Origin of the sequence: Paraburkholderia madseniana, from assembly GCF_009690905.1 — a bacterium.
In the GTDB taxonomy this organism is placed as follows: Bacteria; Pseudomonadota; Gammaproteobacteria; order Burkholderiales; family Burkholderiaceae; genus Paraburkholderia; species Paraburkholderia madseniana.
In genome coordinates this window covers 1-55227 of record NZ_VOSW01000048.1, presented here as the reverse complement: position 1 = coordinate 55227, position 55227 = coordinate 1, and the positions used below count along the sequence as shown (strand labels likewise).

The 55227-nt window shown below is 60.8% G+C and carries 69 protein-coding genes and 1 pseudogene (1 of these 70 only partly in view); 40 read left to right on the top strand and 30 right to left on the bottom strand.

What is annotated here, in order from left to right; genetic code table 11:
* Positions 1-1323, top strand: the 3' portion of a protein-coding gene (locus FSO04_RS24435; RefSeq protein WP_154563288.1) for a cobaltochelatase CobT-related protein. It extends 420 nt beyond the left edge of the window; 1323 of the gene's 1743 nt are visible here — the last part of the coding sequence; its start codon lies beyond the left edge, outside the window; its stop codon occupies positions 1321-1323.
* Between the two features lie 28 nt (positions 1324-1351).
* On the opposite strand, the gene pta is transcribed toward FSO04_RS24435, so the two are convergent.
* From pta to tauA, 6 genes are all read right to left on the bottom strand, one after another.
* A complete protein-coding gene (gene pta / locus FSO04_RS24430; RefSeq protein ID WP_154563286.1) occupies positions 1352-2389 on the bottom strand; it encodes a phosphate acetyltransferase in 1038 nt (345 codons plus the stop codon).
* Between the two features lie 167 nt (positions 2390-2556).
* The gene (xsc, locus tag FSO04_RS24425) at positions 2557-4359 is read right to left on the bottom strand and encodes a sulfoacetaldehyde acetyltransferase (protein WP_154563284.1); all 1803 of its coding nucleotides are present in this window, start codon (positions 4357-4359) and stop codon (positions 2557-2559) included.
* Between the two features lie 169 nt (positions 4360-4528).
* Complete coding sequence (gene phnY, locus FSO04_RS24420; RefSeq protein ID WP_154563282.1) at positions 4529-5986, bottom strand: phosphonoacetaldehyde dehydrogenase; 1458 nt, start codon at positions 5984-5986, stop codon at positions 4529-4531.
* 104 nt (positions 5987-6090) lie between these two features.
* Positions 6091-7011 (bottom strand): ABC transporter permease subunit, encoded by a 921-nt coding sequence (locus FSO04_RS24415; RefSeq protein WP_154563280.1) that lies wholly within the window; start codon positions 7009-7011, stop codon positions 6091-6093.
* The gene (locus FSO04_RS24410; protein ID WP_154563278.1) at positions 7004-7819 is read right to left on the bottom strand and encodes a taurine ABC transporter ATP-binding protein; all 816 of its coding nucleotides are present in this window, start codon (positions 7817-7819) and stop codon (positions 7004-7006) included. The genes FSO04_RS24415 and FSO04_RS24410 overlap by 8 nt, the downstream gene beginning before the upstream one ends.
* A 32-nt stretch (positions 7820-7851) precedes the next feature.
* Positions 7852-8910 (bottom strand): taurine ABC transporter substrate-binding protein, encoded by a 1059-nt coding sequence (gene tauA, locus FSO04_RS24405; protein WP_154563276.1) that lies wholly within the window; start codon positions 8908-8910, stop codon positions 7852-7854.
* A 298-nt stretch (positions 8911-9208) separates the two neighbouring features.
* On the opposite strand from tauA, the gene pdxR reads away from it, so the two are divergent.
* Positions 9209-10735 carry a MocR-like pyridoxine biosynthesis transcription factor PdxR gene (gene pdxR / locus FSO04_RS24400; protein ID WP_154563274.1) on the top strand — a complete coding sequence of 509 codons (1527 nt, stop codon included), beginning with the start codon at positions 9209-9211 and terminating at the stop codon, positions 10733-10735.
* A 12-nt stretch (positions 10736-10747) separates the two neighbouring features.
* Here the strand turns inward: pdxR and FSO04_RS24395 are convergent, their stop codons facing one another.
* Together FSO04_RS24395 and FSO04_RS24390 are read right to left on the bottom strand one after the other, a co-directional pair.
* Positions 10748-11500 (bottom strand): IclR family transcriptional regulator, encoded by a 753-nt coding sequence (locus FSO04_RS24395; RefSeq protein WP_074288001.1) that lies wholly within the window; start codon positions 11498-11500, stop codon positions 10748-10750.
* 146 nt (positions 11501-11646) lie between these two features.
* Positions 11647-12411 (bottom strand): IclR family transcriptional regulator, encoded by a 765-nt coding sequence (locus FSO04_RS24390; protein WP_097393753.1) that lies wholly within the window; start codon positions 12409-12411, stop codon positions 11647-11649.
* Positions 12412-12612: 201 nt separating this feature from the next.
* Between FSO04_RS24390 and sauS the strand changes: the two genes are divergently transcribed.
* Positions 12613-14058: an acylating sulfoacetaldehyde dehydrogenase gene (sauS, locus tag FSO04_RS24385; protein ID WP_154563272.1), complete on the top strand. Its 1446-nt coding sequence runs from the start codon at positions 12613-12615 to the stop codon at positions 14056-14058.
* Entirely contained in the window at positions 14055-15734 is a 1680-nt protein-coding gene (locus FSO04_RS24380) for an AMP-binding protein (RefSeq protein ID WP_154563270.1), read from the top strand. Before sauS ends, FSO04_RS24380 begins: the two co-directional genes overlap by 4 nt.
* 299 nt (positions 15735-16033) lie before the next feature.
* Here the strand turns inward: FSO04_RS24380 and FSO04_RS24375 are convergent, their stop codons facing one another.
* The 22 genes from FSO04_RS24375 to FSO04_RS24270 form a co-directional block, all read right to left on the bottom strand.
* Positions 16034-17116: a tyrosine-type recombinase/integrase gene (locus tag FSO04_RS24375; RefSeq protein WP_154563268.1), complete on the bottom strand. Its 1083-nt coding sequence runs from the start codon at positions 17114-17116 to the stop codon at positions 16034-16036.
* Positions 17117-17121: 5 nt separating this feature from the next.
* The gene (locus tag FSO04_RS24370) at positions 17122-17316 is read right to left on the bottom strand and encodes an excisionase (protein ID WP_168435813.1); all 195 of its coding nucleotides are present in this window, start codon (positions 17314-17316) and stop codon (positions 17122-17124) included.
* A complete protein-coding gene (locus tag FSO04_RS24365; RefSeq protein WP_154563266.1) occupies positions 17313-17678 on the bottom strand; it encodes a hypothetical protein in 366 nt (121 codons plus the stop codon). The genes FSO04_RS24370 and FSO04_RS24365 overlap by 4 nt, the downstream gene beginning before the upstream one ends.
* A 1-nt stretch (position 17679) precedes the next feature.
* Positions 17680-17949, bottom strand: a complete 270-nt coding sequence (locus FSO04_RS24360; RefSeq protein WP_154563264.1) for a helix-turn-helix domain-containing protein — start codon at positions 17947-17949, stop codon at positions 17680-17682.
* Positions 17950-18005: 56 nt separating this feature from the next.
* Complete coding sequence (locus FSO04_RS24355; protein WP_154563262.1) at positions 18006-18710, bottom strand: hypothetical protein; 705 nt, start codon at positions 18708-18710, stop codon at positions 18006-18008.
* Positions 18711-18837: 127 nt separating this feature from the next.
* Positions 18838-19536, bottom strand: coding sequence for a hypothetical protein (locus FSO04_RS24350; RefSeq protein WP_154563260.1), 699 nt, complete (start codon positions 19534-19536; stop codon positions 18838-18840).
* A 25-nt stretch (positions 19537-19561) separates the two neighbouring features.
* Entirely contained in the window at positions 19562-20179 is a 618-nt protein-coding gene (locus FSO04_RS24345) for a 3'-5' exonuclease (protein ID WP_154563258.1), read from the bottom strand.
* 3 nt (positions 20180-20182) lie between these two features.
* Positions 20183-21151, bottom strand: a complete 969-nt coding sequence (locus tag FSO04_RS24340) for a recombinase RecT (protein WP_154563256.1) — start codon at positions 21149-21151, stop codon at positions 20183-20185.
* On the bottom strand, positions 21148-22083 hold the full coding sequence (locus FSO04_RS24335; RefSeq protein WP_154563254.1) for a YqaJ viral recombinase family nuclease: 936 nt from the start codon (positions 22081-22083) through the stop codon (positions 21148-21150). Before FSO04_RS24335 ends, FSO04_RS24340 begins: the two co-directional genes overlap by 4 nt.
* A gap of 84 nt (positions 22084-22167) precedes the next feature.
* Entirely contained in the window at positions 22168-22356 is a 189-nt protein-coding gene (locus tag FSO04_RS24330) for a hypothetical protein (RefSeq protein ID WP_154563252.1), read from the bottom strand.
* A gap of 79 nt (positions 22357-22435) precedes the next feature.
* The gene (locus tag FSO04_RS24325) at positions 22436-22669 is read right to left on the bottom strand and encodes a hypothetical protein (RefSeq protein WP_154563250.1); all 234 of its coding nucleotides are present in this window, start codon (positions 22667-22669) and stop codon (positions 22436-22438) included.
* 8 nt (positions 22670-22677) lie between these two features.
* Positions 22678-22992 (bottom strand): hypothetical protein, encoded by a 315-nt coding sequence (locus FSO04_RS24320; RefSeq protein WP_154563248.1) that lies wholly within the window; start codon positions 22990-22992, stop codon positions 22678-22680.
* Position 22993: 1 nt separating this feature from the next.
* Complete coding sequence (locus FSO04_RS24315) at positions 22994-23308, bottom strand: hypothetical protein (protein WP_154563246.1); 315 nt, start codon at positions 23306-23308, stop codon at positions 22994-22996.
* A gap of 9 nt (positions 23309-23317) precedes the next feature.
* A complete protein-coding gene (locus FSO04_RS24310) occupies positions 23318-23536 on the bottom strand; it encodes a hypothetical protein (protein ID WP_154563244.1) in 219 nt (72 codons plus the stop codon).
* A complete protein-coding gene (locus FSO04_RS24305; protein WP_154563242.1) occupies positions 23533-23682 on the bottom strand; it encodes a hypothetical protein in 150 nt (49 codons plus the stop codon). The genes FSO04_RS24310 and FSO04_RS24305 overlap by 4 nt, the downstream gene beginning before the upstream one ends.
* Before the next feature lies 1 nt (position 23683).
* Positions 23684-23968, bottom strand: coding sequence for a hypothetical protein (locus tag FSO04_RS24300; RefSeq protein ID WP_154563240.1), 285 nt, complete (start codon positions 23966-23968; stop codon positions 23684-23686).
* Between the two features lie 7 nt (positions 23969-23975).
* Complete coding sequence (locus FSO04_RS24295) at positions 23976-24236, bottom strand: hypothetical protein (protein ID WP_154563238.1); 261 nt, start codon at positions 24234-24236, stop codon at positions 23976-23978.
* A gap of 3 nt (positions 24237-24239) precedes the next feature.
* Positions 24240-24983 (bottom strand): hypothetical protein, encoded by a 744-nt coding sequence (locus FSO04_RS24290; protein WP_154563236.1) that lies wholly within the window; start codon positions 24981-24983, stop codon positions 24240-24242.
* A gap of 49 nt (positions 24984-25032) precedes the next feature.
* Positions 25033-25275 (bottom strand): hypothetical protein, encoded by a 243-nt coding sequence (locus tag FSO04_RS24285; protein ID WP_154563234.1) that lies wholly within the window; start codon positions 25273-25275, stop codon positions 25033-25035.
* 135 nt (positions 25276-25410) lie between these two features.
* A complete protein-coding gene (locus FSO04_RS24280; protein ID WP_154563232.1) occupies positions 25411-25713 on the bottom strand; it encodes a hypothetical protein in 303 nt (100 codons plus the stop codon).
* Between the two features lie 15 nt (positions 25714-25728).
* Positions 25729-25893, bottom strand: a complete 165-nt coding sequence (locus FSO04_RS24275; protein ID WP_154563230.1) for a hypothetical protein — start codon at positions 25891-25893, stop codon at positions 25729-25731.
* Complete coding sequence (locus FSO04_RS24270) at positions 25856-26473, bottom strand: helix-turn-helix domain-containing protein (protein WP_154563228.1); 618 nt, start codon at positions 26471-26473, stop codon at positions 25856-25858. The genes FSO04_RS24275 and FSO04_RS24270 overlap by 38 nt, the downstream gene beginning before the upstream one ends.
* 96 nt (positions 26474-26569) lie before the next feature.
* Here FSO04_RS24270 and FSO04_RS24265 point away from each other — a divergent pair, with 96 nt between their 5' ends.
* The 36 genes and pseudogenes from FSO04_RS24265 to FSO04_RS24095 form a co-directional block, all read left to right on the top strand.
* Positions 26570-26800, top strand: coding sequence for a helix-turn-helix domain-containing protein (locus FSO04_RS24265; protein ID WP_154563226.1), 231 nt, complete (start codon positions 26570-26572; stop codon positions 26798-26800).
* A 50-nt stretch (positions 26801-26850) separates the two neighbouring features.
* Complete coding sequence (locus FSO04_RS24260) at positions 26851-27156, top strand: CII family transcriptional regulator (protein WP_154563224.1); 306 nt, start codon at positions 26851-26853, stop codon at positions 27154-27156.
* A gap of 74 nt (positions 27157-27230) precedes the next feature.
* Positions 27231-28112, top strand: coding sequence for a hypothetical protein (locus FSO04_RS47100; RefSeq protein WP_199203059.1), 882 nt, complete (start codon positions 27231-27233; stop codon positions 28110-28112).
* The gene (locus tag FSO04_RS24245; protein WP_154563220.1) at positions 28102-28851 is read left to right on the top strand and encodes a hypothetical protein; all 750 of its coding nucleotides are present in this window, start codon (positions 28102-28104) and stop codon (positions 28849-28851) included. Before FSO04_RS47100 ends, FSO04_RS24245 begins: the two co-directional genes overlap by 11 nt.
* Positions 28844-29164: a hypothetical protein gene (locus FSO04_RS24240; RefSeq protein ID WP_154563218.1), complete on the top strand. Its 321-nt coding sequence runs from the start codon at positions 28844-28846 to the stop codon at positions 29162-29164. The genes FSO04_RS24245 and FSO04_RS24240 overlap by 8 nt, the downstream gene beginning before the upstream one ends.
* The gene (locus tag FSO04_RS24235) at positions 29161-29445 is read left to right on the top strand and encodes a hypothetical protein (RefSeq protein ID WP_154563216.1); all 285 of its coding nucleotides are present in this window, start codon (positions 29161-29163) and stop codon (positions 29443-29445) included. The genes FSO04_RS24240 and FSO04_RS24235 overlap by 4 nt, the downstream gene beginning before the upstream one ends.
* A 104-nt stretch (positions 29446-29549) precedes the next feature.
* On the top strand, positions 29550-29768 hold the full coding sequence (locus FSO04_RS24230) for a hypothetical protein (protein ID WP_199203058.1): 219 nt from the start codon (positions 29550-29552) through the stop codon (positions 29766-29768).
* Positions 29765-30037: a hypothetical protein gene (locus FSO04_RS24225; protein ID WP_154563214.1), complete on the top strand. Its 273-nt coding sequence runs from the start codon at positions 29765-29767 to the stop codon at positions 30035-30037. Before FSO04_RS24230 ends, FSO04_RS24225 begins: the two co-directional genes overlap by 4 nt.
* Positions 30031-30537: a RuvC family protein gene (locus tag FSO04_RS24220; protein ID WP_154563212.1), complete on the top strand. Its 507-nt coding sequence runs from the start codon at positions 30031-30033 to the stop codon at positions 30535-30537. Before FSO04_RS24225 ends, FSO04_RS24220 begins: the two co-directional genes overlap by 7 nt.
* 21 nt (positions 30538-30558) lie before the next feature.
* Positions 30559-30795 carry a hypothetical protein gene (locus tag FSO04_RS24215; RefSeq protein ID WP_154563210.1) on the top strand — a complete coding sequence of 79 codons (237 nt, stop codon included), beginning with the start codon at positions 30559-30561 and terminating at the stop codon, positions 30793-30795.
* 77 nt (positions 30796-30872) lie between these two features.
* Entirely contained in the window at positions 30873-31274 is a 402-nt protein-coding gene (locus FSO04_RS24210) for a hypothetical protein (protein WP_154563208.1), read from the top strand.
* 8 nt (positions 31275-31282) lie between these two features.
* Positions 31283-31456, top strand: coding sequence for a hypothetical protein (locus FSO04_RS24205; protein WP_154563206.1), 174 nt, complete (start codon positions 31283-31285; stop codon positions 31454-31456).
* Positions 31453-31662, top strand: coding sequence for a hypothetical protein (locus FSO04_RS24200; protein WP_154563204.1), 210 nt, complete (start codon positions 31453-31455; stop codon positions 31660-31662). The genes FSO04_RS24205 and FSO04_RS24200 overlap by 4 nt, the downstream gene beginning before the upstream one ends.
* A gap of 77 nt (positions 31663-31739) precedes the next feature.
* Positions 31740-32036, top strand: a complete 297-nt coding sequence (locus tag FSO04_RS24195) for a hypothetical protein (RefSeq protein ID WP_154563202.1) — start codon at positions 31740-31742, stop codon at positions 32034-32036.
* Positions 32033-32167, top strand: a complete 135-nt coding sequence (locus FSO04_RS48340) for a hypothetical protein (RefSeq protein WP_267905042.1) — start codon at positions 32033-32035, stop codon at positions 32165-32167. The genes FSO04_RS24195 and FSO04_RS48340 overlap by 4 nt, the downstream gene beginning before the upstream one ends.
* A gap of 46 nt (positions 32168-32213) precedes the next feature.
* The gene (locus tag FSO04_RS46435) at positions 32214-32390 is read left to right on the top strand and encodes an Rmf/CrpP family protein (RefSeq protein ID WP_166618239.1); all 177 of its coding nucleotides are present in this window, start codon (positions 32214-32216) and stop codon (positions 32388-32390) included.
* Positions 32383-32910, top strand: a complete 528-nt coding sequence (locus tag FSO04_RS24190; RefSeq protein ID WP_154563200.1) for a hypothetical protein — start codon at positions 32383-32385, stop codon at positions 32908-32910. Before FSO04_RS46435 ends, FSO04_RS24190 begins: the two co-directional genes overlap by 8 nt.
* Before the next feature lie 3 nt (positions 32911-32913).
* On the top strand, positions 32914-33309 hold the full coding sequence (locus tag FSO04_RS24185; RefSeq protein ID WP_154563198.1) for a terminase small subunit-like protein: 396 nt from the start codon (positions 32914-32916) through the stop codon (positions 33307-33309).
* A gap of 145 nt (positions 33310-33454) precedes the next feature.
* Positions 33455-34960, top strand: a complete 1506-nt coding sequence (locus FSO04_RS24180) for a hypothetical protein (protein WP_154563196.1) — start codon at positions 33455-33457, stop codon at positions 34958-34960.
* Positions 34960-36399: a glycosyl hydrolase family 28-related protein gene (locus FSO04_RS24175; RefSeq protein ID WP_154563194.1), complete on the top strand. Its 1440-nt coding sequence runs from the start codon at positions 34960-34962 to the stop codon at positions 36397-36399. Before FSO04_RS24180 ends, FSO04_RS24175 begins: the two co-directional genes overlap by 1 nt.
* A gap of 11 nt (positions 36400-36410) precedes the next feature.
* A complete protein-coding gene (locus FSO04_RS47095; protein WP_199203061.1) occupies positions 36411-37265 on the top strand; it encodes a hypothetical protein in 855 nt (284 codons plus the stop codon).
* Positions 37266-37274: 9 nt separating this feature from the next.
* Positions 37275-37550, top strand: coding sequence for a hypothetical protein (locus FSO04_RS24165; RefSeq protein WP_154563192.1), 276 nt, complete (start codon positions 37275-37277; stop codon positions 37548-37550).
* Between the two features lie 4 nt (positions 37551-37554).
* A complete protein-coding gene (locus FSO04_RS24160) occupies positions 37555-39786 on the top strand; it encodes an HlyD family secretion protein (protein ID WP_154563190.1) in 2232 nt (743 codons plus the stop codon).
* A 160-nt stretch (positions 39787-39946) separates the two neighbouring features.
* Positions 39947-40201, top strand: coding sequence for a zinc ribbon domain-containing protein (locus tag FSO04_RS24155; RefSeq protein WP_154563188.1), 255 nt, complete (start codon positions 39947-39949; stop codon positions 40199-40201).
* A 533-nt stretch (positions 40202-40734) separates the two neighbouring features.
* A complete protein-coding gene (locus FSO04_RS24150) occupies positions 40735-41781 on the top strand; it encodes a hypothetical protein (protein ID WP_154563186.1) in 1047 nt (348 codons plus the stop codon).
* A gap of 18 nt (positions 41782-41799) precedes the next feature.
* Complete coding sequence (locus FSO04_RS24145; RefSeq protein WP_154563184.1) at positions 41800-42789, top strand: phage major capsid protein; 990 nt, start codon at positions 41800-41802, stop codon at positions 42787-42789.
* Between the two features lie 11 nt (positions 42790-42800).
* Complete coding sequence (locus tag FSO04_RS24140) at positions 42801-43385, top strand: hypothetical protein (RefSeq protein ID WP_154563182.1); 585 nt, start codon at positions 42801-42803, stop codon at positions 43383-43385.
* 60 nt (positions 43386-43445) lie between these two features.
* A complete protein-coding gene (locus tag FSO04_RS24135) occupies positions 43446-44048 on the top strand; it encodes a DUF4349 domain-containing protein (RefSeq protein ID WP_154563180.1) in 603 nt (200 codons plus the stop codon).
* 3 nt (positions 44049-44051) lie between these two features.
* Positions 44052-44996, top strand: a complete 945-nt coding sequence (locus FSO04_RS24130; RefSeq protein ID WP_154563178.1) for a phage adaptor protein — start codon at positions 44052-44054, stop codon at positions 44994-44996.
* Positions 44986-47199, top strand: coding sequence for a hypothetical protein (locus FSO04_RS24125; protein ID WP_154563176.1), 2214 nt, complete (start codon positions 44986-44988; stop codon positions 47197-47199). The genes FSO04_RS24130 and FSO04_RS24125 overlap by 11 nt, the downstream gene beginning before the upstream one ends.
* A 131-nt stretch (positions 47200-47330) precedes the next feature.
* Positions 47331-47780, top strand: coding sequence for a GNAT family N-acetyltransferase (locus FSO04_RS24120; protein WP_154563174.1), 450 nt, complete (start codon positions 47331-47333; stop codon positions 47778-47780).
* Positions 47755-48942, top strand: coding sequence for a tail fiber domain-containing protein (locus FSO04_RS24115; protein WP_168435811.1), 1188 nt, complete (start codon positions 47755-47757; stop codon positions 48940-48942). The genes FSO04_RS24120 and FSO04_RS24115 overlap by 26 nt, the downstream gene beginning before the upstream one ends.
* A gap of 1 nt (position 48943) precedes the next feature.
* A complete protein-coding gene (locus FSO04_RS24110) occupies positions 48944-49960 on the top strand; it encodes a hypothetical protein (protein WP_154563172.1) in 1017 nt (338 codons plus the stop codon).
* A 1-nt stretch (position 49961) separates the two neighbouring features.
* Complete coding sequence (locus FSO04_RS24105) at positions 49962-51932, top strand: hypothetical protein (RefSeq protein WP_154563171.1); 1971 nt, start codon at positions 49962-49964, stop codon at positions 51930-51932.
* Positions 51929-54070: a hypothetical protein gene (locus FSO04_RS24100; protein WP_154563169.1), complete on the top strand. Its 2142-nt coding sequence runs from the start codon at positions 51929-51931 to the stop codon at positions 54068-54070. The genes FSO04_RS24105 and FSO04_RS24100 overlap by 4 nt, the downstream gene beginning before the upstream one ends.
* A gap of 74 nt (positions 54071-54144) precedes the next feature.
* A pseudogene (locus FSO04_RS24095) lies at positions 54145-55227 on the top strand (hypothetical protein); the annotation flags it as partial.

Below are 55227 nucleotides of genomic sequence, written 5' to 3'. Positions count from 1 at the left end.
CTCGGCATCCTCCTGTACACCGTCGCACAGATTGCGTGGTCGCGCCTGACGGGTTGGCCTGTGCTTGAACAAACCGAAGGCCTGATCGAAGCCACGCGCGCGGCGATCGCGCCGGTGCTGGGCGCCTCGCTGGCAGGTTTGCGCCGGCATCGACAGGAGCAGGGCGCGTTCGCTGTCCATGCGCTCGAACTGGCGAGGCTGGTGGGTGACATGATCCGAACCGCCCGCGCCGAGGCGCTGGACGATGCGCAAGATGACCCGCAGGAAAGCGACGACAAAGCGCCGCGCACAGCGTTCTCGCTCTGGTTCGACGTCGAGGACGACGAGTACAAGGACATGGCCGTTGCGCTCACCGGCAGAAGCCGCGTGCTCGAGGCCTCGGAGCAGGGTTATCGGGCCTATACCACGCGCTACGACCGCGAGATCGCACCAGGTGCGCTGGTCCGCAAAGCCTTGCTTGGCGAGTTTCGCGAGCGGCTCGACGAACGCGTCGCTGCCCAGGGCATCAACGTGGCGCGGCTTGCGCACGCGCTGAAGGCGGCGCTGGCGATTCCGCAACGCGACGGCTGGTCGTTCGGTGAAGAGCATGGGCGTATCGACGGGCGGCGTCTCGCCCAACTGGTTAGTTCTCCCGCTGAACGGCGTCTGTTCCGGCTGGAACGAAACACGCTCATGGCCGACTGTGTAGTCGGCTTCCTGATCGATTGCTCAGGCTCCATGAAAGCGCATATCGAGCCGGTGGCGATCATGGTGGACATTCTCACGCGCGCGCTCGACCAGGCCGGTGTCACTACCGAGGTGCTGGGCTTCACCACAGGCACCTGGAACGGCGGCCGCGCCCGGCTCGACTGGCTGGCGCAGGGCCGGCCGTCTCATCCGGGCCGGCTCAATGAACTGTCTCATCTGGTGTTCAAGGACGCCGACCAGAGCTGGCGACGCGCCCGCGCCGACATTGCCGCGCTCTTCAAGGCAGACCTGTTTCGCGAGGGCGTGGATGGCGAAGCGGTCGACTGGGCATGCACGCGCCTCGTCGCCCGTCCTGAGGCGCGACGGATTCTGATCGTGATCTCGGATGGCAGCCCGATGGATAGCGCGACGGGTCAGGCCAACGACGCCTTCTATCTCGACAACCACCTCAAGGCCGTCGTGGTGCGCCATGAGGCTTCGCGCGATGTGGAGGTGCTGGGCCTGGGCGTCGGGCTGGATCTCAGTCCGTATTACCGCCGTTGTCTGGCGGTGGACCTATCCGCGCCACCCGACATGAAGCTGTTCGCGGAGATCGTGGGTTGGATCGGCGCACGCGCGCCGGGCGGCAGGCGGTGACTGCTCCGGCGGCCTGACCCCGAGTGGGTCACGACGCGAACGGTGTGGTGTGTGCGTCCAGCGGGGCTTCTGCGGTTTGCGCCTGCACGGCAGTCACCGCGATCACGTAGTAGATATCGTCGGCGCTGCAGCCGCGCGAAAGATCGTTGGCAGGTTTTCTCAGGCCTTGCAGCAAGGGGCCGATTGCCTTCGCATCGCCGATCCGCTCAGCCAGCTTGTAGCCGATATTGCCGGCTTCGAGACTCGGGAAAATCAGCACGTTGGCGTGTCCTTGAACCTGCGAGCGCTCGATCTTGCGCATGGCGATCTCGGAGACGAGTGCCGCGTCCAGTTGCACGTCGCCGTCGATCGCCAGATGCGGACGCTGTGCCCTCACCTGGCGCGTTGCTTCCACGACCTTGTCGACTGCCGCGTGCCGGGCGCTGCCGCTGGTCGAGAATGACAGCATGGCTACGCGCGGCTCCTCCATCAGCAGGCTTTGCGCGCTGTCGGCCGCCGCCATGGCAATCTGGGCCAGTTCGCCGGCGTCCGGGTCCACCACCAGCCCGCAGTCAGAGAAGATCAAGCCACCTTTGAGCGTGTGGAAGGGCTCGCACAGCATCATCAGAAAGAAACTCGACACGAGGTTGAAGGACGGATGAATGCCGATGATCTGGATCGCCGTGCGGACCACTTCGGCGGTCGTGTGCACGGAGCCTGCCACCGAGCCGTCGGCGTGACCGAGCCGCACCATCAGGTTGGCAAAGCAGAGGGGCTTGAGGATTTCCTGCGTGGCTTCATCCGGCGTCATGCCTTTCTTGCTGCGCAGTGCGAAGAGCGCTTCGGCAAACGAGGGTGCGAGCGGCGAGGTTGCGGGATCCACCAGCTCCATGCCAGACAGTTCGATGTTTTGCTCGGCAGCGGCCGCGCGGATTCGCGCACTCGCGCCCACCAGCACGATGCGGGCGATGCCTTCACGCGTGGCGCGTTGCGCGGCCTCCAGCATGCGAGGATCCTCCGCTTCGCAGAGCACGATGCGTCTTTGCGAGGAGCGGGCGCGTTCGATGATGCGGTTGATGGCTTTCATGGCACTGGGCGGAAGTCATGGTTGGGGAGGCGGAGGCAGCAAACGGCAGACGGCAAACGGCAAATGGCAAACAAAGAGGCCGGAAACGGCAGGGGAAGCCCCGTTTCCGGCCCGCCGGGCAGTGGGAACAAATCTCCCGCCGCCCGGACCATCAGACAGCGGACGGCTCAGACATAGTCCTTGTACTTGTCGAGCAGGCGCACCGGCTTGGCCAGCGCATCGCGGCGGAACGGATCGCCGAGCTCGCGGGTGCACATGATCTCGATGATGGTGGTCTTGCCCTGGTTCATCTGCGCATCGATCGCACGCTTGAGCGCCGGGCCGACGTCCTCGAGCCGGTCCACTGTGACACCCTCGGCGCCCATCGCACGCGCGATGCCCGCGAAGCTCTGGTTGTCGAGTTCACCGGCGACGAAGCGGCGGTTGTAGAAGTCGACCTGGTTTTTCTTCTCGGCGCCCCATTGCCGGTTGTGGAAGACCACCGCGGTGACCGGAATGTTGTGGCGCACGCAGGTCATGGTTTCCATCAGGCTCATGCCCCACGCGCCGTCACCGGCATAGGAGACCGCGGGGCGATGCGGGGCCGCAACCTTGGCGCCGATGATGGTGGGGAACGCATAGCCGCAGTTGCCCCAGCTCATCGCGGCGAAGAAGCTGCGCGGCTTTTTGAAGCGCAGATAGCTGTTGGCCACCGAGTTGATGTTGCCGATGTCGGTGGAGACCATCACGTCATCCGGCATGGCTTTTTCGAGCTCGCGCAACACCTGGCGCGGGTGCAGATAGTCGCCGCCGCCGGGCGTGCGCTCGTCTTTCTGCTCCTCGATCATGTCCAGGCTGTAGGGGTCGCGCTCGTGAGTCCAGCCGTCGAGTTCCTTCTCCCATGCCGCCTTCTCCGCGGCGATCTGGCCGGCGCGTTCTTCACGCGAGGCGTCGCAGACGAGGGTGCGGCCTTCGAGACGCTGCGTCAGTGCAACCGCGGCGGCCTTGGCGTCGCCGCAGATGCCCACGGAGATCTTCTTCACCAGGCCGAGCATCTTGTGATCGGCGTCGATCTGGATGATCCTGGCGTTCTGCGGCCAGTAGTCCATGCCGTGTTGGGGCAGCGTGCCGAACGGTCCCAGACGCGAACCGAGTGCGATCACCACGTCGGCGCGCTGGATCAGCTTCATCGCGGCCTTGGAGCCTTGATAGCCGAGCGGGCCGCACCACAGCGGGTGGTCGGCGGGGAAAGAGTCGTTGTGCAGGTAGCTGTTGACGACCGGCGCGCCCAGACGCTCGGCGAGCGCCTTGCATTCTTCGATCGCATCGGCCATCACCACGCCGCCGCCGGAGATGATGACCGGGAACCTGGCTTGGGAGAGCAGTTCAGCCGCTTCGTTCAGGCGTTGATCGCCGCCGGGGCCGCGGTCGAGGCGCTGCGGTTGCGGAATCTCGGCCTTGATCTGGCCGTAGAAGTAGTCGCGCGGAATGTTCAACTGCGTGGGGCCCATCTCGGCCAGCGCGCGGTCGAAGCAGCGGCCGGTGAATTCAGCCATGCGTGCGGGATGGGTGACGTGGCCCTGATACTTGGTGAACTCCTGGAACATGGGGAGTTGCTTCGCTTCCTGGAAGCCGCCGAGGCCAATGCCCATGGTGCCGGCCTCGGGCGTGATCATGACCACAGGGCTGTGCGCCCAATAGGCCGCGGCGATGGCGGTCACGCAATTGCTGATGCCCGGGCCGTTCTGGCCGATCACCACGCCATGGCGGCCCGACACACGGGCATAGCCGTCGGCCATGTGGCCGGCGCCCTGTTCGTGCACCACGGGAATGAGGCGAATGCCGGCGGGCGCGAAGATGTCCATGGCGTCCATGAAGGCCGAGCCCATGATGCCGAACATGTCGGTCACGCCGTTCGCGGCCAGGGTTTCGACGAAAGCTTCTGACGGGGTCATGGCCTGCGGGCCGCTGACAGGGGTGTGATCGCTCATGAGGGCTGTCTCCAATGTTTAATGAAACCGGAACAATTTGTTCCGAAAAGTGCTTATCTAAAATGTAGAGCATGCACCTGTGATGGTCAATAGATGATGCAAAATAAACGGTACAAATTGTCTCGAAAATTGATGAATGTGATGCAAGGTGGAATGCGAGGAGAGCGGCTCAATCCCACGGCAGCGAATAGGTCTTCACGTTGGTGAAGCTTTTCATCGCTTCCTGGACGCCTTCCTTGTAGCCAAGACCCGAATCCTTGATGCCGCCGAACGGCGTCAACTCGAGCCGGTAACCGGGCACCTCGCGCACGTTCACGCTGCCCACCTGCAGTTCGGCGATAAAGCGCGTGATGTAATCGAGGCGATTCGTGCAGACCGAAGACGAGAGCCCGTAGTCGGTCGAATTGGAAATCCGGATCGCGTCGTCGATATCGCGAAAGCGGATCACCGGTGACACGGGGCCGAAGGTTTCGTATTTGACGAGCGGCATGTCCGGGGTGACGTGATCGACCGCGGTTGGCGAATACAGCGCGCCGTCGCGACGATTGCCCACCAGAAGCTTCGCGCCGCGGCTGATCGCATCGTTCACCTGAGCTTCAAAGAATTTCGCTGCGGCTTCGTCGATGACGGTGCCCATGTCGGTCGCCGGATCGGCGGGATCGCCATAACGTATGGCGCGGGTTTTCTCCACGAGCAGTTCGACGAAACGGTCGGCCACCGCCTCGTGCACCAGAATGCGCTTGACCGCGGTACAACGCTGGCCGGAGTTCTTGTAGGAGCCGGAGACGGCGAGTGTGCTGGCTTCTTCCAGGTCGGCGTCTTCCATCACGATGATCGGATCGTTGCCGCCGAGTTCGAGCACCGCGCGTCGATAGCCCATCTTGCTGGCGATATATTTGCCGATCTGCACGCCGCCCGTGAACGTGATCAGATCGACGTGCTCGTTCGTGATGAGTTCGTCGGCGATGTCTTTCGGGTCGCCGGTGATGACCTGCAGCATTTCCTGCGGCAGACCGGCCGCATAAAGGATGTCCGCGAGCAGGTACGTGGACAACGGCACTTTCTCGGAGGGCTTGACGACCATGCGGTTGTTGGTCGCGATGGAGGGCACGACTTTGTGCGCAACCTGATTCATCGGATGGTTGAACGGGGTGATCGCGGAAATGACGCCGAGCAGGGGATCTCGCTGGGTGTAGACGCGGCGCTTCTTGCCGTGCGGCGTGAGATCGCAGGAAAACACCTGGCCGTCGTCTTTGAGCGCCTCGTTGGCACCGAATGTCATCACGTCGGCGACGCGGCCTGCCTCGTACAGCGAGTCTTTCTTACACAGGCCGGACTCTGCGGTGATCAGATCGGCAATTTCTTCAGTACGCCGACGGACCATGTCTGCCGCAAGCAGCAGGATCTGCGAGCGCTCGTAGCGCGTCAGCCGCGCGCGATATTGGTGTGCCCAGGCAAAGGCGTGTCGCACGTCGGCAAGTGTCGCCTTGGGCACCGTGCCGACCAGTTCACCGTTATAGGGATTGAAGACTTCGATGATCTCTGCATGCCGGATTCTTTCTCCGCCGATGCGCAGCGCTTCATGACGAACCTGCGGCGACGGCCGGACTTTCTCGATCGAATTCATGCTGCGCTCCAGCGATAACAGACAGCTGAAGTATTGCGGCTGGCACCGCAAGCCGAGTAGTGCCAGCCGCCGCCAATCGCTGAGTCCACGCTGGCCTTCTACAATCACACCCGGCCTTTCCACGGCACCAGCACGCGCTCCATGTGTCGCATCAACAAGTCAAAGCACAAAGCAAAGAAGCCAATGACGACAATGCCCATGATCACCACGTCGCTGGCGAGGAACTCCGCAGCGTTGAGCACCATGAAGCCGAGGCCACTCGTCGACGCCACCATTTCCGCGGCAACCAGTGTCGTCCAACCGACGCCAATACCTATGCGCATACCCGTGAAAATCTCCGGCAGTGCGGATTTCAGGATCACATACAACACCACCTGCGTGCGCGAGGCGCCCATCGAATAGGCCGCATGAATCTGCTCGATCGACACGGAACGCACGCCGGATCGCGCCGCGATGGCGAGTGGCGCGAAGATGGCCAGGTAGATGAGAAAGACTTTGGAGAATTCACCAATGCCGAACCAGATGATGATGAGCGGCAAATAGGCGAGCGGCGGAAGCGGACGATAGAACTCGATGGGTGGATCGAACATGCCCCGCGCAAAGCGCGAGACGCCCATCATCACGCCGATTGGAATCGCGGTCACGCAGGCGAGCGCGAAGGCGCCGAACACGCGCAGCAAGCTGATGCCGGTATGCTGCGCGAGCGTGGAACCGGCGAAACCCTCCGTGGCCACATACACGAACTTCGCGTACACCGCTTGCGGCGATGGCAGAAAGAGCGGCTTGATCCAGTGAAGGTTAGTCGCGACAAACCATAGTCCGACGAATAGGGCGACCGTCACGAGGCTCGTGACGATGCTGCTGCCCTGGCCGGGTACGCCGAATGTGTCGCCTGGCTTGGCGGGTTTCTTGGCGAGAAGTCGTGGACGTCGACCGGGTGTGCGTGGTGGCTCGACCGGCGTGTCGGATCCGAGCGGGGCCTGCTGGCCGTGCGCGAATGCATGAGCCCGTTTTGAACTAAACATGTGTCACCTCGGCTTCGGCGGCGTGCATTTTCTCGTCGCCGTAAATGATGCTGAGCACGCGTTCGCGCATCTCGATGAAATCGGGGCTCGACTTGATCGCGCGCGCGTCGCGTGTTTCGAGAAAACGTCGGTTGAAATCCAGCTCATAGGTGTGCGTGACGCGCCCCGGACGTGGCGACATCACGATCAGGTGGCTGGCCAGAAAGAGCGCTTCCTCGACGCTGTGCGTGATGAAGAAGAACATCTTGCTGGTCTTCGTCCAGACGTCGAGCAGCAGTTCCTGAATGGTTTCGCGGGTGAGCGCATCGAGCGCGGCCATCGGCTCGTCCATCAGCAGCATGGCGGGGTCGCAGGTCAGCGCGCGGGCGATGCCCACACGCTGCTGCATCCCACCGGAGAGTTGATAGATCATGTGCTTGTGAAAGTCCTGCAAGCCGACCAGTGCCAGATTGCGCGTGGCAATCTCGCGCCGCTGCGTTTTCGGCACGCCCTGAAGCTTGAGGCCGAACTCGGCGTTGTCGATCACGTTGAGCCAGGGCAACAGGGCGTGCTTCTGGAACACCACACCACGGTCGGCGCCTGGACCTGCGATCGGCGAACCGCCGAGCAGCAGCTCGCCGCTGGTCGGCGCAATGAAGCCCGCCATAAGCGAGAGCAGGGTGGTCTTGCCACAACCCGATGCGCCGAGCGCGACGACGAAGTCGCCCGAGTTGATCGTCAGATTGATGTTGTCGAGCGCGTGTACCGTCTGGCCGGGCTTGCGGCCCGGAAAGACCACGCTCACATTTTTGACTCTCATGCTTTCCATGTTGCCTCCTGAATCGACAGAACCGGCTTACGTCATTTGAGTTTCATTGCCGCTTCGGCATACGCCGGGGTCACGAACTTCGAGTAATCGGGTAACACCGCGCTGATCTGTTTCTGATCCTTCAGGAAGTTGGCCGTGTCCTTCAGCGCGAAGGTTGCGCGGCCCGCGCTGCCACCGCCCAGCCATTGCGAGGAGGCCTGCTCCTGGAGCGTCGGGAAGGCATAGAGCGAGAGCGACGCCGGCACGTCGGCCGGCGAGCCGCCAATCATCTTCGCGATGGCTGCGGCCTGTGGCGAGGTAGCATTCCATTGCGCCGCATTCTTTCGATACTGATCGTCCGCGTCGGAGATGGCTTTCACGAGTTTTGCCATGAAGTCCTTATGCGCCTCGCCCCATTGGCGGTCGACGGCGATCCCGTCGAAGGTCGGTTTGCCGAGCTTCGACAGGTCGCCGGACGTAATCAGGACCTTGCCGCTCTTCTTCAATTGCGCGAGCGCCGGGTCCCACACGTAGGCGGCGTCGATATCGCCGCGCTCCCACGCCGCGACCAACTGGTTCGGCTGCATGTTGAGGATCTTCACCTCGGACGGATTGATGCCCCAATGCTGCAGCGCGAACATGGTGTGATAGTGCGTCGTCGAGACGAACGGCACGCCGATCGTCTTGCCCTTCAGATCGGCCGGTTTGGTGATGCCGGAGCCGTTGCGTACGACCATCGCTTCAGCCTGGTTGATGTTGTCCAGAATCCAGAAGAGCTGCAGGTCGAGGCCCTGGCTGACCGCCGCCGCGAGCGGGCTCGAGCCGATCACGCCGACCTTCACGTCGCCTGACGCCATGGCGGTCGCGACCTTCGCGCCGGATTCGAATTGCCGCCAGTTGATCTTGTAGCCCGTCTCTTTCTCGATCGAGCCGTTCGCGATCGCGACGACCCATGGGTCGACGATCTGTTGATAGGCTATTGTGACCTCTTTGTCCTGCGCGTGGCTGGCTGGCGCCACCGCGCAGGCGAGCGCGGCGAATGCCGCCACAGTCACGCGGCGCGTCAGATCGCCGAACCAGCGGGACAGCTTTTTGGGGTGATCGCTTTTCATCGTAGGTCTCCAGAATGGCCGTGTAGGTACGCGAATACACGTGAATCCAACGCCCGCCGACGGGGGCTTGTCCCAATCGCCGGCAATGGGATGATGCGAGTATCGTCAGTAATAAATGTTGCGGGTTAGGGCCAGACGTGGCTGATCGTTGAGTCCACACCGCTGCACCAGAATGGGCCGCCGCGCCGGTCTCGCCGGCAGCCGCCCGCAGCGGCTGGCAGGCGTTTTTTTGCACGTCCACAATGCCGGTGTCCGCCTTCGTGCGGGCGGGCTCCGCCTATAAAAATCAGGAGAAAGCATGGCAAGTCGCACCTCGGTGGCCCTATGGACCCAGCGGTTCCAGCGTTCAGCCGAGTCGAACATGAGCCTCCAGGGCCAGATTCGCCAGATGCTGGTGGCCGCGATTCTGGACGGCCAACTGCTGCCGGATCACGCATTGCCGTCCAGCCGGGAGCTGGCCGACCAGTTGAGTGTTGCCCGCAATACGGTCGTGCTGGCTTACCAGCAGTTGGTTGAGGAGGGCTATCTGATTTCGCGTGAGCGCAGCGGGCATTTCGTCAACCCGGCGATCCTCGAGGGGCGGCACGAATTTGCGCCGCTGCAGACGGTCCCCGGACAGGCGGCCAATGAGGCGCTTGCAAGGCCGGATTGGGACCAGCGCGTCAGAAGGCGGCCGTCCTTGCAGCGCAATATCGTCAAGCCCGGAAATTGGCTGAGCTACGAATACCCCTTTATCTACGGACAGTTCGACCAGTCGCTGTTTCCGACTAACGACTGGCGCGAATGCTGCATGAAAGCGCTGTCGGTGATGGAGATTCGCAACTGGGCGCCGGACCTGATCGAGCGCGACGACGAGTCGTTGATCCAGCAGATCCGCACTCGGGTGCTGCCGCGGCGCGGCGTGTTTGCAATGCCCGACGAAATCGTCGTGACGATCGGCTGCCAGCAGGCGCTCTATCTGATCGCGGATCTGCTCGCGAGCGAGCGGACCACGATCGGCTTCGAAAACCCCGGCTATCCGGATGCCCGCAATATCTTCGAGAACCGCAATGCGCGGCTGCAGCCACTGCCTGTAGATAGCGGCGGCGTGCGCCCGGTCGAGGACGCCGATCTGCTCGCGCAATGCGATTACGTCTATGTGACGCCAAGTCATCAGTGCCCGACCACGGCCACCATGCCCATCGAGCGCCGCCACGCGCTGCTGGAACAGGCGCAGGCCCATGACTTCGTATTGATCGAGGACGACTACGAGAGCGAAAACAACTTCTCAGGCACGCCGCATCCGGCATTGAAGAGCCTGGATACCGCAGACCGGGTGATCTATATCGGCAGTCTGTCGAAGACTTTTGCGCCCGGGCTGCGGCTGGGTTATATCGTCGGGCCGCGTGAACTGGTCCGTGAACTCCGTGCGCTGCGGCGCCTGATGGTGCGGCACCCGGCCGCCTATATTCAACGTGCCTTTGCCACCTTTCTGGCGCTCGGACACCACGATGCGCTACTGCGGCGGCTCGCTCACGCCTATCGGGAACGCGCGCAGGCGTTGATGACGGCGCTCGACACGCACCTTCCGGAAGCGCGCTACCTGCCGGTCGGCGGCGGCGCGTCGTGCTGGGTCGAAGGGCCGCCGTGGCTCGATGCGACACAGCTTGCCGCGGACGCGCAGGCACATGGCATCCTGATCGAGCTGGGCCGGGTTTTCTTCATGACGGGACTGGAGCAGAACCACTGCTTCCGGATGGGCTTTTCGGCCATCAAGCTCGAAAAGATCGATGAGGGCGTGCGCCTGCTCGCGGAGCTCGTGCGCTCGCAGCAGCCCGAGGAATAGGCGGGCGGCGCGCTAGAACGTTTTAGCGAGCTGCTGAGCGGCTTCCTGCAGGCGCGGCACGAACTCGAGAGCGCGCGACAGCGGCGCCCGCGAGACCGGCGCATGAACGGCGATCGCCGCGATGCAGGTGTTGTTCTCATCCATCACCGGCGCAGCCACGCACGCGATACCGGCGACAAATTCCTCATTGTCGATGGCGATGCGCTTGTGCGCGGTGCGGTCGAGTTCCGCTTCGAGCAGTTCGGGGTCGGTGATCGTATTCGGCGTGAAGCGTTCGAGCTTCAGCGTGCGGACGAGGGCGCTGCGTTGTTCGCGCGGCAGCATGGCCAGCAGCAGCTTGCCGCTCGCGCTGCAATGCGCCGGTACGTGCGAGCCGGGCTTGAGATCGAGCCGCAACGGCCAGGGCGCTTCGAGCCGGTCGAGATACAGCACTTCGGTTTCGTGCAGCATCGTGAGGTTGCAGGTCTCGCCGAGATCGGCAACCAGATTCGACAGGATCGCATGCCGCAACCGGCGGGCACCCGAGTGCATCATGACGCCAAGACCGAGTTGCGCGAGACGCGGCCCGATCACGTAGGCATTCTTTTGACCGGGTTCGCGGATCACGAGACCACCGGCTTCGAGCGAAGCCAGCATGCGATGCAGCGAAGCCTTCGGCAAGTCGACGTCCTGGGCAATGTCGGCTAGCGACACCGGACCTTCGGCGCGGACGAGATGTTCCAGCAGGGCGAACGCGCGCAGGGTAGGAGTATCCGCTTTAGTCATGGTGCCGTTCCGGAAAATGGATCGGCGTCATTGTACCGTGCGCCTTTGTCGGCCATGGTTTTCGCCGGATTGGCGAGGATTCGGCGCGCAATTTCAGCGCAGATCATCCCGATTTTCGGAATGCGCTGCGGCGCGATATTCCAGCGCTACTGCCGGAAAGTCTTGGCGGTTTCCTCCGCGGCCAACCGCAGATCGGGCAGGAAGGCCAACAGATCGTCGAGCACGACCCGCCCGACGGGCGCCTGGACGGCGATGGCCGCGCAGGCTCGATTGCGATCCAGCATGACCGGCACCGCGATCGCGATGAGTCCCTGCAAATGTTCCTGATTGTTGATCGCGAGCTGGCGCCGCCGCGTGATGGTCAACTCCTTGCGCAACTCGCCGCGATCCGTAATCGTCCGCTCGGAATAAGCGCGCAGTGGCAAGGTTTCGATAACCCGTTCGCGCCGGTCTTTGGGAAGAAAGCTGAGCAACAGCTTGCCGCTTGCCGAACAGTGCAGGGGCACGTGCGAGCCCGGTTGAAGGTGCATGCGCAGCGGCCACTCCGTTTCCACCCGGTCCACATAGACCACGTCGTTGCCGGCCAGCATCGTCAGATTGCAGGTCTCGCCAATTTTTGCCACCAGTTGTTCAAGCAGAACATGGCGGGCAGCGGCCGGGCCCGCATGCATCAGCACATTAACCGCCAGCATGCGCACGCGCGGCGAGCACTCATACAGCCTGTCGCCGGCGCTGCGCGTGACCAGCCACGCATCCATCAACTGCACCAGAATGCGATGTACGGTCTGCTTGGGCAGTTCGAGGGCATGGACGAGATCCGTCATGGAAAGCGGGCCGCTTGCCTCAGCCAACGTTTCGAGTACGCGAAATGCGCGTACGGCCGCCGCATTCGATTGATTCGAAGTCGCCACGCTGTCTCCGCGATGTCGTAGTTATAAGTTGGATTGTGCATCGGTCTGTTTAGTTTTCGGGACTATGGAAAGTCCCGAATTTCGCACTTTTCGATTCTGGCCCGCTCAGCGCAAGGGATAGTTCAAAAAACGGGACTCCGAAGCAGGTACGGCTCACTAGATTGGTACCAACGCCAATTTTTTCAGTCCGGAGTGAACCGTATGAACGTTAGGGCCACAGAAGCGGAAGCTACGCACGCTGGTACACATAGCGAAGTCGAACGTGTCGTCTCGTTACTGGTTGCACGTGCGCGCGCCGCACAGCGCGGATTCGAGGTCGCGGGGCAGGACGTGCTCGATGCCGCCACCGACGCCGCCGCGTGGGCGATCATGGAGCCCGCCCGCAACCGCCAACTCGCCGAGCTGGCGGTGCGCGACACCGGTCTCGGCAACGCGGACGACAAGTTCCGCAAGAACTATCGCAAGACGCTCGGTCTGTTGCGCGATCTGCGCGGGCAGAAGACCACGGGGGTGATCGCGCGTCATGACGCCACCGGCATCGTCGAGATCGCGCGGGCGGTCGGCGTGGTGGCGGCGATCACGCCGTCCACCAATCCGGCGGCCACGCCGATCAACAAGATCGTCAACGCGCTCAAATGCGGCAATGCCGTCATCGTGGCGCCTTCTCCGAAGGGCTATTCGTCGTGCGCGCTGCTGATCGAATTCATTCACGCGCAATTCGCCAGAGTCGGGCTCGCGGCCGACCTCGTCCAGATGTTGCCCGCGCCGATCAGCAAGGCGGCCACCGCTGAACTGATGCGGCAGTGCGATCTGGTCGTGGCGACCGGCTCGCAGGCGAACGTGCGGATGGCCTACGCCAGCGGGACGCCCGCATTCGGCGTGGGCGCGGGGAACGTTGCTTCGATCGTCACTGCGTCCGCCGATTTGCACGATGCAGCGCACAAGATCGCGCGCTCGAAAACGTTCGACAACGCCACGAGCTGTTCATCGGAAAACAGCGTTGTGATCGAAGACGCGGTGTACGCGGACATGATGGCCGAACTGACCGCCTGCGGTGGCGTGATGATCGACGCCGCGCAAAAGGCGCAATTGCAGGCCGCCCTGTGGTCGAACGGCAAGCTGGCGGCACACTGCACAGCGCGCTCGGCCACGGCGATTGCACGCGCGGCGGGCCTCGACGGCATCGCCGCACATGAGCCCGCTTTCCTGATGGTGGAGGAAACCGGCTTCGGCGCTGATTACCCGTTCTCGGGCGAGAAGCTCGCGCCGGTGCTGACCGTTTATCGCGCGGAATCCTTCGACGCTGCTGCCGACATCGTGCGCGGCATCTACGGCTACATGGGCGCAGGACACTCGGTCGGCCTGCATTCCAGCGACTCGGGCCAGGCGGAGCAGCTAGGTTCGACGTTGCCGGTTGCGCGCGTGATCGTGAATCAGGCGCATTGCCTTGCGACCGGCGGCAACTTCGATAACGGCTTGCCATTCTCGCTGTCGATGGGATGCGGAACGTGGGGCCGCAACAATTTCTCGAGCAACCTCAACTTTCACCATTACCTGAACATCACGCGCGTGGCCTACCCGATCGAAGAGCGCGTTCCCGAACTGGATGACGTGCTCGGGGATTTTTTCGTGAGGTATGGCAAATGACGACGCCTCACACAATCCGTGCGTTGATCGACGCGCGTGCCGCGCAGTATCCCGACAAGCCGTTCCTGCTGGCGGCGCCTGAATGTGCTGAAGACGGCGGCGCCGCTACGCAGCGTCCCGACGTGCTGACCTTCGCGGAACTGCGCGACGACTGCCGGGCGCTCAAGACGGTTTTTCATGAAGCAGGCTTGCAGGCCGGCGATGTCGTGTCGGTCTTCATGGGCAACGGCATCCATACGGCAAGGCTGCTGCTTGCGGCGATGTACAGCGGGCTCGTCGCCAACCCGCTCAATCTGTTGTGCCAGCCGACCCAGTTGCGCTACATCGTGGAGCATTCGGACACGCGCATGGTATTCGTTTCCGGCGAGACGCATGCGGCGATGTCGAGCGCGATTGCGGAGTTGCGCGAGCAGGGATTGACCCGCGACATCGCGTTGTTGCAGACGGCGCCCGATGCTGCTATTGCACCGATGCAGACCGCCGTCGAACCCGCGCTGGCGGAAACGGCGGTATCTATGGATGTGCACGCAAAACCGGCACAGCGCGCGTCACGTGTGACATACGAGGCACAGGCGAGACATACAGACACCTGGGATACCGAAACGCCGTCAAGCAGTGGCCCGGCTGCGAGCGACGTAGCGCTGCTGATGTACACGTCCGGCACCACAGGCGCGCCGAAGGGCGTCCTGCTGGACCAGCGAAACCTGCTAGCCAATGCGCGCAACATCTCGCACGAACATCGGCTTGGGACTGGCGATCGCGTCTTCGCCGCATTGCCGCTTTATCACATCAATGGTCTCGTCGTGACGCTGCTTGCGCCGCTCTTTCATGGCGGCTCGGTGGTCATGGCGCCGCGTTTTTCCGCGCGCACCTACTGGCGCGATGTCGCGCGCCACGGTTGCACATGGATCAACGTGGTGCCGACGATCGTCGCCTATCTGCTCAATAACGACGAACCGTGCACGGTCGATCTGTCCGCGCTGAGATTCTGCCGCAGTGCGTCGGCCGCGCTACCCGTCGATCATCACCGTGCGTTTGAGGCGCGCTTCGGGGTCGGCATCATCGAAACGATGGGCATGACAGAAACCGCCGCCCCCATGTTCAGCAATCCCTATGATCCAGCAAGCCGAAGAATCGGCAGTATCGGCCTGCCGTCAGGCGGCGAGGCAAAGGTGATCGACCGTGACGGCCGCGAATGCGCGCCCGACGAGTGCGGCGAACTGGTGTTGCGTGGCGAACAGGTCATGCGCGGCTATTACAAACGCCCGGGAGAAACGCGTGCGGCCTTCACCGCCGACGGCTGGCTGCACACCGGCGACCTTGGCTATCGCGACAGCGACGGTTATTTCTACATCAACGGCCGCGCAAAGGAATTGATCATCAAGGGCGGTGAAAACATCGCCCCACGCGAGATCGATGAAGCGTTGCTCAAACACCCCGGCGTGCTGGATGCGGCGGTGGTGGGCGTACCGGATACCGCTTACGGGCAGGAGATCGTCGCCTTCATCGTGCCTCGCATTTCAGAGGGGCCGGGCGCGCTCGACATTGCAGACCTGCGTGCCCATTGTCTGCGCGAACTGGGCCGCTACAAGACACCGAAGGAGTTTCGCTTCATCGCGGAACTGCCTCGTGGACCGTCGGGCAAGGTGCAGCGGCTGAAGCTCGTGCCCACCTGACGGCGCATGCATCGGCATGCGTAGCAGCATGCCCGGATCGCGCTGGAAAGCAGAGGAGGGCGCGAGTCGAGGCGCACGCGGCGCGACGCAGTACGACGTACGGATCGAACGATCACAGACGCCCCCGGCGTCACATAAGAGACACAGGAGACAGCATGCAAACGCACAAGCGGCGTGTGAAGACGCGCCACATCATCCTGGCCGTCATGTGCCTGATGTATTTCATCTCATATGTCAGGCTGCCAGCAAAGCCTTACTGGGCTTGACCTGTTCAAAATTCGGACCTGATTTGGACATAATCAGGCCGCGTTTATCCTGACTCTGATCGGCTCGAGTCCCCGGCTATTCGCGTACATTTCGGACATGCGTTCCGTCAGATGGCCAAGTAAAGCCTTGGTGTCGACATTGCCCTGAGCGTCGTATAGGCGCTTGGACAGGCTGCGGATTTCATGGAAGGTCGGAGCATCATCGCCTTCGATTCCCGCCAGCTTGCGGGCGTCTGCGAATGCTGATGAGATCGTCCCCAGGCTGATGGCCGCTCCTCGAGCTACATTTCCGCGATCACTCATGTGGTGGATCAGGTACTTGCTGACGATGCCGGTTGCCTTGCATCTCGAGATAACCTCATCCAGCGATAGGCCGACCGCCTCAAGCCGAAGCGCGACAGGGATTTCCATGGTTACGTGGGTCTTGCTGCGCTTCACAATTGCAATCCCGCCTCGAGTCGAAGACCGCGGCCAGCGGCCGACCGTCGATCGGTCCTGCCCTGACACCAGTGCGAGAAGCATCGCGTTCTCGAGCCAGGGCGCGACTTGTGGGGCCTTCTCGAGAATCGCATTGAATGTCTCGAGGCCGAGCCGCTGTCGCCTGGTGGGCGCCTTGACCTTCTCGGTGATCTGCGCCGGATTGCTCGCCATCCAGCCGAGCGCCGCGCCTTTCGCGCAGACGGCGATGAGGCGATCACGAACCATCTTGGCCGCGCGCATCTTCCCGGCGCCCTTCAGTTCCTCGAGCAACTCCGAAATATGCTTCGTCGTCAGGTCGGCGCATGCGATCGCGCCCAGCTTCTCGCGGATGATCTTGTCCTGATACCGGCGTGTGATGACCGTGTTCTTTGCGGTAGGCGCGGGCATCTTCTCGAGCAGGACCGCGACCGTCTCGGGCGCAATGGATAACCTCTCTGCGAGCGTCTTGCGCGGCGCCAGTTCCTCAGCCTTCAGATTCGCCTCGTTCGCCTCTTGTATCGCCTGCGCAAGCGGTATGCGCCCGATGACATGCGTGCGGCCGTCCATCGGATTACGCCACGTAAAGTAGCCGGGGCGCGGCTCATGCAGATTGGGCGGGTAGTGCGCGTGCTTGCGCTGGCGTGGGCGGGCGGCCATTATTTTTATCCAAAAACGCGGTGTACGAGGCGGGGTTTGACGCCATCCCGATAGATGGCAGTTTCCTCGAGATAATACGACCGGCCGACCTTGACCGGCGCAGGATAGATTTTGCCAGCGTTGATCCAGAGGCGAGCCGTGCGGATGGCTGGCGGCGGGTCGAAGTTTCGTTCAAGCCAGACGTCCAGACGGATTTTCACGCCACCCTCCGAATGCTCATGCACAACTGCTGCCGCCGCGCGATTTCAGCATCGTATCCGCGAATCTCGCCAGTCATCACCGCATAGGTCCGCGGCTGCGCAACCGTCGCCGGATCGATATGCAGCCTGGATTCCGGTTGCTCCAGCGCCTCCGTGCCCGCTATGACGAAGTAAAGGCTCTGACTCCTGCCGCGTCGCGTGGATGACAGGACGCCCGCCTTTTCCATGTCGAGCAGGAGACTCCTGATCGCATAAGATCGAAGTCCGAGCATTCGCGAAAGGGTGTAGGGCGCATAGAGCACTCCCGGTTTCATCCGTTCGAGCAGCGCTTCGGGTGTCGGCGTTCGGGTTGCATAGGCCATGTCACATCTCCATTTTCAACGGCCGGCGCTCATCGGTCAGACCGCACAGCCAGTCAAGTGAAACGTTCAAGGCGCGCGCGAGTTCGCACAGGTTCCAGAAGCTCGGCAGCGTGCCGGTCTCGTACTGCGATATCTCGCTCTTACACTTCTTGATGCGCGCGGCGACTTCCTTCTGCGTCAGGCCGAGTTCCTTACGGGCCACCCGGAGACGCTCTGCGAAGCTCTCGTAGCGCTTCGGGGGGGGTGAATAGGTGATGAGTTCAGGCGTCATGGGTGACTCCGGCGACGCATTCGCGCAGCGTCGAGCGCTCGCGGTCGTAGTGGTAGCTATTCATGGGTGGCTCCGCTTGCTGGTTGCGCGGCGAGAAGGGCGTTATATGCCTTCGCGTAGCCGTCGAATACCGACCCAGTTTCATACTGGTGGCGCTTGAGAAAATCTAACGCCCAGCGAATTGCGCCACGTTGTTCGCCCATCAGCGCCCGCTCCGTCTGTGCTGGCTGCGGGCCGGCGTAGAGCGCTTGGCATTCCCACCAGTTCTGTGGCGTTAGTCCGTAATGCCACTTTTCGCCTTCGCTATGTCGGCAGCGCCACGCCACCGGCTCCCCCGATTGTGCTGGCGCGGCAGGGGATGCGGCGAGAATGCTGTGCAGCACCTTTTCGCGCTCCGGCATACCTTCGTATATCGCTTGGGAAATACACTGTCGCAAGACAGATCTTTGCGTATGCGTCCATACCGCAAGTTGGCTTGCAGATAGCAGGGCGCGGGCGATATCGATAATCTGCTGCACCGACGCCTTGTTGCTTGCCACGCTGTAGAAGTGCCCGAGCGGATCGAATGAGGTTTTGAAATGGATCGTCCATCCGGTGACATTTTTTACAAGGTCGATGATTTCTTCGTCTGTCACATCAATCTCCAAAGAGGTCGGCTTGTACAGGTTCAGCCTTGCACGCCATCGCTTGCAGTCGGCGGTTTGCTGCATAGCCGAGACATTTCGCGTGCCATGCTGAATGCTGCGGATATCTTCGGGCATGTGCTGCTTGCGCTAGCCATATGCGAGCCATGTAGATTTGCCATTCGCGCTCGGTCATAATTCGCTCGAAAAAGCGGGGCAGACTTCGCCCCTCTGAACGCCGCGTGGGGTGCGCGGAACGGTGGGGTTACTGGATGCTCTGCGGAAATGGCCACGCAACGCCGTCACGCGATTTCTGCTCGCCTGCGGTTTCTTCGGCAAGCGGAGGGATATCGGTATTGGCGAATGGATCGCCTTCGGTCTCGACCTTTTCGGCCGCCGTCTTTTTATTCGGCTTCTTCGCTTTGTTGGCCTGGTCGACAAAGTCCGTCTGCTTAACTTCCGGGGGTGCTAACGTAATTTCTATCTCGGTTTGCATCATCTGGTCGATCTTTCCCTGATCGGCTGCGTTCGGTTTCGCGTAGGCATTGAACACGACCAGCACCGTGCCGCCATCCTTCATGTCGAACGAAAAATCGGACAACTGCACATCAGAAAGCGTGATGTTCGATTTATCGCTCGCGCCGCAGTGATAGACCATCTGGTAGCCGACGAAGTCTTTCTTGAACTTGACCGGCATCTGAAGAAACGGAATACGCAGCTTCGTCAGTTCAACGTCCGGTAGCGGCATCGTGAATTCACCCTGACCGTCATCGCTCGACTTCTGCTTGCCGTCTTCCTTCTGATAGAAAGCGCTGCGCAGTTGCGGATCGAATTCGGCGAGCACGCCATTATCGGTGGTCCATTCGAGTTTGACGTTCTGTGCGTGCTCGCGGCCGTCGCCCTTGAATTCGGCAACAGTCGTCACCGAGCGGATCTTCATCAACTTCTGTTCGATGCTGAACATGGGTTCTCCTGGTGGTGAGGGCGAGTTACGCGGCCTGCCTGGTGAAGGCCTGAATGCCAAAGTAGACCGCCTTGCAAGCGGCCAGATCTACTGCGGCGTTGTGCGCACCTTCGAGCTTCGTACCCGTGAAGAACTCGTAGGCCTCGCCAAGGTTCGGCGACTTCGCATGCGTGCGGCCGGCAGCAACCATCTTCGGCGTGGGCGGCAGGTTGAGGATCTTGATGCTGTTCGCCTGCGTGCAGAACGTCGCACCGTTTTTCCAATCTTCGTGAAAGCCGTGTTTCTCGCCAAGCGTGCGCAGCGCCTCGATACGTACCATGCGCTGATCGAAACTCTCGTTGTGAGCCACGCGCAAATCGGCCTCGCACCACATCTGCATGAACGTCCTGAGTGCATCGTCCATTGGGTGACCGAAACGCTGCACAAGTTCGTTCGTGATGCCGGTGAGCGCCTCCAGTTCAGGCGGAATCGTCCAGTCTTCCGGATGGATGAGCAGATCCACGAAGGCCAGCACGCGCCCGCTGTCGGCGTCGAATAGCTCGGCGGCAAGCTGTGTGATGTGCGGCTGGTTCGGGTGCTCAGACAGTTGATTCCAGAGCGGAAGGCCGTTCGTCTCGGTGTCGTAAAACAGGATGGGCTTCATGTCTCAGGCTCCGAGAAGAATTTCGCGGCGGTCGTTGTACGCCTGTTCCAGCTTGATGAATTCGGCTTGCGGCAGATCACGGCCGCTGTCGAGCACCAGCGCCAGAATCTCAACGTCGGTCGCTTTGCTGATCTGCCCGAGCAACTCTCCGTAGGTGACCGTAGCTTCTTCCTGATGCGCGCGCTGGTCGGTAATCTCGCCGGTTGCATGATCGACTGACGGCACGGCATCCGGATCGCTAACCTGCACGAAGTCGCCGTCGATAACCGCGTGCTTGCCTTCGTCCACCGCATTACTCAGCGCAATCGCGTTCGACAGTTCGATCGACTTCGGCATGTACTTGAGCACCTGCAGCAACGGAATCTTGCGCGCATACATTTCCCAGTCGCGAAAGCTGTAGTGGTTGCCGCCGACCTTGTTGTACTTGTCGCGGTGCTTGCGCACCTTGCCGACCGCCCATACCTCGATTACCGGATGCTGGGAACCATTCACGCGCCCCACCGCATAGACGTGCGTCATCAGGTCCGGATCGTTTTCTTCACCCGGGCGGTGACGGATAAAAGGCGTATCACCGAGCGCATAATCGAACTCATCGCCTTGGAATACAGCGCCCGTCCAGACCGTCGCGCGGCCACTGCGAGATACTAGGTCAACGAGACCTTTCCAGCCCGGCACGCACGTGCACGTCTTGCCGTAGGGTACAAGGAAGCACTGACCGTCGACACCGGGTTCAAGGCCCAGCGTAGAGGCCGTCATGATGCTGGCGGCAATCGTCTTCGGGTCGCATGCCTGGAGCTTCGGTGTGCTGCTGAATGCGGTCAGCGTCAGACGCGCCATACGGTCGGCAGTCAGGTGCTTAGGCAGCGCCAGCGCCATCTGCGGCTTGAATTTTTCGAGGAAGGCGCTGAATTTCGCAACCGGGTTCTCCTGCTTGCCGGTTGCCACTGCCTTCAGGTTTGATGTAGTGCTCATTGGATTTTTACCTTCAGTCGGAGAACGCGAATTTCTTTGGTGCGCTTGTATTGGGCCGTGACTTCCGGCATTTCCTCGGCCAGCAACTTCTGGTCGAGGCTCGTATGGTCCTGATTCTTCCAGGTCGCAATCTCGTTGCCGCCGAAGGTCAGAATGCTATGCGGACGCATAAAGTCGGCAATCCGGAACGACAGTTCCTTCTCGGATTCTTCGAAGGATTTGAGCTTCTGCTTGACCTGGGCCAGCGTGAACACGGCGTCGCGAATCTCGCTGGTGGCCTCGACCTTCGTGCCGTCAGCTTTCGCATAGATCGCTTTCGCGTCATCGAAGTCAATCGGATCGGGCGGCACATCGGCGATGACGCATTCATTCCAGTACTGCGCGACGCGCGTGCGGATACCGTCGATCGTTTCCTGATCGCGCTGCACTTCGTAGATCAGCAGATCATCCATGCCGATCAGCGTGGCAACGATGCAGCGGTCGCGGCCGGTAATGCCGAGGCCGTGCATGAACTGCGCGGCGTACTCGATCGGCACTTCGTCGGTGCCTTCTTCACCCCATTTCTTTGCGGCGAAGGGATGCACCGTCTTGCAGTCGCCGTTCACGTGCTCGCCATCGAGCATCAATTCGAAGTCGATTTCGCAGGCCATGAACGGATGCTCGGTGTCGATGTAGCGCTCATTCGTGCGCAGCAGTTCGACCTCGTGCCCATCATCACGCAAACGATCGAGCAACATGTCGAGCACGACTGGTTCCAGCCGGTGGCCGCGGTCGAATCGCTTTTGCTGCTGCGGCGTGATTTCCTCCCGGGCCGCGCGGCCCGTCTTCTGAAGCCACAGCTCATGCGGCGTCTTCCAGGGGCTGACGCCGAGGATTGCAGCCACGTCGCTGCCGCCGATAAAGCCAAGCCGGTTCATTTCTGGTGCATTCACAGTCCAACTCCTTTAGCGGCCATCCAGCCGAGATAGATTCCGAAGGCGACAACTACAGCCCAGTCCAGTAGCTTCGCTCGCATATCACCGCCCAAACAAATCGTCGACAAACGGCTGCCCGAGGAACAGCAGCAGGATCACCAGCGCCGTCCCGGTGCCAGCCAGCGCGCAGAGCACTCCCATCGCCTGATGGCTCATGTAGAGGTCTTCCATAGTGGCCGGATGGTGCCGCTTGTCCCGCCACTGTCTGCGTCGAAACATGGTCGTCATCATGTGCATCCCCCGATATAGGTCATCAGCATCGCCAAGCCGTCGATCAGCAGAACGAGGGCGCCGAGGATGTAGAGGCCGGTCACGGTTGGCTCCGCGCATAAAGCATGGCATCGGCATACTCATAGGCCGCTTTCGATAATCCCTCCTGTATCGCGAGGAGTTCTGCACCCGTACCGCTGTAATTGCCGATCATTGCCGCCATAGCCTTCGATGCGAAGTAGTCACGTAGCGTCATGCCGAGGTTGATGCTTGGCATATCGTTCAGGTCACCACACCACGGAAAGGCGCGACCTCCAGTTTCGATATTGCTCATGTCAGGCCTCAAAAGGGAATGTCTTCAGCCGCTTGCACGGTCGGCTTGTTCTCGATGGCAAGCAGCGATTGAATTTCGACGCCGATCTCGGTTACGCGTGCCTGAAACTTGGCCATCAGTTCTTTCTTCTCGCGCTCCAGGTTGGCGACCAGAGCAGGCCGAATATCAAAATCATCCGGCACTTCGAATTCAACATCGCGCGTGTCGATGAGGGCATAGCCTCGGCTCGAATCGACCATGCTGAACGGATACACCGAGTACTTCATTTCCTTGTCCCACGGCTCTTTTTCTGCGTGCACGAAGCACTTGATCGTCACTTTCATTTCAATCTCCCTTCATCATTGATTCGGCCTTCAGCCGGTCGGTGTACATTTCAAGCGCTTCCTTGACAGCCCGGTCGAACGCGGCCCGCATGATCCGGCCGACCTCGCGGTCATTGGCTTCGGTGTCGCCCGCGCGCAGCGCGTTCAGAAACGACTGCTGCATGCGCTGCGGAAGCTCGCCGAAGTGGAAGAAAATTTCATGATCGAGAACCTTCGAGGCGCAGGCGTCGCGGATTGCCTGGGTACCGTCTTCGGGTTCGAACAGCCACTCGCCATATTTCATGGACTTGTTGACGACTAGAGGAACGGTGCTCATTTCAGGCTCCTAAGGAATGCATCGATCCGATCCGCCGCAGACGCCTTCATACGTCCCGTCCGGTTCGACTTCATCATCGACATACCAACCTGTGTCGCCGTTTTCGTACGCCTTCAGGTTGACCGTTTCTTCCTTGCCGCAGCCGCAGCACTTCATCCATGCGCTGCCGTCAATCTCTACTGGTTCGCTCTTGCCCTGCTCGCTGAACCACGCGCCGAAGTCCCTCATTGCCACACCACACCCTTCGCCTGCCAGTCGATCGTTTCCGTCCGGACGTGAATCCGGTGACCGTCCGGGCAGACGTATTCGGTGAGAACCATCAGCGCGTACTGCAGGGCGAGGAAGGTGCAGACATAACCGGTTATGGATTTCATGTCAGGCTCCGTATGGCCCGCAAAGCGCAAAGACGGCGTTTTGCACAAGCGCGTCCGGATCAAAGTCCAGATCCTGTCCGCACTTTGTTGCGCCGCGTAACGCATAACGAACTGCTGCAACGACGGCAGCGCGTTGCTCATGGGTCAGAATGGGATGCGGCGTATCCGCTGTTGTGTCGCGCTCGCTGTCCCATTGATCGCAGCGCGGTGCATACAGCCAGTGGTCTTTCGGAAGCGGCAATGAGCCAACGAAGAATGCGCTGCCATCAGGAAGAATCGTTGTCATGGCTATCTCACTTGCCGGCGTACGGCGTCCACTGCGGTTTCTGGAACTGCTGCATCTCGCTCTGCGGCCACGGCTGATATGCATCCTCGAACGCGTACCGGCCGCCGTTGCCACTCTGCCCAGCCGCTGCTGTGCCATGCGACGCGCCGCACGAGCAGCCGAGGGCGCCCGAATTCGGGCCGCCGTGATGCCCCTGGTTCGCGGAGGCGGTGGAGGCGTGGGCCTGGGTGGCGAGAGCGAGGAATGCGGCGAATAGAAGGGATTTCATTTCCTACTCCGAATCAATCATCGAACTGAACAGTTCATGTGCGCTGGTTTGAAGGGCGAGAACCGTAGGTTCGAGCTTCGCCCCTGCGGCGTCCCCTGCGGCGGCCCCTGCGGCGGCCCCTGCGGCGGCCCCTGCGGCGTCCCATGCGGCGGCCCGTGCGGCGGCCCCTGCGGCGGCCCCTGCGGCGGCCCGTGCGGCGTCCCATGCGGCGTCCCATGCGGCGTCCCATGCGGCGTCCCGTGCGGCGGCCCGTGCGGCGGCCCCTGCGGCGTCCCCTGCGGCGGCCCCTGCGGCGTCCCGTGCGGCGGCCGCGTCCTTCCTCGCCAGATCAAGCTTTGGTTGTGCGGCTGCCAGATCGACCGCGCAGGTAATCGGCGGCAATGACTTGAGCGCCTCGGCGTGATGTGCGAGACCCGGATTCAAGGCGAGCCACGCCGCGGTATGCACGCGGATCAACCAGTCCATCGCCATCCAGCTGCGCTTCTGCGAAAGGTCCGGGCCTTTGTTCGTGCCGACGAGGCGCGCGATGTATTGCCTGAGTTGGGCGCGCTCAGCATCGGAGCGCATGCCGTCATTCCACGACATGCCGAACGAGGCGAGAACCGGGTCGACACAAGCAGGGTGATCGCTGAACGGCTCACCCGAGAAAAGCGCGGTGGCTTCGAGCAGGCACATGCCTTCGTCGGGGCCCATGTGCTTGCCGTGGCTCAGGGTGAGCGTGTCGAGATTGTCTAGCGTCAGTTTCATAGGATCCTCACAGTTGGTTTCGTGTTGCCCGCCGCAGCGGGCGCAATGGTTAGCGGATTGCTTGACGGAACATCACGACGTTGTTGAAGCGGAAGAAACGCTTGGTCAGGCCGAGCCGGCTGAACACGAAAATCTGGCAATCGTTCGGATAGCAGCGCATCCAGTCCATGGCTTCCGTCTTCGTCCAGGCTTTGTGCGATGCGCCGTCGAACGGGCCGGTCTGCACGTACACGCGGTACGGCTTGAGGGCGTCGAGGATCTGCTTCTTGAGTCGGGCGATTGCGACTTTCATGGTCTGTCTCACAGGTGGTTGGTGTTGCTGTGAGGTGAATATTAGCAGCGCTGCTGCTTATGTCAAGAGCAGTGCTTATATATTTTGACGAAAAAAAACCCGCCGGGGCGGGGGATGGATCAGCGCCGAAGAAAATCAGCCTGGTGGCTTGCATTCAACCATCATGGTGCGCTCTTTCGTCTGGATGCCCGAGTAGCCCCCGGAGCCGTTCGAGAAACCGCCGCCGAAACTTGATGCGTCCTCCTCGTTACGATCGACAACGGTATAGCCTGCGGCGCCGCATAGATTGCCGGCCGCCCTCAGGCATTTATCCCAGCCGCGCGCCCAGCCGCTGCAATTCAGGGCATAGGCCTTGCGACCGTCGGGCGCATAGCTTTCGTGGACCGTGGCGCATCCCGAGAGAGCAAGAGTTGCGCAAATCATTGCCATTCTTTTCATGTCGTTTCCCCGATTTCAGTGCAATAACTGCCTCGCGTACTGAAGCGCCATGAGCATGTGATGCGCCATTTCTCGCACCGCGCCTTCGGCGGATGTCTTGTCGTTCGGGGGTTTCTCTTTCGGCTCGGCCTTCTGCCGATATTTACGAATGTCGACGATCTTTTCTGTGTTGTTGCTCATGGGGCGCCCTCGGCTGTTGTGTTTCGCTGAGAATATCCGCAGCAAGCCGCTCCGCGTCACCGATGATTTCCTCAGTCGTTCTCATATCTTGGGTTTCGTTTGCCTTCGCCGAAAGTAAGAGTAAACCCGTAGCCAATCTGAACGTCTTCCCGATGAGCGGCGAAGACCCATCCAGGCGGGCGACACACCCGATTAGCTCGCGCGCTTCGTTGGAAAGAGGGGTGTTTTGCCGTCTGATCGGCGAATTCGCAGACCCGTGGGTCGCAAAGGCCGTGCGCGCATAAAGGTCATTCTTGAGCGCCGGATCGCCGAGATGTTCGTGCACCAGTCGCGGGCTGATATCGCTGGGGTTGGCTCCGAGCACATTGCAAAACTTGATCAGGTTCGCGAAGTTCAACATGATCTCGCCGCGCAGATATTGACTTACGGCGCTCTGCCCGCCGATCCCTGTCGCGTTCCCGAGCCACTCTTGCGAAACACCCGGGTGCGCGACCTTGAAAGATTCCCATATAGCCCGCAGACGCGCGGCCTCCGCTTTCTCTTCGTCGCTGAGTCGGTGGCGTTGAATTGTCTTTTTCATGACTGGATTCTAGTAGCTGCACTTTTAAGTTGCGTACCTCCTTGAAAAGCTCTGCTGTTGCGCTACAATAGCAGCAGTGCTAATGCAGAGGCCCCCATGCGACTCGACGACTATCTGAAGGAAAAGAAACTCTCCCAAGCTGCTTTGGGCGCGCTTCTCGATCCGCCCGTGACGCAATCCTTGGTGAGCCAATGGATTCGCGGGACGGCGCGCGTGATGCTTGAACAAGCAGTCCAGATTGAAATGCTCACTGCCGGCGCCGTGCGTCCTGCTGATCTTGCGGACATGCATAAGTCGCGCACACCAACCGAACAAGCAGCGGCCTAGACCGTTCCGATTAACTCCCTAGGACCGGGGGGTCACTTTTGAGGATCACCGTGGATCAACTATCCATGCCCGCCGCTGAACGTGCACGAAAGTCGCATTCCGAGGCGTTACGTCACATTTCTGAGGTCGGTCAGAACAAGATCGCCGAGGCAATTGGAGTGTCCCCGCCGACGGTCTCCAGGTTCGTTTCTGAGGACCTGGAACGTGCCTGTCTGATCCTCGCGACTGTGGGATTGAAGGTCGTTCCCATCGACCGCCTGGTCGTCAAGAAACACATGTTCGAAGCCATTGCCACGCTTGCCTATGGGGTGATCGATGACCGCGACATGCTGCGCAAGCTCGTGTGGGAGGACTGACCATGGACCTGCTCGCCTTCGGAATGACGTTGGTAATCGTGCTGGCGTTTGTCGGCGCGTGGAGGTGCTGTTAGATGCGCGAGTACGCCAAAGTTGCCCCGAAGTTCTGGACCGGATCGACCGGCAGGGACCTTCGCAAAGGGGGTTCTGAAGGGGTCATCGTGGCGCTTTATCTGATGAGTTCGCCGCACTCGAACATGCTCGGACTGTTTTATCAGCCAATGCTGTACATGGCCCATGAAACTGGGTTGGGCATCGAAGGGGCATCGAAGGGGCTTAATCAATGCATCGAAGCTGGTTTTTGCGCCTTTGATGAGACATCTGAAATGGTATGGGTCTACGAAATGGCTTCATACCAGATAGCCGATGAACTAAAGGCCGCAGACCGCAGATGCATCGGTATCCAGAAGGATTATGACGCGCTCCCGACATGCCCGTTCCTCGGTCAGTTCTTCGACCGGTACTGCATGGCATTCAATCTGAAAAAGCGCCGTTCTGGAGAAGGCCCTACACAACCCCCATCGAAGCCCCATCGAAGCCAAGAGCAGGAGCAGGAGCAGGAGCAGGAGCAGGAGCAGGAGCAGGAGCAGGAGCAGGAGCAGGAGCAGGAGCAGGAGCAAAGCGCGACCCCGCCGAAAAAATCGAAGCCCGAATTGCCCGACTGGCTACCCGAGGACGCATGGCTCGCATTCGTCGAAATGCGCAAAAAGCTCAAGGCGCCTTTGACGGAACGCGCAGCGCAACTCGCAATTCTCGAACTCGAAAAGCTCATGCAACTCGGGCATCGTCCGCGCGCGGTGCTGGAGCAATCGACGTTGAACTCGTGGCGTGGCCTGTTCGAAATCAAGGCTCCGCGCGCCAATGGCAGCATCGAATCGCGTGATGCGTTCAACGAACGCGAAAACGCCAAGGCAAAGCAATTGCTTTTCGGACCGGAGATCGACCATGCAGCATGAGGACTTCGAGAACTTTTCGCGCGTGCTGGACGCGGCATATTCGCTGCACAGCAAATCGCTCACCGCTGACGCTCGAGCGCTTTTCTTCGCGGCTTTGGGCAAGTATTCGCTCGCCGACGTGCGCAAGGCGTTCTCGGCGCATATCAGCGACCCGCAACGCGGCCAGTTTCCGCCGAGGCCCGCCGATCTGATCGCGCAGCTTGTCGGCGATGCGACCAAAGACGGCCGGCCTGAAGCTGCTGAAGCGTGGGCAATCGCTGTCAGATCTCGAGACGAGGCCGAAACGGTTTGCTGGACGCAGGAAATGGCCGAAGCATTCGCCGTTGCATCAAACATCGAAAACGACGAATTCGGCGCTCGTACCGCGTTCACCTCGAGGTACAACCGGCTTGTCGAAGACGCTCGAGCCACCGGCCGTAAGGTCTCGTGGTTCATGTCGTACGGCCACGACGCGTCACGGCGCGAGGCTGTCGCGCTCGAGGCGGTCCGTGCGGGGCACTTGCAGCTCGAGCACGCGCGTAAGGTTCTGCCGCAACTCGCAGCCCCTGAGACGGGCGATACGAGCAGCGCCCGGGAACAGCGCGCGGAACTGCACAAGCTCATCGCGAACATGCCGAATCACACCGACAAGCTGGCGCAAGCTCGAGCCGCCGAACTCGAGAAGCAACGCGAGTTGACCGCGGGCGCCAAGCTCGAAACAGCGCAGCGTGTCGCCAACTACGAGGCGGATCATGGCTGAACTCACTTCCGACTTCTGCTCGGCCTACGCATGCCCAATGCTCGGCGTCTACGGCGTCTCGGGCAAGTGGTACTGCTCCTGCCACCACAACGCCAATCCGGCGCTCAACGACGCGATTACGGCCGAACTGCACCGGCAGAAAGCCACCGTCGATCGCATCGTTCTGGCGCGTCGAGAGGGCCGCTGCGAGGTGCAACTCGAAAACGGGCTGATCACGCTGATTCGCGATATCGGTGAGCAAATGCCGTTGCGCAAGCCGAATGTCATCGGCCCTACCCACGCAATGACGCACTACACGGAGCAAGGATCATGAACTGCAAACCGGGGGATCTGGCGATTCTCACGCGCTGCCCATGGCCCGAGAACATCGGTGCCATTGTCGAGGTACTGGAATGCAACGTCGAATTGACGGCAGCCCTGGGCGACCACATCTGGCGCGTAAAAACCACTGGCCGCAACCTGCGCGCCCGTGATTTGCATACCGGCACCCTCAGATTATTCGACGGTGGAAACCTGAGTGCTCGTGACAGCCAGCTCCGCCCGATCAGCGGCGTTCCGGTAGGCGAGGATGTGAGAGATGAGGTGACAGCGTGAGTCTCTACCAATGCGAGCACTGCGGTTGCTGCGAGAACACAGCGTTGGGTATGCAGCCCAAGACGCCTACCCAATGGTTCAGATGGGATGACAGATTCGAGGGCATGGCAGAGCGCAAGGGACAGCATCTGTGCAGCGCCTGTGGGCCGAAATGGTACGCAGACGGCACGCCGACCGAATACGGAACATGGCACGACCAGTTCGAACGCGTCTTTCTGCCCAGGGGCCAGTTCAAGACCAATCGCGAAGGCAATCTCGAACACATCGAGACCGGACGAACCGACTTTCGGGCCTTCGCTATCACACCGGAGCAAGCCAAATGACCACCACCACACCCGCGCCCGCGCGCGATTCTTCCGCCCCAAAACGCGATATTCGGTATTTGACCATTGAGCCCGGCCGCATCTCGCTGCACGGCATCGCGCTTACGGATGGAGAGATCGCGGTGTTGCGCGGGATTGCGGAGCGGATGAAGGGAGTGCGCACGGTTCGGGAGCAACTATGGCTTCCATGCCCGATTTGCAAGGGCATCGAAGGTTGCGATCACACAGTGCCCGAGCGCGAACGAGCAGTTCAGGAGGCCGCATGCTGATCAGCTGCGATCCGGGCATCAAAGGCGCACTCGCCTTCTTCAATCAGCATGGCTGCATGGGCGTGCACGACATGCCTGTGCGTGCCAAGCCGACTGCCGGCAAGATCAAAAACGAGATCGATCCTGTTGCGCTGCAGAAACTACTCCGGCGCAATGTGCCGGCCGACGAGAAGGGCCTGGTCGTCATGGAGACGCTCAACGCCTTCATGGGCAGCGGCGAGGAGCGTCACGGCTCGATGGCATCGCAGGCATCGCTCGCCGCCACCAAGGCCGTCATCTGCACCGTGTGCGAGCTCAGCGGCTTCGATATGGCCTTCGTGAGCCCGCGCGAGTGGCAGCGCTTCTTCGGCATCAAGGCCACGCCCAGCGAGACCACCAAGCAGCAATCGCTGCGTCTGGCGCGGTCTTTGTTCGGCATGGAGTACTGCCCGCTGCAGAAGCACGATGGGCGGGCTGACGCGCTTCTGATTGGCCGCTACGGTCAGCGGCATTTCACGTAGTACCAACCCAAGGAGAACGCAATGCACTACGCAAACGGACGTGAAGCAAAGAATGGTGACAAGGTCGTGTGGCGCACCTATAGCGGTCAACTCATCGTTGGCTTCCTGCATGACGCGGTGGCTGGCAATGATTACTGCAACGGCAAGATCGCTGTCGAGTCGCTCAATGACCCATGCCCGAACCTGAAGGAGGTTCTGCACTTCGAGGACTTCGCAGCCGCCGCGAAACTCGACGAAGTGTTCCCGAAGCAAACCTGACAACCACGCGAGCAGCAGCACGCTGGGGCAGCGGACGTTGCGCGTAAGACCCCTCGAATCACACGGAGAAAATGGACATGGACTATCAACACATTCAGCAATTGCAGAAGCAGGCGGCCTACGAACAAGCGATGGGCGCGCAGCAGGGCAATTCCCAATGCCTCGGCATGCTGCATCAGGACGGACGGCTTGAGGCGCAGGGATGGAGCACTCAGGCGCAACAGAAGCACGAGCCTGGCCTGATGGATGGCTTGCGCGGCCTTCACGACTTCATCGACCGTCTCAATGGCTCGCTGAACGCGCTGGAAGGCAAGCTATCGCCGATCCTGACGACGCAGGCTACCAACTCGATCGGCGGCATTCCTCCTGCTCCGCCATCAAGCGAGCTCGATGCCATCGAGCAACTCGCTATGGCGCTGCGACGCCTTCAAATGCTCGAAGGCACGATCGACTCGCTCACGGGGCGGGCGCGGATCTAAGGGCTGCCATGTGCTCAGAAATTGACGAACGCACGCGCGAGAATCCGGAAGGGGCGATGGTGCACACCCAACTGCTCAACGTCCAGCTCCGCGAAGCACAGAAGGCCCGCGAGGCATCCAAACCCGAGCCGCAGCACTTCGATACCGAAGCGCATCGGGCGTTTATGCGAGGGCTGGGATGAACTTCTGCAAAGACTGCAAGCATTGGCATGCGAGCGCCTTTATGCCCAACCGCTTTTGCCTTCATCCGGATGCGGTCAGAGACCCGGAGACCGGCCATGCATTTTCTAACTTCGAGCGCTCGATCATTGGCAATTGCGGCGAAAAGGGAAAGCTCTTTGAGCAGCGCGAACAACGAATCGGTTTCTTCAAACGATTGCTCGGCTAGAGCCAACTCAAACGGGGAACACCATGCGGCCAAGGAAAGAAAGACTACCTCTCACGCTCGACTCATTGACCGCACTCATGATCCCCGGCAAGTCCTACACGGCGGCGAAGCTCTCCTGCATTTTCGACGCTTCGCCGGCCGCAATTCATGGCCTGCTGACGACGCTTGAGGCCGCCGGCAAGCTCACCAGTTCGACCGTCTACTGCGGACGCACGAAAGATCTGCGCGAGGATCGACGCATCTACTCGATTCCTGCCAATACCCGCGCCGATGTGGCGCAGCGCCGCACCGGCCCCGCCGAAATGCCGGGCGAACTCCAGAATTACGATCTCGGCCGCTTTCAGCGCCTTGCAATGGCTACGAGGCGCGCATGACTCGCCCGCGCTGGATTCTTGCCAACCGCTCGACCTACGAATTCATTCGCAGCTATCGACCGCCATTCGAAGCCGTCGCCAACCGCGCATGGCTCTTCCGCACATTCGGCATTCGTCGCTCTAGACGCTGAGTTTCGCGCTGCCTAGCATCTTCGCCATCCACTGGAGGGAATCGGCATGCTGAGCCGCGAGGAAATCGAGATGCTGATGCGCGAAGGTGCTGAGGCGTTCGAACGCGGCATGGAATCCAATGCCTGCCCTTACCGCATATTCAGCACCGAGTTCGGATGCTGGCTGCGCGGCTATCAAAACGCGGCCTACGGGGCCGCACAACTGGAGAAGCACCATGTCTGATCCCGTCGCAGAAGCAGCAGCGCAACTGGCTGCTCAGCAGGCCGAGCCGACCATGCTCGAAAAGGCTATGGATACCATCCATGAACTCGAAGCGAAGGTTGAGTATCTGATCCATCCGGATGCGGAGGCTGGCGCGGCCATGCCGGGGGAGTCTATGACGAATGCCCCGACTGCGGAGACGACTCCGGCCTCTGCGACTGCGACTGCGGAGAGTGAACTCCCAAACGTTGCATCGGTTGCGGCCGAGCCTACAACCGCAGTGGCCTCTGCGTCGAATGCAGGTGGCGCCGATATCATAAAGAGCACCGCCGTAAGTTTCGGTGAGCCGCTGCATGTGCGCATCGCTGCGCATCTGGAGGCGATTTACAGCATGGCGAAGGAAGCGCCGGTTGCGGCAGCAGCCGATACCGGCGCCCTCAAGACGCACGTCGGCGATATCCTGCACCGCATCAGCAACGGCATGCAGGTGACCGAGGGCGAACTCGTGCAGAAGCTCGAAGCGCTCTACCGGATGCTGTGAGCCATGGTCGCATCGACTTTCACGCAAGCGCTCTTTGACAAGATCTGCGACCTGATCGCGGACGGCAAGAGCGTGCATGAAATCTGCGAGGCGAAAGGCATGCCGAACCGGCGCACGTTCCATGACTGGTGCCGGCGCACGCCCGAGCTGCAGGCGAAATACGACGCCGCCTATCTCATGGGCGAGCAATCGATCCTTGACGATATCCAGTACATCGCCGACACCGAACCGGATCCTGCTAAAGCTCGCGTTCGCGTCGACTCGCGCAAATGGACGCTCAAGGTGCGCAATCGCAAGGTCTATGGCGATCACGTCACCGAGGAACTGACTGGCCCGAACGGTGGCCCACTTCAGGTCGTGCGCCTGCGCATGACGCCGGCCGAGGAGTTGCCGGAATGAAGCCACATATCTACTTTTCGCGCGGTGCCTGGCGGGCCACGATGCGGCATCCGACAAAAGAATTCATGCTCTGTTGCGGGCAGGGCGAAACTCCGTGCGAGGCGTTCGCCTGGATGATGCGAGCGCTGGAGCATCGATATGAACGATGATCGCGACCACTTCGACGAACGACTCGGGAACAGCCGTGGCCGCCGCCGGTGAGATCGAGATCCCGCATAACTGGTCCCCGCGCATCTATCAGGGCCGACTGTGGAATTCCATGCTTAACGGCTGCAAGCGCGCGATCGATATCGCACATCGCCGCTGGGGGAAAGACGAGGTTGCGCTGCACTGGACGTGCCTTGCTGCCCATGATCGGGTCGCCAGCTACTGGCACATGCTGCCGCAGGCCTCGCAGGCACGTAAGGCCATTTGGGACGCCATCAATCCGCACACCGGCAAGCGCCGTATCGACGAAGCGTTCCCGCATGCACTGCGCAAGCGCACGCGCGAGAACGATATGTTCATCGAGTTTCGCAGCGGCTCGACGTGGCAGGTGCTCGGCAGCGATAACTTCGATTCGCTAGTCGGCTCACCGCCGGCCGGCATCGTGTTCTCCGAATGGGCGATCTGCAATCCGGCCGCATGGGCCTACCTCAAACCGATTCTCGATGAGAACAACGGCTGGGCGATGTTCATCACCACGCCGCGCGGCAAGAATCACGCGCATGCCATGTATCAGATGGCAAAGAGCAACCCGAAGTGGTTCGCCGAGGTCTCGAATGTGCTGAAAACCGGGCGCTTCTCGCGCGAAGAGCTTGAGGAGCAGCGCGCTGAATACGTCAGCATGTTCGGCGAGGACCAAGGCAATGCGATGTTCGAGCAGGAGCTGATGTGCAGCTTCGAGGCGGCCATTCTCGGTGCTTACTACGGTCTTGAGCTTGCCGCGGCAGAGCGCGAGGGGCGCATTACCAGCGTGCCGCACGACCCGGCGCTGCCCGTCTATACCGCATGGGACTTGGGACGCACTGACGATACCTCGATCTGGTTCTTTCAGACGCATTGGGGCGAGATCCGCGTTATCGATCATTACAAGGCGAATGGCAAGGACCCGAAGCACTACGCCGAGATTATCCACGGTCGCAAAATCGAGGTCTCCGAGTATGGCGAGAATGGCAAGCCAGTGAAATGGAAGCTCGACGCTCCGATTCCCGAACAGGCTCACCATATTGCCTATCACTACGGCAAGCACTGGCTACCGCATGATGCCAAGCCGAAGAGTTTCGCGTCGCCGCGCTCAGCGCTTGAGCAACTGAACGATTTCAACGTAAAGGCCTATATCGTGCCGGGCCTGAGCGTTCAGGACGGCATCCAGTCGGCGCGCACCACGCTGCAGCATTGCTATTTCGACGAGACGCGCTGCGCATATGGTCTCGAATCGCTCAAGAACTATCGCCGCGAGTGGGACGAAGACGCGAAGATCTTCAAGGACAACCCGCTGCACGATTATTGCTCGCACGCGGCCGATGCCTTCCGCTATCTCTCGCTCGTCTGGCGCAATCCTGAGAGCGAAAAGCCGATTGAGAAGCCGCGCTTTCTGCATGACATGACGGCCAACGAAGTGTTCTGGCCGAAGCACAGTCAGGGTAGCGGCGAGCGGGAGCGCATCTGATGTACTCCACGAACGACCTCCAGAAACTTGTCGTGATGCTCAATTTCCTGGGCATTATTGCGCCTGGAGTGTATCCGCAATATTCCGTTGTGCTAGGTGCCGGCGCCAATGCTGCGCCGGGGGTCGCAGGTACATTGCTGGCATCCAATGGCGCGGCGGCCAATCCGTCATTTCAGACACTAGCCACTCTTGGCATTCAGGCTGCATTGGGATATACGCCGGCACACGCTGGCGCAAATATCGATATCACTAGCCTCGCCTCGCCAGCATTAGCTGCAGCCACGGCGACAACGGCGCCCAAGGGGACGAATAATACGAAAGTGGCGACGACGGCTTTCGTCGTCAATCATGAAGCCATTCCGAATATCCTTGATTTCGGGGGCGACAATACCGGCGTCAGCGACAATGCGGTCGCTTTCGCCGCTGCGCTCGCAGCATCGCCCACCGATCAGGCGGCAATCATGTTTCCGCCTGGCACCTATGCATTTGCATCGGGTATTTCCTTCACGCTGCCTAACAATTCATCCGAAGTCTCCATCTTTGGATGCGGCTCGGAGAATACGAAGCTGGTTTGGGCGGCCGGCGGCGGCCTGACGATCAATTTCAAGAATCCGTCCAATTCGGCGCACATTCGTGGACTGACTCTGCTGACCGGCACGACAGCGACCGGAAACGGTCTCAATTTTGTACAATCGTCGGCGGTCGCGAATCCGGCAAACAGTGCGCTCTCGGATATCACTGATGTGACAATCCGCGGTTCCGATGCTTATGCAGGCTCGAAATATTGGGCCAACGGAATCAACCTGACTTCCGTATCCAACGTCAATTTCAACGGCGTAACAATAGTTGGCACTTCGACGTTCTTAGGGCGCGGATTGATCGTCTCCGGGTCTGCCAGCGCGATTCCTGTGGTGTTCAACTTCAATGGCTGCACTTTCAATTATCTGAACGTCGGCGCCGAATATGGCGCCTATTCGCAGGGCGTCACATTCAACCAGTGCAATTTCACCGCAGCCAATACCGGCATCCTGACGAGCGGCAGCAATCTCGCGCAACTGACCGTAACCGGATGCCAGTTCAACTGCAACAACGTTGGCATCAATGAAGCGATCAATGTGCCGGGCAGCCAGATCGTCGGCAATCTGTTCATAGTACCCAACACCGCACTCGGCATTAATTTGCCGGCAGGTGGCATGTATTCGGTCTCGGCAAATAACTTCCAGGGCTTGAGCACGGCGAACACTAACGGCATCGTTGTGAATAACAGCACGGCGGCGGGCATCGTCACCGGCAATACCTTCCTCGGTCTCACGACGGGCGTGAATCTTCAGGCGTCATGCACGAACGCAAACGTGCAGTCGAATGCCTATACCGGCTGCACAAACAAGGTTGTCAATTCTGGCGGTGCCAGCAATACGGTTGGCGGCGGATCACTTTAATGGAGCGGGCGATGAAACGGCTACTCACTGGCGCATTTGCGCTTCTTCTATCGATTGGGGCATTGGGAACAACGCTCAATCCGATCCAGCTTTTAAATCCAACGGGATCAACAAGCGGGCAGGCGGTGGTATCAACAGGTTCAAGCACGCCCCCAGCATGGGCGAATGTCGCTGCTGCAGCATTGGCCTCCCAGGCGGCCAATTCAGTTGTCGCTAATGTGACAGGATCGGCAGCGTCACCCACCGCATTTGCAATGCCAAGCTGCAGTGCAACCGGCAACGCATTGAATTACACATCAGGAACTGGATGGACATGCGCTACGGGGTATGCATTACTTGCCTCACCGACGTTCACCGGTACGCCGGCAGCCCCTACCGCAACGTTCGGCACCAATACGACTCAAATCGCGACCACTGCATTTGTGCAAGCCGCAATCGGATCTGCCGCACAAGGAAAACCATATTTCCAAGCATATCGTTCCACGAATCAGATATTAACCGCAAATACAATTGCGAAAATTCAGTTTGATACGAAAAATTTCGATAGCGGAACATATTATGATAATTCGACTAATTATAGATTTACGCCTCTCATAGCCGGAAAATATGAGGTACATGTCGTTATTTCATTTGTCCAAGGAACCAGCGGCGCATATATAGCGGCGATATATAAAAATGGATCTATTCTTGTTAATTCACAGGAATCGGTTCCGTCTCAGGCGGGTAATTTTTCAGTGATGTCCGAGGCTATCGTCAATATGAACGGGACAACTGACTATCTTGAGGGATGGGGCCAAACACCAGGTACGACAGTAAATGGCGCCTCTCCAGCCACATATTTCGAAGCGTATTACATTGGACCATAAGGAATCGCCATGAACCACAACACAGCAGGCTTCACCTACAAGCAGATCTCGGCCTCGGGCAATATCTGTGGCATCGACGGCATCCTCGGCGGCATCTTCGTGAGCTCCACCACGGCGGGCACGGTCACAATCTATGACGATCCGGCGACCGGCACCGCGACGAAGATCGTCGATACGGTGACGCTCGCGATCGGCTGGAATCCGATGCCCTTCGCCTTCGCGCAAGGCCTGAACATCGTGGTCGGCGGCACACTGTCGGCCACTGTCGGTTTCATCTCGGGCTGAAATCATGACTGAAGCGCGCGCGCAGGGCGATACCGCACTCGCCACCGATAACACCGTGGTCCGCTGGATCAAGGAAATCGAGCTATACGAGTCGAAGGCAGACGCATGGGAGACCAAATCGAAAAAGATCCTGCGCCGCTACAAGGATGAACGCAACGCGCGCGAGGGCAAGGAAAGCCGGTATAACGTGCTGTGGTCAAATATCCAGACGCTGCTGCCCGCACTCTATTCGAAGAATCCGAAGCCGGATTTTCAGCGCCGCTTTCTCGATGCCGATCCGGTAGGCCGGGTGACATGCCAGATTCTGGAGCGCGCGACCAGTTTCACGCTCGACAAGGAAGATTTCTTCCTGACCGCGCGGCAATGCGTGACCGATCGTCTGCTACCGGGTCGCGGCACGGTCTGGATCCGCTATGTGCCGCACTTTGCCGAAGGTGGCGAGGGTATGCTCGGCAATGAAGGGCCGGAAATCGATGACGACGCAAAGGCCAATGAAGCGCCTGATGTGCCGCAGGAGGCATCCAGCGGCGAGCCGATCACTGATGTGGAATACGAAGAAATCGACATTGACTATGTGCACTGGTCGGACTTCGGCCATACGATCGCCCGCACGTGGCAGGAAGTGCGCGCAGTATGGCGCATCTGCTATCTGACGCGCGATGAACTGGTGAAGCGCTTCGGGCCTGACAAAGGCAAGCGCGTGCCGCTCGACTACAAGCCGGAGGATCTGAAGGGGCAGGAAGTCACCGAGTATCAGCAGAAGGCGCGCATCTACGAGATTTGGGACAAGACCACGAAGAAGGTGATCTGGCTCAGTCGCGGCATGATGATGGAGCCGCTCGATGTTCGCGACGATATGCTCGGGCTCGAAGACTTCTTCCCGTGCCCGCGCCCGATGCTGCCGAACCACGCGAACGATACGGTTATCCCGGTGCCTGATTACGCGATGTATCAGGATCAGGCGAACTCTCTGGATGATCTGACCTCCCGCTGCAAGCTACTGTCGGATGCGCTGCGCGTCGCAGGCTGCTATGACTCGACGGTGCCGGGCCTCGGGCAGATCCTGGCCGGCGGCTATGACAATCGGCTGGTCGCGGTGGATGCGTGGGCAGCGTTCGCTGAGAAGGGCGGCATGGCGGGTGCGATCGCCTTTATCCCGATGAAGGAGATCGCCGAGACACTGCTCTCGCTCTACGATACGCGCGAGAAGGTTAAGCAGGACCTCTACGAGATCACCGGCATGGCCGATATCATCCGCGGCTCGACCGACCCGGATGAGACGTATGGTGCGCAGAAGATCAAGTCGAACTGGGCCTCTATCCGCCTGGTGGATATGCAAGCCGAGGTTCAGCGCTTCGCTCGCGATGTAGTTGTGCTGGTGGCCGAGGTGCTTGCAAACCAGTTCGATATCAAGACGCTCGCCGAGATCTCAGGTTATCCGCTGATGACCGCGCAGGAGAAGGAACTTGCGCAGATGATCCAGCAACTGGGCGGCGAGCTTCCGGACGATATGGAAAAGCCGTTCAGCGAGCCTACGTGGGAAGAAATCGACAAGCTTCTGCGCGATTCGAACATGCGACATTTCCGGCTCGATATCGAGACAGACTCGACACTCAAGATGGATCAGATGCAGGAGAAGCAGGACCGCACCGAGTTTCTGACGGCGGTTGGCAATTTCCTGAAGTCTGCCGAGGGCGCAGATCCGGCGCTAATGCCCCTGCTCGGCCAGATGCTCATGTTTGCTGTGCGTGCCTTCCCGGTTGGCAAGCAGATGGAGGCATGCCTGCAGGAGACGGTCGACGCGCTTGAGAAGCGGGCCAAGCAGGCGCAGAGCAATCCGCCGCCGAACCCGGCTCAGGTCAAGGCGCAAGCCGATATCCAGATTGCGCAGGCCAAGAATCAGAGCGATATGCAGCAGAATCTCGCCGAGATCGCTGCGCGCGCCAAGGCAGATGAGCAGGAACGCCAGGCGCAGATGCAGGCCGACGCCGCGAGCCGTCAGGCGCAGATGATCGCCGACCAGGCTGAATTACGCATGAAAGGCCAGCTCGAAGCAATGAAAGCGCAGCAGGACGCGCATCTTGAGCAGCAACGCATGATGTTCGAAGGCGCCATGAAGCAGATGCTGGCGCGCATTGATGCCGCGACCAAGATCGAGGTCGCGGAGATCGCGGCCGGCGCAACGCTCGATGCCGCCGAGATCAGCGCGGCCAATGCTGCAACCTCGGGGGAATGACGTGCCAATTTACACGTACCGCTGCACCATCTGCGATCACGATCGACACGAGTTTCGCAAGATCGCGGAGCGGGACCGCGCGCCTAAATGCGACAGAGAAACGGTCCCGGAAGATCTTGGCGAAGATGAGGAAAGCATGCAGTGGACATGTGGCCATGAAATGCGGCGCATCATCGAAGCCCCCATGGTGACGCCCGATATCGGCGCTTACCAAGCCGTCGCGATCGATGTAGCCACCGGTAAGCCGCCCGTCATCAATAGCCGCAGTGCACACCGCGAATTCCTTCAGCGCAATGGCTATACCGAGGTCGGCAACGAGCGCATCGGTCGTAAGCCGGGCGAAGTGCGCGGCGATTTCAATCTGCGCAAGGAACTGACCGAGGCCACGCGCGAAGTCCTGAGGAAGAAATCATGATCGGAGCATTTCTGCCGCGCCTTGTCGCGCTCCTGCATCAAACGCAGATTCAGGCGCAGCAGCGTGCGCTACAGCAGGCACAAGCTGCCCAGCAGCCTCCGGGTGGTGCCCCCGGTGCTCCGCCTGCTCCGATGCCGCCGCAGGGCATGCCACCGAGATAGAAAGAGAGTGGCTCGGTTGGTAAGGCCGAGCCTGCCAGGGCGCTTACTCTCACGACTGGCGACTGAATCGACTATGCCCCTTGTGGCTATTGCGGCGCCACGCCAAATCCCGGTGTCTTTTCGGTTGGGTCAATCGCCATGCGTGAGAGGAGAGTGGCCGGTGCTGATCTCCGGCATGCGGCGCCGCTATCGAAACGGCATCACGGTTGGGCCGTATCTACCATTGAATTAGCCGCTGCGTCCCCTTATCGCTTCCGCTCATGGGCTGCTGATGCATCAGCCTGCATATTCACTCTCGCCCATAGTATAGACGTTGCCCCACAAATTGCCGCTGCCTAGCATCTACCGCATGCAAATAAGCGGGGATGCGCGATGACGGTCGAAAGCGGTCAGGTTGGCGAAACGGGTGAAATCGGGCAGACGGCAGAACTGTCACTGCGCGAGGAACTGGCGAAGAATCTGGCCGATCTGAAGGGCGATACGGTTGACAATGACGCCGGTAAGGTTGACATAACCGAGTCAAAGGTTGACAAAGCCGCCGAGACGATTGACCCGCAGAAGACCGGTGACGCCGCTGAATCCAAGACCGCGCCGACCGAAGTAGCGCCAGCGACCGACCAGAAGGCCAAGGCCCCGCAATCATGGTCCGCTACCGAAAAAGCGCATTGGGACAAGATCCCGGCTGAAGTCCAGGCCGTCATTGCCCGGCGCGAAGAAGAAGCCCACCGCGGTATCACCGCGCTTGGTCAGGATGCAGCCCTCGGCAAGAAGCTGAAGGATGTCATCAATCCCTATCTCCCGATGATCCGCGCAGAAGGCGGCGACGAAGCCGGCGCGGTTCGGGATCTACTCCAGACTGCCTACATCCTGCGCACCGCAAACGCCGAACAGAAGATTGGCGTTATCCGGCACATCGCAGGACAGTTTGGAGTGGATTTATCTGTCGCTGCGCAAGGCGCGCAACAAGTGAACCCTGAGCTGCAATCACTCCGTCAGGAGCTTGCACAGATCAAGGGGCATTTTGCTACCGCCGAGCAGCAGCAACATCAGCAAGTACAGGGGCAGGCTCAAGCCGTCATCGATGCCTTCGTTGCAGATCCAAAGAACGAGTTCTACGAGCAGGTGAAGCCGCTGATGGCCCATCTCCTGATCGGCGGACAGGCCAAGGATATGCAAGAGGCGTACGACATGGCGTGCCATGCGAACCCTGATGTTCGTTCCACAATTCTGACCCGCCAGACGGCGGAAGCAGAGGCGAAGCGAGCAGCCGACGCGAAAGCGAAAGCTGATGCAAAGCGTAAGGCAGCAGGATCGATTAGCGGATCACCGGCCGGCACCGTGTCGACCACGACCACCGCGAACCAGAACCTCTCCCTGCGCGATGAACTGCGGCAAGCAATGCGAGCCGCGACCTCGTAACCCTTTGGGAGCACCATCATGGGCCTGCAAAATCCGTCGAGCACCCTCACGGAAATTGTCACGACCACGCTTCGCAACCGCACCGGGAAGCTGGCCGACAACATCACGAAGAACAACGCTCTGTTGTTCCGCCTCCGCAAACGCGGCAACGTCAAGACCGTCTCCGGCGGTCGCACCATCGTTCAGGAACTCGAATATGCCGAAAACGGCACGTTCAAGCGCTATAGCGGTTATGAAGCGCTGAACATTTCGCCGTCCGATGTGTTCACCGGCGCGGAATTCAACTACGCGCAGGCAGCGGTCGCGGTCTCGATCTCCGGTCTGGAACAGCTTCAGAACACCGGCGAAGAAGCCATCATCGACCTGCTCGAATCGCGTATCAAGAACGCGGAAAAGACGCTGGTCAACAATATCGCGCTCGACTGCTATTCGGACGGTACGGCGGATGGCGGTCGGCAGATTGGCGGCCTTGCGTTGCTGGTGTCGAATACGCCGACCACCGGCGTTGTGGGCGGTATCGACGCTTCGACGACTGTCGGCACATTCTGGCGCAACCTGAAGTTCTCGGGTGTGACAGATGGCGGCGGCGCGACCACTTCGGCGAACATCCAGTCCTACATGAACCGTCTGTATGTGCAGCTCGTGCGCCAGACGGACAAGCCGGATCTGATCATTGCCGACAACAACTATTTCCGGCTGTATCTGGAATCGTTGCAGGCCATCCAGCGCATCACCTCGAATGAAATGGGCGAAGCGGGCTTCGACTCGCTGAAGTACATGAATTCGGATGTGGTGCTCGACGGTGGCTTCGGTGGCGGCGCACCGACCAGCACGATGTATTTCATGAACACGGATTACATCTACTTCCGCCCGCACGTGGATCGCAACTTCGCCCCGATCGGTGACGACCGGTACGCCGTCAACCAGGACGCGATGGTAAAGCTGGTGGGGTTCGCCGGCAATATGACCGTTTCGAATCGCCGCCTGCAAGGTGTCTTCATCGCCTAAGGAGAATCGACATGTCTTTCATTGCATATGACCCGATTCTCGGCGTCGTCAAGCTGACCGATATCGACCTGGTCGGTCCCGGTCCTCTCAATCTCGTAAATGGCACTGGCGCTGGTCGTCAGTCGTTCAGTTTCGAAATCATCCGCGGCTATGACGCGAACGGACTGGGCGGCGGCGAATTCGTGTTCGCGCAGTTCAGCGGCACGATCGCCGCCGGCACGGTCTGTCAGTTCAACCAGTCGCTCACCAGCGGCCAGATCATCAACGCCGCAGCAGCATGGGCAGGCACCGCCAACAGCGGCGATGTGATCGGCGTGGCTCTTTCGGCCGGCACTATCGGTCAGTGGGGCTGGTTCCAGGTCAGCGGCAACGCGATTGCGACCTGTCAGGGTGCGCCGGTTGCAGGCAACCCGGTCTACTGGCAGGCAGCGGGCGTTGTCAGCCCGACGCTGGTTGCCGGTAAGCAGTTGCTCGGTGCGAAGTTCGCCACGGCTCCCGCCGTGACGCTTGGCACCGGTTCGAATGCTGTTGTGTTGTCGGCTACGCAGGCAGTCCTGCTGCTAGATCGCTGCACGGCACAGTCGAATATTACGTAATCCTCGCAGCACCTTCAGGGGCTTCGGCCCCTGCTTTTTCCCTTCTGGAGACTCATCACCATGGATTTCGCACAGGCCCGCATCGTCGAGAGTGGAAACCAGCTTCATGTGACGCACGGCGACGATAGCCGTCTGTATGTCGAATTCACCATGGAGGCGATCCATCAGACCTTCGAGTCGGAGAAAGAAGGGCGCCCGATTTTCAAGGACATTCCGCATATCCGCATTCACTTCCCCGGTGATCGCACGAAGCAGATTTTCCGCCCGGTGAAGTTCGAGGACGACTACCAGGGGCCGGCTGATCCGCGCCGCTTCCCGAATCAATGGCGCGCGTTCGATGCGCAGCAGGAGCAGGTCCAGACCGGCACGCCGATCGAGCATTGGGGTCCGCTGACCAAATCGCAGGCGATGGAATTCAAGGCCATGCATATCCATACCGTCGAGCAGCTGGCCGGCGTGTCGGATGCGAATCTCGGCTGGCTCGGCGCGCGCGAACTGCGCGACAAGGCGATTTCATGGCTCGCGCAGGCGGAAAGTGGCAAGGAGGCGCTCCGTCTGCAGGGTGAGCTTGAAAAGCGCGACGCCGATATCGAGGAACTCCGCCGCCAGGTGAAAGAGCTTGCATCGCTCGCGCAAGGCGGCAGCGAAAAGCCGAAGAAATAAGCCATGACCCAGCCCCTTACCTCTCTCAACCAGAAGACCATTCTGCGGATCGTGCAGGAGGTAATGGGCGACTTCGGCTTGCCGCAACCAACTCAGGTAGTTGGCAACACTGACAAGACGGTCTCGCAGCTTCTCATCCATGCCACACGTGTGGGTGAGGATCTGGCGGCGCGCGGCAGCATGAACGATGGATGGCCGGTCATGCGCAAGGAATACACGTTCAACCTGGTCGGCTATGGCGGCTATTCCGGCAATGTGACCGCCGGTTCGAACGTCATCACCGGCATGCCGTCAACCACCAATATCGCTATTGGCATGGTCGGCACCAGCACCGCGACGCCCTATGGCGTGACCGTGACCGGCGTGACCGCGAATAGTGTGACGCTTGATCAGCCAGCGCTGAGTACGCAGAATGGCGCGCTGTTCTCGTTCGGCAATGAGAGTTACGCGATTCCGGCCGATGCGGACCACTTCATCCAGCAAACCGGATGGGACCGCTCGTTCCGCTGGCAACTGGTGGGGCCGCTCTCGGCGCAGGAATGGCAGGTGCTCAAGTCCGGTATCAGTCCGACAGGCCCTCGGTTGCGCTACCGCATCATGGACGGTCTGATCTTCGTCAACCCGGTGCCGGCGTCGCTCGACAACCTGGTGATGGAATACTACTCGACTGGCTGGTGTCAGTCGGCCACCGGCACGCCGCAGACGTCATGGGCGGCCGATACCGATACGCCCGTCCTGCAGGACAGGCTCTTTACGCTCGGCATTATCGCGCGCTTCCTGAACCGCAAGGGCTTCGATTCGACCTCGGCGCAGCGCGAGTATGACGACGCGGTTGAGGCGGCGATTGGGCGCGCGGGTGGGTCTCGCGTGCTGCCGATCAACGCGCGCGCCGAGCCGCCGATCCTGATCGGCTCCGCCAATCTGCCGGACACGGGTTATGGCTCGTAGGCCCGTCAACCGGGCGCCGCGCCTCCAGACCGAAACCCTCCCGCCTCCCGTTGGCGGTCTCAATACGCTTGATGCGGTGGCGAACATGCCGCCGACCGATGCCGTCATTCTCGACAACTATTTCCCGGGCACCGCTGACGTTCCGTTGCGCAATGGCTTCCAGACGTGGGGCTCGGGCCTGTCGAATGTCGAGACGCTCGCCGTCTATACGTCCGGCACGACCAGGAAAATGTTCGCGGTCTCGAAGGGCAAGGTCTATGACGTGTCCGCGAATCAGGCTGTCGGCAATGGCAATGTGGTCGCCGAAGGCCCCTATCTGAGCGGCGCGCAGTTCACCGGCGGCGTCACGACAACTCTCCCCCTGTCGCAGACCTATGCGTCGAGCGCTGGCGTGCTGGTGCATTTCGATGATGTGTATCAGGGCTTCGACCAGTATTCGATCGTCGGCACGAACATCGTTTTCACGTCGCCTATCCCGGTTGGCGTCAATCAGGTCTATATCGAGAGCATCCCGGCGCTCGCCGCGAATATCACCGCAGAAGGCCCCTTTACTGGCGTCGGCGGTCAGACCTCGATCAACCTGTCGCAGGTCTATGGCGGCACGATCAACCTGATCGTCTATTTCGATGGCACCTATCAGGGACCGGATCAGTATTCGCTGGCTGGCAAGGTGCTAACCTTTACCGCGGCGATTCCGGCTTTCGTCTCGAAGGTCTATGTCATCGCGGTCTCGATCGGCAACATCGCGCAGGAAGGGCCATTTACTGGCGTGAGCGGGCAGACGACCCTGACGCTATCGCAGACCTATGCGGCCTCCGCAAACCTGCTAATTCACTTCGACGGCGGATTCCAGGGCCCTGACACATACAGCATTGCTGGCACAACGCTCACCTTCACGGCTGCGATTCCGGCCGGCGTCGGCAAGGTCTATATCATCGCGCTCGGCTCGTCGCTGGTCTCGGGCCTGACGAACTCGCGCTGGCAGTATGTGAACTTCAGCAATGCAGGCGCCCATTTCCTTGTCATGTGCAATGGCGTCGATCCGGTGCTTCTGTACAACGGCACCGCATGGCAGCAGGTTACGCAGTCCTCGACGCCCATTGCAATTACTGGCGTCGATCCAACTACCTTCGCGAGCGTGAATGTCTTCGCGCAGCGGCTATGGTTTGCCAAGCTGAATAGCACGCAGGCGTGGTATCTGCCAATTGGTCAGGTGGGCGGCGCAGCCAATGTGCTGGATATCGGCTCTGAGCTGACGCTTGGCGGCTTCCTCGCCGGCATGGCGACATGGAATATCGATGACTCGGCGGGTCTGAATCCGTATCTCGTGCTGATCAGTTCAGTCGGCGAAGCGGTCGTCTATCAGGGCTCCGATCCGTCGCAGGCGAATGCCTTCGGGATCTCCGCGCACTTCCGCATTGGTGCGCCGACCGGGCGCCGCTTCTATGAGAAGTATGGTTCCGATATCGTGTTCATCGGTGCAGACGGTCTGACGCCGCTCAGCAAGGCATTGCTCAGCGATCGTTCCGAGCGCAACGAAACGCTCACGCGCAAGATCAGTCCCAGCGTGACCGCAGACGTAGCCGCCTATGGCGCGCACTTCGGCTGGCAGGTGATCCTCTATCCGGACGGCAACAAGCTGCTCGTGAATGTGCCGACCGCAGAGGATACGACCTCCTACCAGTACGTCATGAACACGCTGACGAACGCATGGTGCCGCTTCACCGGCTGGAATTCGACGTGCTTTGCCTATTACAACAGCGGCCTGTATTTCGGCGGCCCGAATGGCGTTGCACAGGCTGATGTGGGCAACGATGACGGCGGGAATGCGATCAATGCGGATATCAAGCCGGCCTTCAATTACTTCGGCCAGCGCGGCATGCAGAAGTACTTCAAGATGGTCAAGCCGGTATTTCTGGCGAACTCGCCATTCACGCTGCAGATGGATCTGTCGGTCGATTTCAATAACACGCTGCCGACCTCGACGCCGGGTTTCTCGCAGGGCTTCTCGACACCGTGGGATACAACGCCATGGGACCGTGTTCCGTGGAATGGCGCGCAGATTATCCAGTCCGACTGGGAGTCGATCGACGGTATCGGTTATGCCGCGACCTATCGCATGAGAACGCAGACGAAGGGCATTGCCTATTCGATCGAGTCGGCAACCTTCCTGTTTGAACCGCAGAACGAACTTACGCTCTAGTTTCCCGCTGCCTATACTCGGCGGCAGATTTTCCATCTTCATGCATGCGGGTCTCACGACTCCTGTAAAAGGTGCGCAAAGCAGAATGCGCGCCTCCAGTGCAGCCAGCTTTGCGCATCGGGAAACCACCGATGAAACGCATTATCTGGCACCAACCCGAACGAATCATGCTCTTCGTCGCCGAGCGCACCGGCGAGGAATCCTATGGACGCGATTACACCGCGATCGGGCTTGAGCAGGACAGCAGGCTCGTTGCGGGCGTGCTGTTCACCAACTACACGAAGGCCGCGATCCTGATGCACGTGGCTTCTGATGGCTCGCGTCACTGGATGACGCCAGCCTTTCTCGCTGCCGCCTTCCGCTATCCCTTCATTCAACTCGGCTGCCGCCGCGTAACGGGCCTTGTGCGCCTGGATAACGAGGCGGCCATGCACTTCGACGAGCACCTCGGTTTCCGGCGCGAAGGCGTCCTGCGCGAAGGCGCGACCGATGGCTGCGATATGGTCATTTACGGCATGCTCAGGAATGAATGCCGCTTCCTAGGGGAGAGGCTGCGTGCGGCACTTGAACGAATTTCCTGATCTGCCGGCGCTCGGCTTTCAGCGAGCCTTTGGCAAGAATCGTCCCGCGACGCTTGAAGGCGGCAAGGGCGGCAGCGCGCCGAGCGCTCCCAATCCTTATACGGTCGCAGGCGCTACGACGCAGACCAATGAGAATACGGCCGCCTTCAACAAGGCGATCAATCTCAATAACTACTCGAATCCGTTCGGCTCGCAGCAATCGAACGAGGTCGGCACCGATCCCTCCACCGGCGCCCCGATCTACCAGACGACCATCGGTGCAAGCGCGCCGTTGCAGGGCCTCATCAATAACGCGATGGGTGCCGCCGGCAACTCGACCGGGCAGACGCAAAGCTCAATCTATGGGCTGGGTGGCGTCAATTCGCAATTGGCGGCCCTCGGCTCGCAGATCAATCCGCAGGCCGCACAGGACGCCAATACGCAGGGGCGCGAGGCCGCCTATGCCGCACAGACGCAATATCTCGATCCGCAGTTCAAGCAGGGGCAATCAAGTCTTGAGTCGCAGCTTGCCAATCAGGGCCTCACGCCCGGTTCTCAGGCTTACGACAATGCGATGACGAATTTCAACAATTCGAAGCAGCAGGCCTATAGCAATGCGGCGAATCAGTCGACGCTCACAGGTGCGCAGATCGGCTCGCAGATGCTGAACAATAATCTCGCGGCGGTGGGCGAGCAGGGCAATTTGCTGAATCAGCAGGGCACGAACTACGGACAGCAGGCCTCGCTCGCGCAACTTCCGTATTCGCAATTGCAGAGCCTCGCTGGCCTTGTGCCAGGCAACACCGGCACCGCGCAGTCTGCCGCGAATCCGGCGAATATCGCGCAGGCTTTCCAGAACCAGTATCAAGGCCAGCTCAACGCCTACAACGCGAGCACTGGCGCGTCGAACTCGACCAAGAGCGGCCTGTTTGGTCTCGGCGCCGCGGCTATGCCGATGATGTCGAGCATGATGTCAGACCGCCGTCTGAAGACCGATATCGAAGCGATTGGCCCGCTGAAAGATGGCGTGAATTTCTACCGCTATCGCTATGTGTGGGATGAGCCGGGCACCGAGCGTCACGGCGTGATGGCCGATGAGGTCAGGCGCGTCGATCCGCAGGCGGTCATTCGCACGTCAAGCGGCTTCGATGCGGTGAACTACGAACGCTTGCTGGGAGACTGATGTGTCCTGGCTCTTTGGCAACACTCTCTCAAGCGGCAACCAGGATTCGCCTGTCGGCTATGCCGGCGAGCATATCCAGCGCTGGACCGATCCGCTTTCATGGATCTCGGGCGGCAAATGGGCCGACTTCACATCGCGCACGATTCCGGACGCAACGAACCGCGTGCTGGAGCCGATTGCGAAGCCGCTTAACGAGGTCGATCAGACTATCAATCCGCTGCGCAAGATCCCGATGGTGAACAACGTCGCGAATCTCAGCGCGGCGAAGCCCGGTGATTCGATTGGCCTTGCGATCGGCTCGGCTTTCTCGGGCGGCGCGCTCGCGGGCGCACTCGGCGGTGCCGAAGGTGGGGGCGCTGGAGCAGCGGCAGGCGCGGCCGGCGGCGCCGGTGCTGGAGCCGGTGCAGCGGGAGGCGCAGGAGGCGGCCTGTCGAGCCTGTTCGGTCTTGGCGGCGGCCTCGGTGCCGACGTTGGCGGCGGTGCTGGCGCAACCGGACTCGGCGGATTCTTCGGCGGTGCGGGCTCGCTCGGCGATGCTGGCCTGACAGGAACGGTCTCAGCCGGCGGCTCCGGACTCGGTAGCGTCATGGGTGGCGCGGATATGGGCGGCGCGCTGGGCTCGGCGCCCACCGGTCTGTTCAGTGGCCTGACGCCGGGCGGTGGCATGACTGGCACCGCGAGTGGTGCGCTCGGCGGTGGCATTTCTGGCGAGACGGCGGGCCTCTCGAACATCGGGGGCGCCTCGATGGGCGGCCTGAACATGGGCGGCCTGACGGACTTCGCGCAGCAGATCCTGAAACAGCAAAGCCAACTCGCGGGGCAGCGCGCCAACCAGGCGAACCAACAGGATCAGCAGGGCAACTCGCAGAACAGCGCGGGACCGCCGCCGACTGCAATCCTCCTGCCCCCCAGCTATATGCCGAGTCGCCAGGCTGTATCGCAGACGCCGCAGCAATCGCTACTCGGTCACCTGATGCTTCAGCAGATGGGCGGTTACGGCCCTTACGGAGGCTATTGAAATGCCGACGAATCAAACCGGCCTCGGGATGAGCCCAATGCTGGCGCTTCTGCCGCCGGATCAGCAGCAAAGCCTGATGCAGTTGCAGCAGCAACAGGCTATCGGGCAGGCGCTCCTTCAGCAGGGTCTCGCGCCGATCGACACGAGCAGCCGGCAGGTGGGCGGCATGGGCTATCGCATCAGTCCGCTCGAAGGTCTCGCCAAGATGGCGAACATGTATGTCGGCAACAAGATCTCGCGCGATTCGATGGGGCAGCAGGCGCAGATCATGGGGCAGATGTATGGGAACGCCTTCGGGCAGGATCAGCAGCAGCCGGTCGCGCAATCTGCGCCACCGGTTGCTTCTGGTGCTGACAGTGGCGGACTTACTGGGCCGACTGCTGGCATGGGTGGCATGCAAGGCACACCGAGTCCTCAGCAACTCGGCGCGATGCTTCAGCAGAATGGCGTTGCAACGCCGACGCAGACCGTAACAAGGCCCGGTACTTTCTCGATTCCAGGCATGACGGCGGCCGAGTCCAGGCAGCTTTACATGATGGCGCCCGAAGAATATGCGAAGGCGCGCATGGGATTTCTGACGCCCACCGATGCTACGCGGATGGCGCTTGCGGCGCATATGGATCCGGTGGCGGCGAATGCGGCAGCGCTGTTCAAGAATAACTATGTGGCGCCGAATCAGGGCACGCCTGGCACTATCGCGCGTGATCCGCGCACCAATCAGCCGATGTACTACTCGCCGAATGTGCCGGCCAATGGGCAGCCAGTCTTTGATGCGAGCGGGAATCTCGCAGGCGTGGGCGCGCTGGCGGGTGCGAATGAACTGATGGGCGCGCAGAAAGCTGCGGAGACGGCCGGCGAGGGCAGCCAATTGCCATTCACAAGCGGCGTCGACGCTTCGGGTAACCCGCTGCCAGTCATGAGCCGCACGCAGGCTGCTACCGGCTCAGTTCCACTCCCATTGCGCAATAACAATCCGGGTGCGGTATCACCGGGCGGCGCCGTCGCGAAATATCCGGATATGCAAACCGGCGTGCAGGCGATGGATCAGAACCTCGCGAGCTATGCGAAAGATCCGAAAGTCAAGACGGTTGGAGATGCGATCACGAAATGGGTCGGCTCGCCAGCTAATGCACCGGCCTATATCAAGGATGTGACCTCTCGCCTCGGCATCCCCGCCAACCAGAAGGTCGATCTCACCAATCCCGCCGAACGTCTCGCGCTGTCGGCGGCGATTATGCTGCACGAGAACGGACCGGGCGCTGTGTTTGGCGGCAGCGGTGCGCCACAAGCGCAAGGCGCGGCACCGGCGGCAGGAGGGGCAATCTATGCGGCCCCGCCGATGGGTGCGCAGGCCAACGCCACTACTAACGCGACTAATCTGCAAAATGAAATGTCGAAGAAATGGACAGATCTGAATGCGGCAAATCAGCAAGCGCAGATTACGACTTCCTATCTGCAAAACATCAAATCGCTCGCGGCAAAGGCCAATCTCGGACAGATGAGCGACAAATTGGGCTATGCAAATAGCCTGCTTGCGCTCGCCGGCAGTCCGCAGGCGCAGGACGCGGTAACGGCAAATAATCTGCTCGACAAATACCAGAACCAGATCATTTCCCGGCTCGGTCAGGGCGGCATGGGAACGGACTCGGCGCGCTCGATTCTTGAATCTGCCTATCCGGGACGCAAGATGGATATGGCGGCGATTGGCGAGGCCTCCGATAACCTCGTCGGCGTCAATTCTCTGACGCAGGCCAAAGCTCGCCTGATGGCGCCGTTGCGCAATGCCGGTAATCCGCAGGCCTATAACACTACGGAGCTTCAGTTCGACCAGAACGCCGATCCGCGCATCTTCCAGTATGCGAATATCAAAGATCCGGTTGCGCGCTCGGCATTCGCCAAGAGCCTGATGCAGCAGGACCCGAAGATCGTCACGAAGATCCAGGCGCTTCAGAGCCTCGGAGCACTGCAATGACCGATCTGGCCGCCCAGTTCCTGGCTGATGCGAGCGCTACGCCGGCAGGTGCGGGTTCGGCTGCGCCAGCATCGGGCGCGACCGGTCTTGCGGCACAGTTCCTCGCTGATGCGGCGGCTCCAGTCCCGGCGTCGGCAGCGGGCGCTTCGGGAGGCGCAGCATCGCCATCCGCTGCCGGGCAACTCGCGCGTCAGGTGGGACTAACCGCGCGTGCAGGCGCAACGGGCATAACCGCACTCCCGGCGATGATTGGCGATGCGCTGAATACCGGCGTCAATCTCGCGAGTCATGGCATCAATTCGCTGGCGGGGACGCATATCCCTGATCTGCAGATGCCTTCACAGGTCATCCAGAAAGGCGAGAATGCGGTCGGCCTGCCGCAGCCGGCGAATTCCACCGAGCGCGTCGTGCAAGATGCCGCAAGCGCGATGGCATCTACCGCAGCCTCGCGCGGATTAGGGCGCGTCTTGACGGGTGCCTCATCGCCCATCATTTCCGCTATCGGGAATAGTTTGCGAGCCGCCCCTGGGATGCAGATCATGGGTTCGGCAGGCGCGGGCGCAGGATCAGGCGCTGCGCGTGAGCTCGGACTCGGCCCAGGTTGGCAGATCGGCGCGGCACTCCTCGGTGGAACCGCCGGAGTGGGCGCTGGATCGCTCGGCACCGCAGGTATTCGCGCGCTCACCCCGCGTTCGATTAGCGTCCCTCCGATCACGCCGGCCGCGGCCGCATCGCTGGCCGATTCGGGCGTCGATCAGGCTATCAATGAACTGGGTCCACAAGCGCGGCTCTCCTATGCGCCCGAAGCCTCCATGACCGGCCCGATAGACCCGAACAACCCGGGCGCAATGCTATCGCCCGCAAAGCAGCAGGTAGCCGCGGCGATCCAGCAGAACCCGGGCCTCAATGCCGCCGCAGCGCTGCGCAATCAGGACTTTCAGGCACTCGGTATGCAGCCGACGCTCGGAATGATTACGCGCGATCCGACGCAATATGCGCTTGAGCAGAATATGCGCGGTATAGCAGGCGTGGGCGAGCCGCTGACGAATCGCTTCAATCAGCTAAATACGCAACTTCAGCAGGCGCTCTATGGTCTCGCCGGCAATCCTGCTGATACATTCCAGGCCGGCTCCGCGCTGACGGGCTCGCTGAAAGCCATCGACGATGGAATGCGCCAGAACGTCACCGAAGCCTATGCCGCGGCGCGCGCATCGAGCGGGAAGAATCTGGATGTGCCGCTGACTGGTCTCGCGCAGGACTATGCGCAGGTGCTGAATAACTTCGGCGACAAGGTGCCAAGCGGCGTGCGCAACAACTTCAACCAACTCGGGCTGATGGGCGGCACGCAGCAGAAGACGTTTTCAATCGAGAACGCCGAAAATCTGCTGAAGGTCATCAACTCGAATCAGAGTAATGACCCGGCGACGAACGCCGCGCTCGGCACGCTGCGCAATAGCGTCAAAAATGCAATTCTGTCCGCCGACGATCAGGGCGGCGTCTATGCGCCGGCCCGCGCGCTTGCCAAGCAGCGATTTGATCTTCAGGAACAGATTCCGGCATTGGAAGCGGCCGCATCCGGCACGATCAACCCGGACGACTTCGTTCGCAAGTTCGTCATTGGCGGCAAGACAGATCAGGTCAGCGCAATGGCGAATCTGTTGCGCTCGCAGGATCCGGCCGCATTCACCGAGGCACGCAACCAGATCGGTGCGCAGCTCGCGCTGAAGGGATTCGGGAACAACGTCGCAGGGGATGCGCCGTTCAAGCCGGCGGGCTACGCGCAGCAGATGCAGGCGTTCGGGCCGACAAAGCTAGGTGCGTTCTACACGCCGGATGAGATCAATCAACTCAATGCGATTGGGCGTGTGGGCTCGTATATGAACGCGTTCCCTTCGTCGGCGCCGGTCAACACCTCGAATACTGCTTCGGCACTCGGTTCGATGGTCGGACAGGGCGTCAAGCGGATTCCGTATGTCGGCGGTCTGATCGAGAACGCGCAGAACCGCGCGCTGGTCAATCGCGCGCTCGCGGCGCGGCTATCAGATGCGGCGCAGCAGCCGGTTAATTCCCCGACGCAGAACGCCCTGGGAGCGCTGCTGTTGCAGCAGGCGCCACGTGCGCCAGGCCCGAACCGATGACTTCAGGATCAGGTAAATGACCACACACATCATTGGCGCAAGCGCGGTTATTGAATTTTGCATAGGGGTTCGCAATGCCTTTTAACGGAAACGGCAGTTTTACGACTGTCTATAACTGGCAGACCGATGCAGCGAACGGCCTGAATATCAGTTCCTCGCGCATGCAGGGGCAGGATGCCGACTTCGCAGCGGGCCTGTCCATCTGCCTGACAAAGGACGGTCAGCAGCAGGCCGCGGCCAATATCCCGATGGGCGGCTTCACGCTCACGAATATCGCAAACGCCATCGCGCAGAAGCAGCCGATCTCGGTGCAGGACTTCCAGAATGGTACTCCTACCTGGCTCGGCACCGTCAGCGGAACCGATACGATCACCGGCGCAGCGAACATTGCGCCCGCGGCCTATGCGAAAGGGCAGAAATTCCGGGGCATCACGGCGGGTGCGAATGCTACCAACGCGGTGACGCTGAACGTCAATGGCCTCGGCGCGGTACCGGTCGTCAAGAATGGATCGGCCGCGCTGGCGCCGGGGGACCTCGCCAACGGGCAGGTTTTCGAGGTCACGTATGACGGCACGAATTTGCAGCTCACCAGCACCAATTTCGGCCATGGCGCTCTGGTCAATATCCAGCTGATTACCGCGACCGGCACCTATACGCCAACGCCCGGCGCGACGAATGGCTTTGCATGGGTGCAGGGGGATGGCGGCGCTGGCGGCGGTTCGCAGGCGACGGCGTCAGGCAATGTTTCCGGCGGCAGCGGTGGCTCGGGCGGCACGTTCGCAATTGTTCGTTTGCCGACGCTGGCGAGCACGCCTGTGACGATTGGCTCGGGCGGCACGGGCGTTACGGGCGCCGCGGGCAATGCGGGCACCGGAACTTCGCTCGGGACCATCTGTGTTTGCCCTGGCGGTCCGGGCGGGAATGCTGGGGTAACAACGGGCGGCAGCGGCGGCAGCGCCGACGTTGGAGCGCCCCCTGCCGCCCCATCTGCCGCTCCAACCGGCACCGGAAATATTATTTTCGTGCGCCGCGGTAGCCCCGGCACAGCCGGTCTCAATCTGCTCAATTCGCTGGGCGGCAATGGGGGCGATAGCTTCTGGGGTGCGGGTGGAAACGGCATCTCGAATGGTCTCGGGGGAGCGGGGCAGTTATATGGC

Coding starts and splice junctions, on each gene's coding strand:
- FSO04_RS24265 (WP_154563226.1), top strand. CDS start 26,570: ATGCGACTCGACGACTATCTGAAGGAAAAGAAACTCTCCCAAGCTGCT.
- pta (WP_154563286.1), bottom strand. CDS start 2,389: ATGAAAGCCATCAACCGCATCATCGAACGCGCCCGCTCCTCGCAAAGA.
- FSO04_RS24340 (WP_154563256.1), bottom strand. CDS start 21,151: ATGAGCACTACATCAAACCTGAAGGCAGTGGCAACCGGCAAGCAGGAG.
- FSO04_RS24140 (WP_154563182.1), top strand. CDS start 42,801: ATGTCTTTCATTGCATATGACCCGATTCTCGGCGTCGTCAAGCTGACC.
- FSO04_RS24290 (WP_154563236.1), bottom strand. CDS start 24,983: ATGAAACTGACGCTAGACAATCTCGACACGCTCACCCTGAGCCACGGC.
- FSO04_RS24175 (WP_154563194.1), top strand. CDS start 34,960: ATGTACTCCACGAACGACCTCCAGAAACTTGTCGTGATGCTCAATTTC.
- FSO04_RS24160 (WP_154563190.1), top strand. CDS start 37,555: ATGACTGAAGCGCGCGCGCAGGGCGATACCGCACTCGCCACCGATAAC.
- FSO04_RS24130 (WP_154563178.1), top strand. CDS start 44,052: ATGACCCAGCCCCTTACCTCTCTCAACCAGAAGACCATTCTGCGGATC.
- FSO04_RS24245 (WP_154563220.1), top strand. CDS start 28,102: ATGCAGCATGAGGACTTCGAGAACTTTTCGCGCGTGCTGGACGCGGCA.
- sauS (WP_154563272.1), top strand. CDS start 12,613: ATGAACGTTAGGGCCACAGAAGCGGAAGCTACGCACGCTGGTACACAT.
- FSO04_RS48340 (WP_267905042.1), top strand. CDS start 32,033: ATGACTCGCCCGCGCTGGATTCTTGCCAACCGCTCGACCTACGAATTC.
- FSO04_RS24320 (WP_154563248.1), bottom strand. CDS start 22,992: ATGAAAGTGACGATCAAGTGCTTCGTGCACGCAGAAAAAGAGCCGTGG.
- tauA (WP_154563276.1), bottom strand. CDS start 8,910: ATGAAAAGCGATCACCCCAAAAAGCTGTCCCGCTGGTTCGGCGATCTG.
- FSO04_RS46435 (WP_166618239.1), top strand. CDS start 32,214: ATGCTGAGCCGCGAGGAAATCGAGATGCTGATGCGCGAAGGTGCTGAG.
- FSO04_RS24280 (WP_154563232.1), bottom strand. CDS start 25,713: ATGAAAAGAATGGCAATGATTTGCGCAACTCTTGCTCTCTCGGGATGC.
- FSO04_RS24155 (WP_154563188.1), top strand. CDS start 39,947: ATGCGGCGCATCATCGAAGCCCCCATGGTGACGCCCGATATCGGCGCT.
- FSO04_RS24285 (WP_154563234.1), bottom strand. CDS start 25,275: ATGAAAGTCGCAATCGCCCGACTCAAGAAGCAGATCCTCGACGCCCTC.
- FSO04_RS24315 (WP_154563246.1), bottom strand. CDS start 23,308: ATGAGCACCGTTCCTCTAGTCGTCAACAAGTCCATGAAATATGGCGAG.
- FSO04_RS47095 (WP_199203061.1), top strand. CDS start 36,411: ATGAAACGGCTACTCACTGGCGCATTTGCGCTTCTTCTATCGATTGGG.
- FSO04_RS24415 (WP_154563280.1), bottom strand. CDS start 7,011: ATGTTTAGTTCAAAACGGGCTCATGCATTCGCGCACGGCCAGCAGGCC.
- FSO04_RS24100 (WP_154563169.1), top strand. CDS start 51,929: ATGACCGATCTGGCCGCCCAGTTCCTGGCTGATGCGAGCGCTACGCCG.
- FSO04_RS24300 (WP_154563240.1), bottom strand. CDS start 23,968: ATGACAACGATTCTTCCTGATGGCAGCGCATTCTTCGTTGGCTCATTG.
- FSO04_RS24275 (WP_154563230.1), bottom strand. CDS start 25,893: ATGAGCAACAACACAGAAAAGATCGTCGACATTCGTAAATATCGGCAG.
- FSO04_RS24200 (WP_154563204.1), top strand. CDS start 31,453: ATGAACTTCTGCAAAGACTGCAAGCATTGGCATGCGAGCGCCTTTATG.
- FSO04_RS24360 (WP_154563264.1), bottom strand. CDS start 17,949: ATGACGCCTGAACTCATCACCTATTCACCCCCCCCGAAGCGCTACGAG.
- FSO04_RS24150 (WP_154563186.1), top strand. CDS start 40,735: ATGACGGTCGAAAGCGGTCAGGTTGGCGAAACGGGTGAAATCGGGCAG.
- FSO04_RS24180 (WP_154563196.1), top strand. CDS start 33,455: ATGATCGCGACCACTTCGACGAACGACTCGGGAACAGCCGTGGCCGCC.
- FSO04_RS24105 (WP_154563171.1), top strand. CDS start 49,962: ATGCCGACGAATCAAACCGGCCTCGGGATGAGCCCAATGCTGGCGCTT.
- pdxR (WP_154563274.1), top strand. CDS start 9,209: ATGGCAAGTCGCACCTCGGTGGCCCTATGGACCCAGCGGTTCCAGCGT.
- FSO04_RS24220 (WP_154563212.1), top strand. CDS start 30,031: ATGCTGATCAGCTGCGATCCGGGCATCAAAGGCGCACTCGCCTTCTTC.
- FSO04_RS24135 (WP_154563180.1), top strand. CDS start 43,446: ATGGATTTCGCACAGGCCCGCATCGTCGAGAGTGGAAACCAGCTTCAT.
- FSO04_RS24210 (WP_154563208.1), top strand. CDS start 30,873: ATGGACTATCAACACATTCAGCAATTGCAGAAGCAGGCGGCCTACGAA.
- FSO04_RS24305 (WP_154563242.1), bottom strand. CDS start 23,682: ATGAAATCCATAACCGGTTATGTCTGCACCTTCCTCGCCCTGCAGTAC.
- FSO04_RS24395 (WP_074288001.1), bottom strand. CDS start 11,500: ATGACTAAAGCGGATACTCCTACCCTGCGCGCGTTCGCCCTGCTGGAA.
- FSO04_RS24270 (WP_154563228.1), bottom strand. CDS start 26,473: ATGAAAAAGACAATTCAACGCCACCGACTCAGCGACGAAGAGAAAGCG.
- FSO04_RS24195 (WP_154563202.1), top strand. CDS start 31,740: ATGATCCCCGGCAAGTCCTACACGGCGGCGAAGCTCTCCTGCATTTTC.
- FSO04_RS24205 (WP_154563206.1), top strand. CDS start 31,283: ATGTGCTCAGAAATTGACGAACGCACGCGCGAGAATCCGGAAGGGGCG.
- FSO04_RS24235 (WP_154563216.1), top strand. CDS start 29,161: ATGAACTGCAAACCGGGGGATCTGGCGATTCTCACGCGCTGCCCATGG.
- phnY (WP_154563282.1), bottom strand. CDS start 5,986: ATGAATTCGATCGAGAAAGTCCGGCCGTCGCCGCAGGTTCGTCATGAA.
- FSO04_RS24215 (WP_154563210.1), top strand. CDS start 30,559: ATGCACTACGCAAACGGACGTGAAGCAAAGAATGGTGACAAGGTCGTG.
- FSO04_RS24355 (WP_154563262.1), bottom strand. CDS start 18,710: ATGCCCGAAGATATCCGCAGCATTCAGCATGGCACGCGAAATGTCTCG.
- FSO04_RS24350 (WP_154563260.1), bottom strand. CDS start 19,536: ATGTTCAGCATCGAACAGAAGTTGATGAAGATCCGCTCGGTGACGACT.
- FSO04_RS24325 (WP_154563250.1), bottom strand. CDS start 22,669: ATGAGCAATATCGAAACTGGAGGTCGCGCCTTTCCGTGGTGTGGTGAC.
- FSO04_RS24380 (WP_154563270.1), top strand. CDS start 14,055: ATGACGACGCCTCACACAATCCGTGCGTTGATCGACGCGCGTGCCGCG.
- FSO04_RS47100 (WP_199203059.1), top strand. CDS start 27,231: ATGCGCGAGTACGCCAAAGTTGCCCCGAAGTTCTGGACCGGATCGACC.
- FSO04_RS24375 (WP_154563268.1), bottom strand. CDS start 17,116: ATGGCCGCCCGCCCACGCCAGCGCAAGCACGCGCACTACCCGCCCAAT.
- FSO04_RS24125 (WP_154563176.1), top strand. CDS start 44,986: ATGGCTCGTAGGCCCGTCAACCGGGCGCCGCGCCTCCAGACCGAAACC.
- FSO04_RS24230 (WP_199203058.1), top strand. CDS start 29,550: ATGGCAGAGCGCAAGGGACAGCATCTGTGCAGCGCCTGTGGGCCGAAA.
- FSO04_RS24190 (WP_154563200.1), top strand. CDS start 32,383: ATGTCTGATCCCGTCGCAGAAGCAGCAGCGCAACTGGCTGCTCAGCAG.
- FSO04_RS24330 (WP_154563252.1), bottom strand. CDS start 22,356: ATGATGACGACCATGTTTCGACGCAGACAGTGGCGGGACAAGCGGCAC.
- FSO04_RS24165 (WP_154563192.1), top strand. CDS start 37,275: ATGAACCACAACACAGCAGGCTTCACCTACAAGCAGATCTCGGCCTCG.
- xsc (WP_154563284.1), bottom strand. CDS start 4,359: ATGAGCGATCACACCCCTGTCAGCGGCCCGCAGGCCATGACCCCGTCA.
- FSO04_RS24295 (WP_154563238.1), bottom strand. CDS start 24,236: ATGAAATCCCTTCTATTCGCCGCATTCCTCGCTCTCGCCACCCAGGCC.
- FSO04_RS24120 (WP_154563174.1), top strand. CDS start 47,331: ATGAAACGCATTATCTGGCACCAACCCGAACGAATCATGCTCTTCGTC.
- FSO04_RS24225 (WP_154563214.1), top strand. CDS start 29,765: ATGACCACCACCACACCCGCGCCCGCGCGCGATTCTTCCGCCCCAAAA.
- FSO04_RS24240 (WP_154563218.1), top strand. CDS start 28,844: ATGGCTGAACTCACTTCCGACTTCTGCTCGGCCTACGCATGCCCAATG.
- FSO04_RS24365 (WP_154563266.1), bottom strand. CDS start 17,678: ATGGCCTATGCAACCCGAACGCCGACACCCGAAGCGCTGCTCGAACGG.
- FSO04_RS24185 (WP_154563198.1), top strand. CDS start 32,914: ATGGTCGCATCGACTTTCACGCAAGCGCTCTTTGACAAGATCTGCGAC.
- FSO04_RS24410 (WP_154563278.1), bottom strand. CDS start 7,819: ATGGAAAGCATGAGAGTCAAAAATGTGAGCGTGGTCTTTCCGGGCCGC.
- FSO04_RS24310 (WP_154563244.1), bottom strand. CDS start 23,536: ATGAGGGACTTCGGCGCGTGGTTCAGCGAGCAGGGCAAGAGCGAACCA.
- FSO04_RS24145 (WP_154563184.1), top strand. CDS start 41,800: ATGGGCCTGCAAAATCCGTCGAGCACCCTCACGGAAATTGTCACGACC.
- FSO04_RS24345 (WP_154563258.1), bottom strand. CDS start 20,179: ATGAAGCCCATCCTGTTTTACGACACCGAGACGAACGGCCTTCCGCTC.